Source organism: Arthrobacter oryzae, from assembly GCF_030718995.1.
Taxonomy (GTDB): domain Bacteria; phylum Actinomycetota; class Actinomycetes; order Actinomycetales; family Micrococcaceae; genus Arthrobacter; species Arthrobacter oryzae_C.
The window spans coordinates 3,464,925-3,522,595 of record NZ_CP132204.1; the positions used below are offsets into that span (position 1 = coordinate 3,464,925).

Sequence of the window (57,671 nt, forward strand, 5' to 3'; positions counted from 1 at the left end):
CGAGGCAGCAGGCAGGCAGCGCCGCATTGCCGTGGTGCCGGCCAAGGATGAGGAACGCCTGCGGTACCAGGAGTGGGTTGCCGGTAACCGCAGGACAGTGCGTGAAGCTTCCGGCGGAACGTACGGCTACCTCCACATTCCGGACATGCTGGCCAACGGCTGGGCCCAGTTGCACCGCGACCTGGACACGGAGACCGCCCTGGACGGACTGATCGTGGACGTTCGCCGCAACCGGGGCGGGCACACCTCCCAGCTTGTTGCCGAACTTATCGGCCGCAAGGTGACGGGCTGGAGCATGCCGCGCGGGGAGCGGCCCCGGACCTACCCCCACCACGCGCCTCGCGGCCCGGTGGTCATCCTCACTGACGAATTTGCCGGTTCGGACGGGGACATCATCACGCAGGTGTCCAAGCTGCGCGGTATCGGGCCGGTCATCGGCACCCGGACCTGGGGCGGTGTGGTGGGCATCGACAACCGCTTCTCCCTTGCCGACGGCACCGGAGTGACGCAGCCGCGCTACGCCACCTGGTTCAGCGGCGGCGTGGGCTGGGGCGTCGAAAACTATGGCGTGACGCCGGATATTGAGGTGACGTTCCCGCCGCACGCCTATGCCGCCGGCCGGGACCCCCAGCTCGAGTACGGCATCGGCGCCCTCAAGGAAATGATCCAGGAACTCCCCACGGACCGGCCCCCGCTCCGTGAGGGCTACCGGCGGCTGCGCCCGGCACCGCTGCCGGCCCGCAAGGACTGACCCGCAAGGACTGGCACGCAAGGACTGGCACGCAAGGACTGGCCCGGCCGGTTCCCCGGACAAACGAAGGCCCCGCCCCCGCCCTGGTAACCAGGGCAGGAGCGGGGCCTTTGCTGTCAGGGGAGCGGCGTCGCTCGGAAGCGGCGGCGCTGCGCGTGTCCCCAGGCAGCCCGGACTAGGAAGCCGCGAGCGTGGCGTCCAGGGTGATGTCGATGCTTGCCAGGGCGCCGGAGACAGGGCAGCCGACCTTGGCTTCCGCTGCGATCTTCTGGAATTCCTCTTCCGAGATGCCCGGGATCCGGGCGTTCACCGTGAGGTGGCTGCCCGTGATGCCGGTGCCCGGCTTGAAGGTCACGTCCGCCTTGGTGTGGACCTCTTCCGGAGTGTGGCCGGCCTGCGCCAGCATGTTGCTGAAGGCCATGGAGAAGCAGGCCGAGTGCGCTGCTGCAATCAGTTCCTCGGGGCTGGTCTTGCCTTCGGCCTGCTCGGTGCGGGCCTTCCACGTGACGGCGTAGGTGCCCAGGCCGGAGCTGTCCAGCGTGGTGTTGCCGGACCCCTCGAACAGGTCGCCGTTCCATACGGTGTGCGCGGTGCGTGTTGCTGCCATATCCACTCCTCAGCTTAGATTCGATCCGGTCCAGGCTTCCGCCCGGACCTTCCGCATCAATCCTAGGGATTCATGAGCCGCGGCGCACGGGGTGTCCGCTGTCAGAGGATTATGACCGGCTAACGGGACGGAAATGGGTCTCACCCCTCCGGCCAAATTTGCAGATCCGGAGCGCTAGGATAACTAAATGAGCGCGCCCGAAGGTTCAGGCGAAGCTCTGCGGAAACTGCCAGCGGGAATGCCGGGAAGGTAGGCGGACTCCCGCCAGCTAACGTCGGCGGATATGAGGAACTCCTCAACCATTTCCAAGAGCGAGGTCAAACACTGCTCACGATCCAGCCTTTGAGCAAACGCGATTGCGGGAGCAGGACTCAACGTGAGCGGTAAACAATACCGGCAGCCATTGGCCCGCAAGAAGAAGAACCGTCGTAACGTCTTGCTCTGGTGGGCCGGAATTCTGGTTGGCTTGGCCGCCGCCTCGGAGCTGATCTCTGTTTTCACCATGGGCGTCCACCTCAACGGCAAGGAGGCTCCACCCTACATGAGGGACGTGGCAGAGCAACTCGAGACTGAGCCGGAGTGGAAGCTGGTCAGCGATTCCGAAACGCTGCACACCGGTTCTTACTGCCTCGTACCAGCATGCCCTGAGCTTAACCAGAAGTGGGATCTTGGGGCGGATTCCATAAGCTGCCCGGAGCTGCACCAGCTTCTTACAGATTCCGGATACAACGTCATCACCCGCAGGTCCAGCTTCACTCCGGAAGCAAATGAACAAGCGGAGAACTGCACACAAAAGGCAATGAACGCCGTCTCATCCGATGCTGAAGCAGCGGGAGGGCTGGTACGAATTGAAGTAGTCATCTTCCCTCCCAGCGACCACCCGACATCGAAGCGCGACCACTACGAACTTACGCTACGCGTTATCAAATAGGGCCAGTCATCGAATGGATGCAGCCATTTGCGTGCCAGCGGCAGCTTTCATATCCAAACGAATACTTCCAGCAACTGAAATCCCCCGCACGAAACAACACCACTTTCAGTCGGTGTTGCGACGATCCTTGGAAACCGCCCTGTCTACACTGGCTCAATGGGAACTCAACGCCGCCGGGACCGGTCCGCCAGCACTTCTCCGCAGGCGAGGATCGCCGCCATCATGGTCAATGCCGGGAACGCCGAAGAGCTTGCGGCGTTTTGGGCTTCTTTGCTGGGAACCACCGTTTCCGCGCGCTTCGACCAGTTCGTCTGGCTGAAGCCTGCCTCTGCCGGAGCGCCGCAGCTTGCCTTCCAGGAGGTCGCGGATGCGACTCCGGGACGGCGGCGTCTGCACCTTGATGTGCACGGCCCGGACCCGGTCAGCCTCCGCGCCCATGCTGAAGCGCTGGGCGCCGTGTTCGTGGAGGGGCATGACATCGGTGACTTCCACTGGGACGTGATGCAGGATCCCGAAGGGAACGAGTTCTGCATCGCCCGTGACTAACGTGTGAGTGACGCGTGACTGACAGCGACTGCCCGGCGGACCCGGCGGGGACTGCCCGCGGGAACGACGACGGCGACGCCCCCGCCCCGGGGTGCGTCGCCGTCGTCGTGAGCGTAGTTTGCGTTACTGCCAGAGGGTGGCGATGGCCACGTTCAGCAGCGCCAGGCCGCCAACGCTGTGCGCCAGGCCCTTGCTGATCGGCTCGTCCTTCTTGTATTTCCGGCGACCCATGAAGGCGAGGACGGCCACAGCCAGTGCTATGGCGAACTTGATGCCGAGTTTGAAGTAGTTCGCCTCCATGTCGAGCGCCGGGATGAGCCCCATCATCACGATGCCTGTGATGAGCTGCAGGGCTGCGCCGTCGAACTGCCGCGGATGTACCGTGGGCTTTTTCATATTGCCGATCCAGATGCCGACAATCATGGCGGCGCCGACGATGTGCAGGAAGACCATGATGTTGTAAACGATGTCCATGCGCCCAGTTTAGCCAGAGGGTTCTACGCTTCGTAGTAAGCCCCGCGGGCGGGGAGTGCGACGATTTGGTAACCACAACGGTCTGGTGACCAAACGAGGCAACAACGACGGCGGCGCAGGCCTTCCGGTGATAACCACCGGTGCCTGCGCCGCCGTCGTGTGTGCTGCTGTTTGCCCTGCTGGGGCTTAGATCCCCAGGTCCGCCTCGAAGGCGCCGGCCTCAAGGCGGGCCTTGAGGGTCTGCAGGAAGCGTCCTGCGTCGGCGCCGTCCACCAGTCGGTGGTCGTACGTCAGGGAGAGGTACATCATGGAGCGGATGGCGATCGAGTCGTCGCCGTTTTCGTCAGTGACCACCACAGGGCGCTTGACGATCGCACCGGTGCCCAGGATGCCTACCTGCGGCTGGTTGATGATCGGGGTGTCGAACAGTGCGCCAACAGAACCGATGTTGGTGATGCTGAACGTTCCGCCGGACAGCTCGTCCGGGCCGATCTTGCCGTCGCGGGTGCGGCTTGCGACGTCTGCGATCTTGCCGGCGAGGCCGGCGAGGTTCAGGCTGCCGGCGTCGGAGATGACCGGAACCAGCAGGCCCTTGTCCGTGTCCACGGCGATGGCCAGGTGCTCGGCGTTGTGGTAGGTGATTTCCTGCTTGTCTTCGTCGTAGGCCGCGTTCACCTTCGGGTGCTGCTTCAGCGCTTCGGCGACTGCCTTGGCGATGAACGGCAGGAAGGTCAGCTTCACACCGTTCTGGGCCTGGAACGAGTTCTTGGCCTTGACGCGCAGCTTGGCGATCTTCGTCATGTCCACTTCGTGGACCTGCGTCAGCTGCGTGGAGATGTCCAGGGACTCACGCATGCGGCGGGCGATGACCTGGCGGATGCGCGGTGCCTTCTGTACGGTGCCGCGCAGTGACGAGGCGGCCGCGGAAGGCGCTTCCTGCTTGGATGCAGCCGGAGCCGGTGCCGCAGCCGCGGGAGCGGCCTTGGCTTCAGCGGCGGCCAGCACGTCCTGCTTGCGGATGCGGCCACCCACGCCGGTGCCGGTCAGCGAGGAGATGTCCACGCCCTGCTGGTTGGCGAGCTTGCGCACCAGGGGAGTGACATAGCCTGACTCGGCCGGTGCTGCGGATTCTGCTGCCGGGGCTTCCTGCTTGGGAGCAGCCGGTGCTTCTTCCTTGGCGGGGGCCGCTGCCGGGGCTGCGGGTGCAGCAGCAGGAGCCTCCTGCTTGGGGGCCTCGGCTGCGGGCGCTTCCTGCTTGGGAGCCGGTGCTGCCGGTGCGGCGGCCGGGGCGGCAGCACCGGAACCGATCACGGCAAGGACGGACCCGACTTCGGCAGTCTCGTCTTCGTTGACGCGGATTTCCTGCAGCGTGCCGGCAACCGGCGACGGGATCTCGGTGTCCACCTTGTCGGTGGATACCTCGAGGAGGGGTTCGTCAACTTCGACGGAGTCGCCGACGGCCTTGAGCCAGCGGGTCACGGTGCCTTCGGTGACGGACTCGCCGAGGGCAGGAAGGGTTACTTCGTGGCTTTCGCCGGAAGCGGCGGGGGCTGCCTCGGCAGCCGGGGCTTCAGCCGGTGCGGCAGCCTCGGCGGAGGGGGCTTCCTCGGCGGCGGGTGCTTCTTCAGCGGGTGCTTCTTCTGCGGCGGGCGCAGCCTCGGCGGGAGCAGCTTCTTCGGAAGCGCCGGCGGAACCGGAGCCGTCACCAATGCGGACGAGCGGGGCGCCGACTTCGGCGGTCTCATCTTCGGCGACGAGGATTTCCTCAATCACGCCAGCAATCGGAGAGGGGATTTCGGTGTCTACTTTGTCGGTGGAAACCTCGAGCAGCGGCTCGTCCACCTCTACCCGGTCACCTACCTGCTTGAGCCAGCGGGTGACGGTTCCTTCGGTGACACTCTCACCGAGGGCGGGCAAGTTAACGGATTCAGACATGTCGTCCCCGTTCTCCTTATTGATCTTTAGTGCGGATGATTGCTGCCGTGTTCGAGCTTAGTGCACCCTGCGGATCAGGCCGGGTGCACTAAGCTCAGGGTTCTTGCGGTGGTGCGGGCGGAATTTCTAGCCGTGGAGGGCTTTGCCCGCGAGGGCAAGGTGGGCCTCGCCGAGGGCCTCGTTCTGGGTCGGGTGGGCGTGCAGCAGCTGTGCCACGTCCTCCGGGTAGGCTTCCCAGTTCACGATCAGCTGTGCTTCGCCGATCTGCTCGCCCATGCGGGAACCGATCATGTGGACGCCCACCACGGGACCGTCCTTCTGCCGGACCAGCTTGACGATGCCGCCGGTGCCGAGGATGGAGCTCTTGCCGTTGCCGGCGAGGTTGTACTCCTGGGTTTCCACCTGGTCGTCGCCGAACTTTTCCTTGGCGGCCTTTTCGGTGTAGCCGACAGTGGCGATCTCAGGCTCGGAGTAGGTGACCTTGGGGATGTTGACGTCCTCAACGATGACCGGCTTCAGGCCCGCGATCTCTTCGGCCACGAAAATGCCCTGCTGGTAGCCGCGGTGCGCCAGCTGGACGCCGGGGACGATGTCGCCCACGGCGTAGACATTGCCGACGCCGGTGTGCAGGCGTTCGTTGGTGATGACGAAGCCGCGGTCGATCGTGATGCCGGCTTCTTCGTAGCCGAGGTTGGCGGTGACCGGTCCGCGGCCGACAGCCACGAGCAGCAGGTCGGCTTCGAAGGTCTTGCCGTCGACGAGGGTGACCTTGACGCCGTCGTCGTTCTGTTCAACGCCCTGGAAGAAGACTCCGGTGGAGAACTTGATGCCGCGCTTCTTGAACGCGCGCTCGAAGTTCTTGACGATCGCGGCGTCCTCGTTGGGGACCAGCGACGGCAGGCCTTCCACGATGGTGACGTCCACGCCGAAGGACTTCCAGACTGAAGCGAACTCGACGCCGATCACGCCGCCGCCCAGGATGATGGCGCTCTTGGGGATGGTGTCCATGACGAGGGCTTCGTCGGAGGTGATGACCTTGCCGCCGATGTCCAGGCCCGGCAGGGTGCGGGAGTAGGAACCCGTGGCGAGGACAATGTTCTTGCCCTTGTAGGCAGTGCCGTTCACGACGACGGTGTCGGTGCCCTGCAGCTTGCCCTCACCTTCAATGACGGTGATGCCCTTGGACTTGATCAGGCCCTGGAGGCCCTTGAACTTGCCGGCGATGATGCCGTCTTTGTAAGCATTGACAGCGGACATGTCGATGCTGTCCAGCGTGACGTTGACGCCGTACTTCGCGGAATCGCGGGCGTGGTCGGCGAGCTCCGCGGAGTGCAGGAGCGCCTTGGTGGGGATGCAGCCGTTGTGCAGGCAGGTGCCGCCGAGCTTCCCCTTCTCCACGAGGCCCACAGTGAGCCCAAGCTGAACGGCGCGGAGGGCCGTGGCGTATCCGCCGCTGCCACCGCCGAGTACCAGGATGTCGAATTCTTGCGCAGTTGCCTGATCGGCCACTTAGACGCTCCCTCGCGTGAACGATGACACGAGAGTACGCATCATCTGGTCTTGGAACTTGCTCTGCCGTGATTATGCCAGCAGGCCGGTTCTCTTGCATTTGTGACTACCGCAGTTCACCTTAGCGAACCACTTATCCATGCTCCACCTTGTCACGGTGTTTGTGGAGCGCTTGTGTCCAGTGTCACGCGGCTTTGTGGCGGAGGGATCATGACCCGCCACAAAGCCGCGGACCGCCTCACCGGCCCTGCGGAGGGCCGGTGAGACGGAGCCGGTTAAACGGAGGCCGCCAGGACGTCTTCGACGTAGGCCACCAGGGTGCGGACAGTGCAGCCGGTGCCCTGCTTGGGGGTGTAGCCGTAGGGGCTGCCGTTGTTGAAGGACGGGCCGGCGATGTCGATGTGGGCCCACGGGATCTGCTCGCCGTCCTTGCCCTTGCCGACGAACTCGCGCAGGAACACCGCAGCGGTCATCATGCCGCCGTGGCGTTCGCCGATGTTGGCCAGATCCGCAACCTCGGAATCAATGCTCGCGCGGAGCTCTTCCGGCAGGGGCATCGGCCACACCAGCTCGCCGGCGCGATCCGCCGCGGCCTTGAGCGGTCCGGTCACGCTGTCCGAGCCCATGACGCCGGCCGTGCGGTTGCCGAGCGCGATCAGCTGTGCACCCGTGAGGGTTGCGACGTCGATGATGGCGTCCGGGTACTCCTGGCTGGCGGCCACGATGCCGTCGGCCATGACCAGCCGGCCCTCGGCATCCGTATTAAGTACCTCGACGGTTTTGCCGCCGAACATGGTCAGGACGTCGGCCGGGCGCTGCGCGGCACCGGAAGGCATGTTTTCGGCAATGCACAGCCACGCGGTCGCCTTAACGGGAAGGCCAAGGCCTGCGATCGCCAGCACGGTGTTAAGTACGACGGCGGCGCCCGCCATATCGCTCTTCATGTCACCCATGCCGAGGGCGGGCTTGATCGAGATGCCGCCGGTGTCGAAGGTGATGCCCTTGCCCACAAGCGCGATCTTGGCGGTGGCCTTCGCCGGCGCGTACTCCACCTTGACCAGGCGCGGCTGCCTGGTGGATCCCTTGCCGACACCCATGATTCCGCCGAAGCCCTCCTTCTCGAGGCGCTTCTCGTCCCAGACGGTGACCTTGACCGGCAGGCCCTTGGAGAGTTCCTTGGCGGCATCGGCAAAGGACTCAGGGAACAGGTGGCTCGGCGGCTGGTTGACCAGGGAACGGGTGGCGTTGACGGCCTTGCCGATCAGGGCCGAACGGTTAAGGACCGGCTGCAGGTCCTTGTCAGCGGCGAAATCGGTGAAAATCACCACGTTCTTTACCGGCTCCTTGCGGCCGTTGGCTGCTGACTTGAACTCGCTGAACGAGTACGAGCCCATGGCGGCGCCTTCGGCGATGGCCGCGACGTCGGCGAGGGACGCCGTCGGAAGGGCGAGTGTCACGGTGGTGAGACCGGCCAGTTGGCGGACGGCGGAGCCGGCGGCGCGTCGCAGCGCCTCTTCGGTGAGTTTGCGTCCGGCGCCGGGCTTGCCGACTCCGGCGAGTACCAGGACGGAGGCGCCTGCTTCCGGAAGGCCCGGCAGCCTGTGCACCTGGTCGGCCGCGCCGGTGAGGCCAAGAACCTTCAAGGACTCCGCGACGGCTTCGGCGGACTTGGCCGACAGCGGGTTGTCCAGCAGCACCGGACCGTCCGGACCCTGGGCGACTCCAATCACCAGGGCGTCCGTCGGTGTCTTCTTAACGTCATGCGCAATGACGCTAAGTTTGATTTCAGTATTCTTGACCACGAGGATCAGTCCTCAATTCTCTGTGATTTTCGGCAGGAAGCGCATGTTGGGCGCCCCGCCATGGGAACGGGCCGTCGTCGGCTTGAGACGCAACCCGGTGTCTGCAAGGCCGTCCGCAGGGCCAGTTCCGATCGTAGTCTCTCCGCCCCGGCGGCGCTGAATTTGATGAGACCTGCAGCACATTGCGCTGGTGCGGACCTGTGCCGGAATGCTTCGGAGGGCCGGTGCGTTGTACGACATATCCGGCGGATCTGCCCGGATCACTCCGCCCCGAGCGCTGCCGATCCCGCCTCCGCCGCCACTTCGAAAGGAACATGCCGTGCTTGAACGGATTTCCGGCTCCCTGCTGGACCCCGATGCTCTTTATGTGAGCAACGCCGAGCTGTTCGACGACCCGGCCCTCCGCGGGCTCAATCTCGTGATGGGATTCACGGGCTTCGCGGACGCCGGCCATGTGGTCAAGCAGATTACTGCCGAACTGCTGGACACGCTGGACTCGCAGGTCGTGGCAGTCTTCGACGCCGACCAGCTGATGGACTACCGCTCGCGCCGTCCGCACGTCACGTTTGTGGAGGACCACCTCCAGGACTACCAGGCACCCACCCTTGCCCTCTACCGGTTGGTCGACGGGCTGGGTAAGCCGTTCCTGTTCCTGGCCGGCTTCGAACCCGACCTCCAGTGGGAGCGGTTCGCCCGCGCCGTCGTCCGGATCGTGGAGCACCTCGACGTGAACCTCGTGACATGGATCCACTCGATTCCCATGCCCGTTCCCCACACCCGGCCCGTGGGCGTCACTGTCCACGGCAACCGGCCGGAGCTCATAGAAGGTATTTCAGTCTGGAAGCCAACGGTGGAGGTCCCCGCCGCGGTGGGCCACATCCTTGAACTGCGCCTTACCGAAGCCGGCCGCAACATCGCCGGGTACGTGATCCATGTCCCGCATTACCTCGCCGAAGCCGAATACCCCAACGCGGCCGTGGCCGGGCTTGAGTATCTTGGTGCGGCCGCCTCGCTGATGCTGCCGACTGACCGGCTCCGGGAGTCCGGCCGTGAAGTCGGCCGCCAGATCGCCGAGCAGCTTGAGGCTTCGGAAGAGGTGCAGCAGGTGGTTTCACGCCTCGAGACCCGCTATGACGAGAAGGCAGAGGGTACAGTGCGCCGTTCCCTGCTGGCGGATGAAAACGATGAACTGCCCAACGCTGATGCTCTTGGCGCGGCGGTGGAGGCCTACCTCGCCCGGGAAGAGCCCGGCCAGTAGCGCCGTCAATAAATAGGACTTATCCCGGCAGCGGGCATAATGGAGACGTGACTGCACCGCGCGCCTGGCTCATCTGGACCGTCGGTATATTCGCGTATCTTGTCGCGGTCAGCCAGCGAACGTCCTTTGGCGTCGTGGGCCTTGAAGCGACCGAGCGTTTCCACGCCACGGCAGCGGAGATCTCCTTCTTTACGGTGCTTCAGCTCCTGGTCTATGCGGGACTCCAGATCCCGGTGGGAGTACTCGTTGACCGCCTGGGGTCCCGGACCATGATCGCCGGCGGAGCCGTGCTCATGGGCCTCGGCCAGCTCCAGTTGGCTTTCGCGGACAACATTCCCGGCGGCGTGCTCGGCCGGGTGCTGGTGGGCGCCGGGGACGCGATGACCTTTATTTCCGTGATCCGGCTGATTCCGCTGTGGTTCGCTCCGGCCAGGGTGCCGCTCATCACCCAGCTGACAGGAATGTCCGGGCAGCTCGGGCAGCTCTTCAGCGTGGTCCCGTTTGCACTGATCCTCCATTCGGCCGGCTGGACCCCCGCCTTCCTGACCCTCGCGGCGATGTCCGCGCTCGCCGTTGTCCTGGTGCTGGCCGTGCTGAAGGACCACCCGCCTGGCCACGCCGGCCCCGAACCCGGTCAGGGACTCAGGGCCACCGGCATCTCACTTTCCAGCGCCTGGCGGCAGCCCGGCACAAGGCTGGGACTCTGGAGCCACTTCACCATCCAGTTCAGCGGGACGGTGTTCGCCATGACCTGGGGATATCCGTTCCTGATTTCCGCTCAGGGCCTCGACGCCGCCACGGTCTCCGGCCTGATGGCCGTCTACGTTGCTGCCGCCATCGCTGCCGGTCCGCTGATCGGCAGGTTCGTTTCCCGGCACCCCCTCCGACGCTCCACAATGGTCCTGCTGATTGCAGCCACCACCGCCGCTGCCTGGGCTGCCGTCCTGCTCATGCCCGGCCGCTCGCCGCTGTGGATGCTCGCCGGACTCGTTGTGGTGCTGGCCATCGGTGGGCCGGGATCCATGATCGGCTTCGACTTTGCCCGCACCTTCAACCCGGCCCACCGGATTGGAACCGCCACGGGAATCGTCAACGTGGGCGGATTCATCGCGGCGCTCGTCGCCATCTACCTCGTGGGCGTGGTGCTGGACGTCCTCCACGCCACCGGCTTTTCCCGGGGCGAGCTGTACGGCCTCGACCCGTTCCGGATCGCGCTGAGCGTCCAGTTTGTGCTGATTGGAATCGGCGCCGCCGCGATCATCGCGACCCGCCGGAAGGTGCGGCGCCAGATGGCTGCCCAGGGCGTCGTGGTGCCACCACTGCTCACGGCCCTCGCGCAGCAGCGCCGCCGCAACCTGGAGCGCCGCCGCGGGGAGTAGCGGCCCGGCTATCCACATAGCAAAGGTGGGTTCTTAACGCCGGGCGCCGGCCGCTCCAGTCTGGATGCATGACATCTCCAGAACGAGCGACCCCTGAACGACCGACTCCGGAACGACTGACCATCACCGGCCCGGAGGACATCCTGGGCTTCATTCCCCACTCGCTTGGCTACTGGCCCGCCGACAGCCTGGTGGCCATGACCATGCAGGGCAAGCGGCTGGGTGCCACTCTCCGCGTTGACCTGCCTGAAGTGGATTCCGGTCCCGGGCTGCAGCGGTTTTCGCGTAGCGTCAGGGAGTACCTCGAGGCGGACCATGACGCTGACGGCATCCTCCTGGTGCTCTTCAGCAACGACGGATGGCCTGGCGGCTCAGATCCTGCTCCCTCCGGGGTTCCTGCCGGGCCGTCCGCGGAGGGGGCCCTGCCACGGCTGCTTGCAGCCTTGGAGGTCGAGCTCGAATTATCCGGGCTCCCGGTCCGCGATGCCTGGTACGTCGGCGATGACTACTGGCGGAACGCCTACTGCCTGGACCGGTCCTGCTGCCCGTTTCCCGGCCGTTCCGTGGACGAGATCCGGGACAGCAAGCTGAATGCGGAGATGGTGTTCCGCGGGAGCAGTGTGGGAGAGGACCCGTTCTCCACCGGCAGTACGGAGGCCGCGGCGTTGCAGGCCGATCCATCAGTGATGGAATCGGAGCAGCAGTGGGCCGCGCAATTTGCCGTGCTTCGGGGGAACCGCTCCCAGTTTTCAACGGTGCTGGACGTCTGGTGCCGTGTACTGGCGGCAGAGCCGGACGGGACCCTGCCGGCCGGGCTGGCCGGGTACCTCCGAGCCTCCCTGCGCATACCCCACTGGCGTGACGCCGTGCTGGTGATGAGTGCGGCGGGCAGGCAAGCTGCGGAGCTGGGAGCCGATGACTTCGGGATCTTTGCGCCGGAGTCCGGCCTGCCTGCCGTGACGCCGCCCCTGGACGGGCTGCCGGCGGCCGGCCCGCGAGACGAAGCCGCCTACCCCGTACCCGGGTACGGCGAAGTGCTGCTAGGGCTGGCACCGCCGGCTCCCCGCTGGGAGCGGATGAGGGCGCTCGAGCGGACGCTGCAGGGGATCGGGGCGGCGGGCGGGGGAGAAGGCGGAGCGGCAGCACTGACGGGACGGGGCTGGATCGAGTGGTGCCGCGGACGGGGTTCGTTTGCGCACGCCCTGCTGGAACGGGCCGCCGCCGAGCACCCCGGATACCGGCTCGGTGAACTCCTGTCGGAACTGGTCAGCCGGGGGACGCTGTGCGGGTGGGCCGGGCGCCGTGAGGCGGCGTGGCAGAAGTTCGAAACGGACGCGGCCTAGCGGCGGGCCCCGGGGGGAGCGTGTGGAACGGGGCCACGCCGGCAGGCAGTTGCGTGGCCGAAACATTCGGGTCCGCGGACCGCACTGAGGCGCCGATTGGGAAAATCGTGAGACAATGGATGCCGAGACCCGGTTGGGTCCGTGAATCAAGTGCGTGTAGTGGTGCCCGGAAACGGGAACATTACGGCAGCTCCGGCAGTTCTACTTAGTGACTCTGCCGGCCGCGATCGCACCTGATGTGAATCACGGACTTGACAGGGTCATAGTGGTGTTGCCCGCATGGTGATTCCACAGACCGCCGCTAGAAAGGTTTTCTGTGACCCCGTCTTCCGCGAAGAAGGAACCCGCCGACCAGGCCGAATTGTCCCCTGAGGAGAAGAAGGCGGCGACGAGCGCCAAGCGTGCCGCCACGCGTGCAGCCAATAAGGCTGCTGCAGCCGAGGGCGGCGCCCCGGCAAAACCCGAGCCCAAGAAGCGCGGACCCAAGCCCGGTGCCAAGGCCGCCGCTGAGGCTGCCGGCAAGTCCGACGACGATGCAGAGGACGTTGAGCTGGATGAAGATCTGGACGACGTCGCTCCGGATCCGTCGGAGCTGAGCGAGGAGGAAGCCGCCAGCAAGACAGGCGCCGCAGCCACCGGCTCAGGCTTTGTTTACTCCGACGCGGACGATGACGACGCCCCGGTCCAGCAGGTCATGTCGGCCGGTGCCACGGCCGACCCCGTCAAGGACTACCTCAAGCAGATCGGCAAGGTTGCGCTGCTGAATGCAGAGCAGGAAGTTGACCTTGCCCTGCGCATTGAGGCCGGCCTGTTTGCCGAGGAGAAGATCGCGGCGGACGACGGCTCCATGGATCCGAAGCTGAAGCGCGAGCTCGAATTCGTCATCCACGACGGCAAGCGCGCCAAGAACCACCTGCTGGAGGCCAACCTCCGCCTCGTTGTGTCGCTCGCCAAGCGCTACACCGGCCGCGGCATGCTGTTCCTTGACCTGATCCAGGAAGGCAACCTGGGCCTGATCCGTGCGGTCGAGAAGTTCGATTACACCAAGGGCTTCAAGTTCTCCACGTATGCCACCTGGTGGATCCGCCAGGCCATCACCCGTGCCATGGCTGACCAGGCCCGCACCATCCGCATCCCCGTGCACATGGTGGAAGTCATCAACAAGCTGGCCCGCGTGCAGCGCCAGATGCTGCAGGACCTCGGGCGCGAACCCACTCCGGAGGAGCTGGCCCTCGAACTGGACATGACACCCGAAAAGGTTGTTGAAGTCCAGAAGTACGGCCGCGAGCCCATTTCGCTGCACACCCCCCTCGGTGAGGACGGCGATTCCGAGTTCGGTGACCTCATCGAGGACTCCGAGGCAGTTGTCCCCGCCGACGCGGTCAGCTTCACCTTGCTTCAGGAGCAGCTGCACTCGGTGCTGGACACCCTGTCCGAGCGCGAAGCCGGAGTGGTGGCCATGCGCTTCGGCCTCACCGATGGACAGCCGAAGACTTTAGACGAAATCGGAAAGGTCTACGGTGTGACGCGCGAGCGTATCCGCCAGATCGAATCGAAGACGATGTCCAAGCTCCGGCACCCGTCACGTTCACAGGTCCTGCGCGACTACCTGGACTAGGCGCCGCATGAGAAGGGCCCCGCCGACTGACCATGTCAGTCGGCGGGGCCCTTCTCATGCGTGGAAACGGACAAACAAACAGGGCCCCTCCATAACGGAGGGGCCCTGTGTCAATCAGAGAGTTGCCTAGTCCACCGATACCGGCGGCTTCTCGTGAAGCCGGCCCGTCTCGTCGTGCCAGTCGGAGCTCAGCGGCTTGAGCGTCGCTTCGACTGCCCGCGCGTGGTGGCCGCAGAAGAGCAGCTCCCCGCCGGAGGTCTCAAGAACAACCCGGACGTACGCCTGTGCTCCGCAACGATCGCACCGGTCCAGTGCGTTGAGCGTGCGGTCCGCAACTGCTGTTGTCATTTTCGGCCTCCTTAGTAGATCTGTATATCTATATAACCAGCATTCGTAGCAAAACCATGACAAGGATGGATCACTTTCGCTGTGCGCGTATCACCGTTCCGTAACGGCTGCCGCCGGACAGCGCCGATGATGGAGTGGCTGGCGGGCGTGCCTGCGCGGGCCGACTAACCTAGGAAGAGCGTCAAAAGCCTTAGCTGTCCCGTCACTGAAGGAGTTCACAACCCGTGGCACCAAGTTCTGATTACACTGCCCGGCACCTGTCTGTACTGGAAGGCCTCGAGGCCGTCCGCAAGCGCCCGGGCATGTACATCGGTTCCACCGACTCCCGCGGCCTGATGCACTGCCTCTGGGAGATCATCGACAACTCAGTCGACGAGGCCCTGGCGGGCTTTGGCCACGATATCCAGATCATCCTGCATGCGGACAACTCTGTGGAGATCCACGACGACGGACGCGGCATCCCCATCGATGTTGAACCCAAGACCGGACTGACCGGCGTCGAGGTCGTCTTCACCAAACTGCACGCGGGCGGAAAGTTCGGCGGCGGCTCCTATACAGCGTCCGGCGGCCTGCACGGCGTGGGTGCGTCCGTGGTCAACGCGTTGTCCTCCCGGCTGGACGTGGAAGTGGACCGCGGCGGCAAGACCTACAGGATGTCCTTCCGGCGGGGCGAACCAGGACGGTTCAAGGATCCGGGGACCAAGCCTGATCCGGCGGCGCCATTCGAACCGTTCGTCAATGACTCGGTCCTGGACGTTGTGGGCAAGGCCAAGCGCGGCGTGACCGGCACCCGGATCCGGTACTGGGCTGACCGCCAGATCTTCACTCCGGACGCCAAGTTCTCCTACGAGGAACTGGCCGCCCGTGCCCGGCAGACGTCCTTCCTGATTCCGGGCCTCAAGCTGACCGTCCGCGACCAGCGCCGGCTCCCCGGCACTCCCGGCGAATTGGCGGGCCACGAGGAAGTTTTCCACCACGACGGCGGCATCTCCGAGTTTGTGGACTTCCTCGCCGCAGATCCTGCTGTCACGGACACCTGGCGGCTGCACGGCTCGGGCAAATTCAAGGAAACCGTACCGGTCCTGGACGAGCGCGGCCACAGCCAGCTGGCCGAGGTGGAACGCGACTGTGAAGTGGACGTGGCCCTCCGCTGGGGAATCGGCTACGACAGCACAGTGCGCAGCTTCGTCAACATCATCTCCACCCCCAAGGGCGGGACCCACCAGTCCGGGTTCGAGCAGGCACTGGTCAAAACCTTCCGCAAAGCCGTGGAAACGAATGCCCGCAAGCTCAAGGCCGGCAACGACAAGATCGAAAAGGACGACATCTTCGCGGGGCTGACCGCGGTGCTGACCGTGCGGCTGGCGGAGCCGCAGTTCGAGGGCCAGACCAAGGAGATCCTGGGCACGTCCGCCGTCCGGGCCATTGTGGCCCGCGTGGTGGAAAAGGAAATCAACGCGAAGCTGACCTCTGCGAACCGCAATGACAAAGCGCAGTCCGCGCTGCTCCTTGAAAAAATCGTCAGCGAGATGAAGTCCCGCATTTCGGCGCGGGTCCACAAGGAGACGCAGCGCCGGAAGAACGCGCTGGAAACATCGTCGATGCCCACCAAACTTGCGGATTGCCGCACCGACGACGTGGGCCGCTCGGAACTGTTCATCGTGGAGGGCGACTCCGCGCTGGGTACTGCGAAGCTGGCACGCTCCTCGGACTTCCAGGCGCTGCTGCCGATCCGTGGCAAGATCCTGAACGTCCAGAAAGCCTCGGTGGGTGACATGCTCTCCAACGCCGAGTGCGCAGCACTCATCCAGGTGGTGGGCGCAGGGTCCGGGCGGAGCTTCGATATCGCCGCCGCCCGCTACGGAAAAGTGATCCTCATGACCGACGCCGACGTGGACGGCGCCCACATCCGCACCCTGCTGCTCACGCTCTTCTTCCGCTACATGCGGCCAATGATCGATGAGGGCCGGGTGTTCGCCGCGGTGCCCCCGCTGCACCGCGTGGAGGTGATCAACGCCGGGCAGAAGGCCAACGAGATGATCTACACCTACTCCGAGGCTGAACTCCATGTCCTGCTGGCCCGGCTGGCCAAGGAAGGCAAGCGCTACAAAGAGCCCATCCAGCGCTACAAGGGGCTCGGGGAGATGGACGCCGAACAGCTGGCGGAGACCACGATGGACCCCCGCCACCGGACGCTGCGGAAGGTGGGGATCGAAAACGCCAAGCAGGCCGAGGAAACGTTTGACCTGCTGATGGGCTCCGACGTCGCGCCGCGCAAGGACTTCATCATTGCCGGAGCTGCGAGCCTGGACAGGGAACGGATCGACGCCTGATCCCTCGTGTCGCCGGATACTGACGGGCCGGGCTCAGCTACCCGAGCAGTCCGGGGACAATCAGCAGGGCTGTGGGAACCGCCAGCAGCAGCAGGCAGGCCGCCAGGACCAGCGCCCTCAGCGGTGCCGGCAGCGGCTCCTTGGGGGACAACAGCCGGCTGACCCGGGACGCCGTGGTCCGGGCCGAACCGGCGCCGCCGGACGCGCCCTGGAGGCCGCCGTCGACAATTCCGTCCGCTGCTGACGGCATTCCGGCGTCGTTGAAGTCCAAGCGGCTGCCGGGGGCGCCGGCCGGCCCGCTGGCAACGATGGCGATGGCTTTGATCAGCGTGGCTTTGCTTTCCGTCTTCAAAGCGACGTCGTCTGCAAGCATTTCGATCAGGGAGCTCACGGCTTCCTGCGCGAGGCGGGTGGTGGGAAGCCATGGGAGGGCCTGGCGCCAGGCCGCGAAAGCCCACAGGAGGAGGTGGTGGCGCTGGCTCAGGTGGGCGTTTTCGTGAATGAGGACCGCCCGCAGTTCCGCAGGCTCCAAGGCGGCCATCAGGCCGTCGCTCAGGACCGTGACCGACCGGGCGCCGCCGGGAAGGCAGTAGGCCACGGGGGAATCGTGGCTGATGACCACGGTTCCCGGGCCGTCGGTGGAGGGGGACGCCAGGAGGGCCAGGAGTTCGCGGTGGCGCCGGCGCTGCCGTTCGATCCGGTAGTAGGTCAGCAGCAGCGTAAAGACGAGGTGGGCCGTCAGCAGGGCTGCCGCCGACAGGGCGAACAGATGCCAGAAGCCCAGCGCAGTAGTGGGTGCGTTGAAGAGGACCATGCCGGCCAGTCCCCGCAGGCCGGCCAGGAGGTTGTCACCGATCGGCTCGAGGCCGTAGACCAGCATGGCGCCAATCATGGACAGGCCGCCGGCGAGGGCGATTGCCTGCCAGAGCAGCATGGCGGTGAATGGTGACCGGGCCGGCCATTGCGCGCGCGAGAGAAGGATAGGCACCGGCCACGCCAGGACTATCGCCAGGACCGCCAGCAAATATGAGGTCCAGAACATGCGCTGCTAGATGTGGCCAAGCAGTTTGCGCAGTGTTTCGGCTTCACTTTCGGTGACGGAACCAATGAACCGGGCGAGCACGGCTTCACGGTCCGGCGCCGAGCCCAGAACCTCGTGCATGAGTTCCGCGGTGTGGTCCGCCCGGCTGGACACGGCCTGGTATCGGTGGGGGCGGGTGCCGCGTTCGCGTTCCACAAGCCCCTTCTTCTCCAGACGGGAGAGCACGGTCAGGACGGTGGTCACGGCGAGATCCTTGCCCTCATGGCCGGCGGTGCCGCCCTGGGCCTGGGTGCTCTGCGCCAGCAGGTCCCTCAGGGTGTTGGCGGTGGCCGCTTCCTGGCCTGCCCAGAGCAGATCCATCACTGCCCGTTCCAGTTCACCAAGACTTGCCATTCCGTACATCCTTCTTAAAGGTCCGATCCGCGGGGCCGGAGCGGCCGACGCGGAACGTGGTTGCGAATACTTAGGTTCTAAATTTACCTCTTTTTGGATTTTCTTTCTACATGAGGTAGAACAATCGGCGCGTCGCGCCCTTGCCACCGGCTCAGGCCGGTGGAACTGTTGGTTACACTGCATGCCGAAAGTGTTCTACACTCTGTAGAAGTTAGTTTTCTACGAAGCGTAGAAGACTTGGACTGATGAAAGCCTAGCCAAAAGTAGGGACTGCCTTGGACGCTTTGGAAATCGCACGCTGGCAATTCGGAATCACCACCGTGTACCACTTCATGATGGTCCCGCTGACCATCGGTCTGGGCCTCGTCGTGGCAGTCATCCAGACGGTCTGGTACCGCACCGGCAAGCCGGAATACCTGCGCATGACCAAGTTCTGGGGGAAGCTGTTCCTCATCAACTTCATCATGGGCGTGGCCACGGGCATCGTGCAGGAGTTCCAGTTCGGGATGGCGTGGAGCGAATACAGCCGTTTTGTCGGCGATGTGTTCGGGGCGCCGCTGGCACTGGAGGCGCTCCTGGCCTTCTTCGTCGAGTCAACCTTCCTGGGCTTGTGGATCTTCGGCTGGAAGCAGCTCAAGCGCGGCGTCCACCTGGCCTGCCTCTGGATCGCCGTCATCGGGTCCGTCTTCTCCGCCTACTTCATCATCGTGGCCAACAGCTGGATGCAGCATCCGGTGGGCGTGGAGATGATCGACGGCCGCCCGGTGATGACCGATGCATGGGCCGTCTTCACGAACAACACCGCCCTGGTCGCGGTTCCCCACACCCTCTTCGGCGCGCTGGCCGTGGCAGGCGGCTTCCTGCTAGGCATCGCCTGGTACCACCTGTGGCGCCGACGCCATGACGGCATCGACACCGTGGGCCCCGACGGCAAGGTCATCCCGGGCGAAGCGGACATCCCCGGCCGGGACAAGGCCGACTACAAGGTCTGGATCCGCTCGCTGCGGATCGGCGCCGTCGTCGCCATGATTTCCTTCGCCGGAACCGCGCTCACCGGCGACCTCCAGGGCAAGCTCATGTTCGAACAGCAGCCCATGAAGATGGCCGCCGCCGAGGCCGCCTGCCACGACGGCACCGGCTTCTCCATCCTCAGCGTCGGCAACCTCGGTTCCAAGAACTGCGACGAAATCGTGGCGCTCATCGAAGTGCCCGGGATCCTGTCCTTCCTCGCCAAGGGTGACTTCACCACGGAAGTGCGGGGTGTCAACAGCCTGCTGGACCAGTACAAGGCCGACTACGGAACCAACCTCCCGGACAACCCCATCTACGGAGACCGCGCCGGGCAGGAAATAGAGTATGTCCCGGTCATGGAAGTGACCTACTGGGGCTTCCGGATGATGATCGGCTTCGGCGGCCTGGCAGCCCTCGCAGCACTCGTGGCCCTCTGGCTGACCCGCAAGGGCACCGTTCCGGCGTCCCGCGGCCTGATGCAGCTCGCCGTCGTCGGCATCATGGCCCCGTTCGGCGCAAACGCCGCCGGCTGGATCTTCACCGAGATGGGCCGCCAGCCGTTCGTTGTGGCTCCCAACCCGGATCCCAGCGGCATCGACCAGGTCTTCATGTTCACCGCGGCCGCGGTGTCACCCGGTGTTTCCGCCGGAGAACTGCTGACCTCCCTCGTGGTCCTGACGGCCGTGTACGCCGTGCTGCTGGTGGTGGAGGTGAAGCTGCTGGTGAAGTACATCCGCGGCGGTGTGGTGTCCGCCATGCCCGAGCTCGCCCATGCCCCGGTCGATGAGAACGAGGATGCCACGCCTGGTCCCGGCACCGGCAAGCCCGGCGGCTCCGACGACGTCCTGGCATTCGCCTACTAAGCGCAGAGGAAATTCGACAATGGAACTGCTGCCCACCATCTGGTTCATCGCCATCGCGGTGCTGTGGACGGGATACCTCTTTCTCGAAGGATTCGACCTTGGCGTCGGCATGCTGATGAAACTCTTCGCCCGCAACAACACCGAACGCCGGGTCCTGCTCAACACGATCGGGCCTGTCTGGGACGGCAATGAGGTCTGGCTGCTGACCGCCGGCGGCGCCACGTTTGCAGCCTTCCCGCTCTGGTACGCCTCGCTGTTCTCCGCCCTGTACCTTCCCTTGCTGCTGGTCCTCGTGGCGCTGATCTTCCGTGCCGTGGCCTTCGAATACCGCGGAAAGGTGGACACTGACCGCTGGCGCGCGCTGTGGGACTGGGCCATTGCGGCAGGATCCCTCGTGGCCGCCTTCGGCGTCGGCGCGGCGCTGGCCCTGACCACCACCGGGCTTCCGCTCAACGCCAACGGTGACCGCGAGGGCGGACCCTTCGCCTGGTTCAGCGGCTACGCCGTCCTGGGCGGCCTCGCCGTCGTATGCTTCTCGCTGCTGCACGCGCTGGCGTTCCTGGCACTGAAGACCGACGGCGACGTCCGGCACCGGGCCCGTAACTGGTTTGTCCGGCTCCTTCCGGTGCTGCTGCTCCCCATCGCCGGCTGGGCCATCAGCGTCCAGCTCCTCAGCGGTGAGGCCTGGACGGTCGCCGCGGTTGCCGCGGCCGTCGTGGCAGCGGTGTTCGCCTGGCAGTTCGGCCGGAACGGCCTGGAAGGAAAGGCGTTCCTGTCGCTCGGTGTGTTCCTGCTCCTCGGAAGTGCCTCGATCTTCGGTGCGGCCTTCCCGGTGGTGCTCCCTTCCACCCTCAACGCGGACTTCAACCTAACCATCTCCAACGCCTCATCCTCGGATTACACGCTGGGCCTCATGACCATCGTCGCCTGCGTGGGGCTGCCGCTGGTGCTGGCTTACCAGGCGTGGACGTACTGGGTGTTCCGTCGGCGGGTCAGCGCCGCGCACATCCCCGAAGCCCATAGTTTCCTGCCCGCCATCGCCGCCAGGGCGCTGGCGCCCAAAGACTAGGACCACATGCGACCGCAGTTCCCGGCCGGCCCCGCAAACCGGCTAGCACTCTATTGGCTCGGCCTCCTCGCCTCCCTGAAGGCATTGTCCCTGGTGCTGATGGCACAGGCGGTGGCATCCATGCTGGCCGGGCTGGTCTCGCACAGTCCGGCCTGGGCCGACCAGCTGGGCTGGGGGCTGGCCGGTGTTGCGCTCCGGTCCCTCACTGTGTGGGCCCAGGGCGTGGCCTCCCGCCGGGCCGCACTCGGCGTCAAAGAGGAACTGCGCGCGGCGCTGCTGGCCCGCGCCCTGCGGAACGGTACGCGGGCGGCCGGTCCGTCCGACGGCGGCCTGGCCATTTTGGCCACCCGCGGCCTGGACGCCCTGGACAGCTACTACACCCAGTTCCTGCCTGCCCTGGTCAACTGCGCCGCCATCCCGCTCCTGCTGGGCGCCCGGATCCTGCTCGCCGACTGGGTCAGCGCGGTAGTCGTCGTGCTGACCGTGCCGCTGGTGCCGCTGTTCATGGTGCTGATCGGCCGCTACACCGAAGACCGCGTCCGGGCTGCCCAATCAGCGCTCGCACGGTTGTCGGGACACATGCTGGAACTGGCCAAAGGGCTGCCTGTGCTGGTGGGACTGGGCCGCGCCACCGCCCAGCGGAAGGCGCTGGAGGACATTTCGGAGCAGTACCGGTCCAAGACCATGGACACCCTCCGGACGGCCTTCCTCTCCGCCCTCGCCCTGGAACTCATTGCCACGATCTCTGTGGCCGTGGTGGCCGTGTTCATCGGCGTGCGCCTGGTGCACGGGGACATGGCACTCGAGGCCGGCCTGCTTGCCCTCATCCTGGCGCCTGACTGCTACCTGCCGCTGCGCGAGCTGGGCACCGCCCACCACGCCAGCGACGACGGCCGTGCCGCGCTGGCCGAGGTCACCGCGGTCATGGACGCCCCCGAAGTCCAGCGGTTGCGGCCGCAGGACGGCAGCCTGCCGGGCGGGGAAGCGTCCGACGACGGCGCGGACCTTCCGGCGGTGACGGCCAGGAACCTGATGGTGGCGTACGGCGGACGGCTGGCACCCGCCGTCGGACCGCTCAGCTTCGACGCGCCCGCCGGGCTAATCACCGCCCTCGACGGCGCCAGCGGTGCCGGCAAGAGCACCATCCTTGGTGTCCTGGCGGGGATTGTCGGAACGGGCGGCGGAACAACCGTGAGCGGAACCATTGCCGGGTTTTCGCCGTCGGATGTCGCGTGGGTGCCGCAGCATCCGGTCATGCTGGCGAAGAGCGTGCTGGCCGAGGTGCAGCTCTATCTGGCGGACGGCGCTGCCAACGGCGCAGCGGCCACAGCCACCGCCACTGCTCCAGCTGCCACAGCCACTGCTGCAGCCGCCGCACAGCGCTGCCTGGAGGCGGCCGGAGCCGGACACCTGGCCGGGAAGCATCCTGCCGAGCTCAGTCCGGGGGAGCTGCGCAGGGTTGCCCTGGCGCGCGGGCTGGCCCGGATTGAGGCCGGCGCCACGCTGCTGCTGCTGGACGAACCCACCGCCCATCTGGACCGTGAGTCCGCCAACGTGGTCAACGAATCCATCCTGAAGCTCCGCGGCCGGGCCACCGTCCTGCTGGTGGCCCACGACCGGCTGACCCGGGAACTCGCGGACCATGTGGTTGCCGTGGCGGCCGGCACCCAGGCGGGGCCGGCGGCGGAACTAGCCGCCGCCCCCACAGCGGCCCGGGCAGCTGCGGCCCTGGCCGCCCCCGCGAAAGCCAGTGCAGACGCAACCGAAGAAGCCACCGCAGCCGGCACTGCCGCACGCGCGGCGGCCGGCACGCTCGCCGGGGACGCCGCCCGGGACGGCGCAGGGGACGGCGGCCTGGTTCCGGCTCAAACGGGCGTCAACACGCCCGCCCGGATTTTCAGGCTCCTGCGGCCGGAGCTCGTCAAATTCGGCTCAGCAGGCGTGGTGGGCGTCCTTGCGGCGCTGTTCGCCGTGGCCCTGGCGGGGCTCTCCGGCTGGCTGATCATCCGGGCCAGCGAGCAGCCGCCCATTCTCTACCTGCTTACCGCCATTGTGGGAGTCCGGTTCTTCGGCATCGGCCGGGCAGTGCTGCGCTACACCGAGCGGCTCCTGCTGCACGACGCCGTTTTCTCCTCGCTCACCAGGCTGCGCGGCCGGCTGTGGGATTCCCTGAGCCGCGGGGCCCTGTCGCTGCGCCGGCTCCTGCAGGGAGGCAATGTCCTGGGAACGGTGATTGACGACGTCGACACGGTCCGTGACCTGCTGCCCCGGGTGGTCCTCCCGCCCGTCACCGCGGTGGCGGTGGGAACCTGCGCTGTGGCGGCCACTGCGCTTCTGCTGCCCGTGGCACTGCCCGCAGTGATCGCCGCGGCGGTCGTGTCCCTGGCAGCCGCACCGGCGGCAGCCCTGCTGGCGGACAGGATGTCCGCGCAGGCCGAGCAGCGGCTCCGTTCCGGCGTGCTGCGTGACGTCGCCGCAGCGCTGGATGCCAGGGCTGAACTGCATGCCAACGGTGTTGCGGGGCCGGTCTTGTCCGCGATCGGTGAGTCCGACAAGGAGGCGACAGTTGCCTCGCAGCGGTCCGCGTGGGCGGAAGGCCTGGGCCAGGCGCTGACCGTCCTGGCCTGCGGCGCCGCCGCGCTGGCCACTGCGGTGCTGGCCGGGCCGCAGGTGATGGACGGATCCGTGGCACCGGCCACGGCCGCCGTCGTGGTGCTGATGCAGCTTGCGCTGGTGGACCCGTACGCCGCCATGACGACGGCGGTGCGCCAGTACCCGGCGCTCCGACTGGTCCTTGACCGGATCAGCGAGGCCGGTGTGCTGGACGCCTCCGACGCGCAGGATGACGGCATTGCGGGCCCCCGCGCCGGAGACACTCGCGGACGGCAGGGCGGCGGGCTGGAGCCCGTCGCACCCCGCGCCGGCGCGCTCGCCGGCCTGGAGCTTGACGCGCTGTCCGCAGCCTGGCCGTCCGGACCGGATGTCTTCACCGGTGTCTCCGCGACGGCGGTGCCCGGCCGGTGGCTGGCCGTGACGGGAGCGTCCGGATCCGGCAAATCCACCCTGCTGGCCGTGATGCTGGGGTTCCTGCCGCCGCATGCGGGCCGGATCGCCGTCAGCGGGCGCGCCGCGTGGTGCCCGCAGGAAGCACATCTCTTCGATTCGACCATCCGCGGCAACCTCCTGCTCGGCCGCCCCGAGGGCAAAGCCGGCGACGCCGAACAGGAAATGGCTGACGCCCTGGCCGCCGTGGGGCTGGAGCCGCTGCTGCGCCGGCTGGAGCACGGCTCCGAGACGCGGATCGGGCCCGGCGGTGCGTTCCTGAGCGGCGGGGAGCGCCAGCGGCTGGCGGTGGCCCGGACGCTCATGACCGGGGCGGACGTGATCCTGCTGGATGAGCCCACGGCGCACCTCGACGCCGAGGCGGGCCGGGAGATGCTGGCCGACCTTCGCCAGGGGCTGGCCGGGCGGACCGTGGTCCTGGTGACCCACAACCCCGACGACATCGACCCGGCCGACGAACGCCTGGACCTCGATGCGGCGGCGGGCACCGCGGCGGGTGCCGGCAACGGTGCCGGTTTCGCGGCCCCGTCTCCCGGTGCCACCGGAGCCGGAGCGGTTCTGGCGCGGGGCGTGGCCGGCAGCTAGCCTGTTGCCATGCTGAACCACGACGCTCCGGCGCCCGGATCCTGGCGGACATCCCTCACGGACGCGGGCCTGGCCTGGCGCCCTGCCGCTGAGCCGGACACTGAAGCGTGGGCGGCACTGATCGCCCGGACGGCTGAGACGGAAAAGCCTGTGTGGTTCGAGCGTGCCGCCGACCTCGAACAGATCCTGCAGTCGAAAAAGAACCATCCTGCAGACAACACCCTCCTGGTGCTGGACGGCGGCGAGGTTCCCCGCGCCTACGCCCGCATCACGAAGAACAAGGACGGCGACAAAGCCTACGGCTTCGGCTGCGTCGACCCCGCCTGGCAGCGCCGGGGGATCGGCACGGCCCTTCTGGGATGGCTCAGCGAGCGGACGGTCCAGCGCTTCGCCGAGGACAGCGGGCCCGAAAACAGCCTTCCCGCACACCAGCGCGCTGTGCCTCGGCTGCGGATCCACATGGAGCAGCAGCACGAGCACCAGCAACGGCTGCTCCGCACGTCCGGATTCCACGTGGTGCGGTACTTCAACGAGATGCACCGGCGCCTGGACGGCGTTCAGCTTCCCGCCGTGCGGCTCGACGACGGGCTGGACCTGGTGACCATGCGCCCGGAGCTCAGCGAGGACGTCCGGCTGGCCCACAATGCCGCCTTCCGCGACCACTGGGGGAGCGAACCGCGGGATGAGGAGTCCTGGGGATTTACCGTCAATGATCCGCAGGCCAGGCCGGACCTGAGCGCCGTGGTCCTGGACCGCAGCTCCGGAATAGTGGCGGGCTACCAGCTGGCCAGCCACGACCCCGACAGTGCGGTGTCCCGGGGCTACAGCGAGGGATACACGGACCTGCTGGGCGTGCGCCGGGAGTACCGTGGCCGGGGCATCGCCCAGGCGCTGCTCGCCGATGCGATGCGCCGCTTCGCAGCAGCCGGAATGGACCGCGCATCGCTTGATGTTGATTCGGAGAACCCCACCGGCGCCCTCGCCCTCTACGAGAAGATGGGCTACGCCGCCGTCAACAGGAGCCTGGCCTGGGACAAGGAGCTAACGGGGCGCAACTGACCCGGCAGCCAACGGTCGCTAGCCGCGCCGGTCAGGCGTCGACGTCGTGCAGGTGATGGACGACGTCGTGCAGGAAGTACTGCGCAAGGGTCATCACCGTGAATTCCGAACCGTTGCTCCGCAAACCCTTCCGGCCCCATTCGTCCTCGTGCACGCCGGCAAACGACTCAGCCACCTGCTCACCCTCGGCCGTCAGTTCGGCACTCACCACGGCGGGATCCGCGTTGGCATAGTCCTGCTCCACCGCGGTCTTGTCCTGGTCCCAGTTCTCGAACCGGGCGTTGTCCTGGCTCAGCATCAGGTTCAGGCGGTGGTCGAAAAGGCTGAAGACGTCCCGGACGTGCGATGCGTACTCCAGCACGGACCACGTGGCGTCGTCCGGGCGTTCCGCAACGTCCGGCCGCCGCAGCGCCGCCCGCCAGCGCGGAAGCATGTTGGCCACGGTCCCGGGAACCGTGGCCGGGGTGACCGTTGAGGCGTCGAAACCGCATTCAGGGCAGGCCCGGGTCAGCACCCAGGTCCAGTCCTTTTCGTCGGGGATGATAGGCATGCCAGTAGTCTAGGCCCAGGTCATGCTGGGCCCAATGGCTTCCACCGCCTGCGACAGCGGGATGCCCGAACCGTCCCGGCGGCCGTGCTCCTGCGGCAGCGAACGCGCCACCCCTGCCAGTGAGGACGCCTTGGCCGGCCCGTGGCCCGCCCAGGCGATGAGCAGCGTGTCTTCGCCCTTCAGGAACCGGTGGGCCCGCACTCCGGCAGTGGCCCGGCCCTTGGCCGGATACTCCTCGAACGCCGTCACCTTCCCGGCCCCCGGAGCGGTACCCGGCAGGGCGCCGTCGGTCCCGGAAACGGTCACCACGACGGCGGCGCCGTCGCCGGGGGCTACGGTTCCGAAGAACAGCACCTGGTCCCCGGCGCCCAGCTTGATGCCGGCCATGCCTCCCGCGGTGCGTCCCTGCGGCCGGACATTAGCCGCGCTGAAGCGCAGCAGCTGTGCCTGCCGGGTGAGGAACACGAGGTCGACGTCGTCCGCGCCGGCAGGTTCAACGCCCACCACGGTGTCCTTGTCCTTGAGGGTGATGATCTCCCAGTCCTCGCGGTTGAGTGGGTAGTCGGGCTGCACGCGCTTCACGATGCCCTGCGCCGTGCCGATCGCCAGCACCGTGTCCAGCGGCACGAAAGCAACGAGCGCTTCGCCCTTCAGCAGCGTGATGAAGTCCTTGGCCGGCACTCCGCCGGTCAGGTTGGGGAGCCCGGACATCGGCGGCAGGACGGGCATGTCCATGACCTGGAGGCGCAGCATCCGGCCCAGCGAGGTGACGGCGGCGATCTCGCCGCGCGCGGAGGTTTTCACCACGGACCGGAAGACATCGTGCTTAGACCGCGGCCCGGACTCGGCCAGCGGCTCCTGGTTGGAGGTCCGGGCGATCTGCCCGCTGGCGGTGAGGATGGCCCAGCAGGGGTCGTCGGCGATCTCCAGTGCGAGGGGTGCAGCCTTTCCCTTGCCTCCCGGTGCAGCGGCCAGCGCGGCGACGGTGGGGGAGACCGCTTCGGATTCGAGCAGGACAGTGCGGCGCGGTGTGCCGTATTTTTCGGCGATATCAGCGAGTTCGTCGGACACCAGTTCGCGCAGCAGCTGGTCCGAGCCGAGGATGGCTTCCAGTTCTGCGATCTCACGCTTGAGCTGTTCCTGCTCCTTTTCGAGCTCGATCCGGGAGTACTTGGTCAGCTGCCGGAGCCGGAGTTCCAGGATGTAGTTCGCCTGGATTTCGGTGAGGTCGTAGATGGACATGAGCCGTTCGCGGGCAGCGGCCACCTCGTCGGAGGAACGGATGATCTGGATGACCTCATCGATGTCCACGATGGCGATCAGCAGGCCCTCCACCAGGTGGAGGCGGTCCTTCTTCTTCGCCAGCCGGAAGGCCGTGCGCCGCCGCACCACGGTGATGCGGTGGTCGACGTAGACAGAGAGGAGCTGCACCAGCCCCAGCGTCTGCGGCTGGCCGTCCACCAGCGTCACGTTGTTGATGCCGAACGAATCCTCCATCGGCGAGTAGCGGTAGAGCTGCTGGAGCACAGCGTTCGGGTTGAAGCCGTTCTTCAGTTCGATGACCAGGCGCAGACCGTGCTTGCGGTCGGTCAGGTCCACGATGTCGCTGATGCCGGTCAGCTTCTTGCCGTTGACGGCGTCCTTGATCTTTTCGATCACCTTCTCCGGGCCCACCATGTACGGGAGTTCGGTGACCACCAGGCCGGTGCGGCGGGCGGAGAGCTGCTCCACTTCGACCTTGGCGCGGGTCTTGAACGAGCCGCGGCCGGTGGCGTAGGCATCGCGGATGCCGTCCAGGCCCACGATCCGCCCGCCCGTGGGCAGGTCCGGGCCGGGAACGAACCGCATGAGGTCCTCGAGCGTGGCCTCCGGGTTCGCGATCAGGTGCCGGGCGGCGGAGATGACTTCCACCAGGTTGTGCGGGGCCATGTTCGTGGCCATGCCGACGGCGATGCCGGTGGCGCCGTTGACCAGCAGGTTGGGGAACGCCGCCGGGAGGACGTCCGGCTGCGTGAGCTGGTTGTCGTAGTTGGGGACGAAATCCACCACGTCTTCGTCGAGGTGGTCGGTGAGGGTGAGCGCCGCCGCCGCGAGGCGGGCCTCGGTGTACCGCGGGGCCGCCGGTCCGTCGTCGAGCGAGCCGAAGTTGCCGTGCCCGTCGATCAGCGGCAGCCGCAGCGAGAAGTCCTGCGCCATGCGGACCATGGCGTCGTAGATCGCGGTATCGCCGTGCGGGTGCAGCTTGCCCATGACCTCGCCCACCACGCGGGCGCTCTTCACGTGGCCGCGGTCCGGGCGCAGGCCCATCTCGCTCATCATGTACAGGATGCGCCGCTGTACCGGTTTCAGGCCGTCGCGGGCGTCCGGAAGGGCCCGGGAATAGATGACCGAATAGGCGTATTCGAGGAACGAGCCTTCCATTTCCGACGTGACGTCGATGTCAACAATGTTCTCGGTGTAGTCCTGGACGGCGTCCCCTGCCGGGGCGGAACTTTGGCGGCGGGCCATGGGGCTGGTGGATCCTTAACGGTTTACTGGCGAGTTTTAGCTAGGCTAACCCTATGGTGGATCAGCCCGGGGACGGCGTATATCCGGAATATTGGGAAGCCGATGTCGTTCTAAGGGACGGCGGGACGGCTCATGTGCGCCCCATCCACCCCTCAGATTCCGACGCCGTGCAGGCTTTCCACACCGGCCAGTCGCAGAAGTCCATTTACATGCGGTTCTTCGCCTTCAAGGCGCGGCTCTCCAGCAAGGAGCTGAAGCGCTTCACGGAAGTGGACTACAAGGACCGGGTGGCGCTGGTGATCACCATCGGCGGCGAAATCCTGGGCATCGGCCGCTACGACCGGCTGGCCGATCCCGAAGAAGCCGAGGTTGCCTTCAATATAGCCGACGCCCACCAGGGGCGCGGCATCGGGTCGATCCTGCTGGAACACCTGGCGGCCGCCGCCCGCGAGAACGGGATCCGTAAATTCAGCGCCGAAGTGCTGCCGGAAAACCGCAAGATGCTGATGGTCTTCTCCGACGCCGGCTACGACGTCAAAAGGCATTTCGACGACGGCGTGGTGAGCCTGGAATTCAACATCGACCCCACGGAAAAGTCGCGCGCCGTGATGGAATCCCGCGAGCACCGCGCGGAGGCGCGCAGCATCCAGGAACTGCTGGCGCCGTCGTCGGTGGCGGTGATCGGTGCCAGCCGCAAATGGGGCACCGTCGGTTACCAGCTGCTGGAGCACATCATTGAGGGCGGCTTCACCGGGCCGGTCTACGCCATCAACCCCGAGGCGCTCGAACTCGCGGGCATGCTGTCGTTCGGGAAGCTCTCCGACGTGCCGGACCCCGTCAGGCTGGCCATCATCGCCGTCCCCTATGAGGAAGTCCCCAAAGTCGTGGCGGATTGCGCGGCCGCAGGAGTGAAGGGCGTCGTGGTGGCGACAGCCGGGTACGCCGACGACGGCGATCGCGGACTGGCACGGCAGCGCGAACTGGTCCGCCAGGCACGGTCCAACGGCATGCGCGTGATCGGGCCGGCATCCCTGGGCATCGTCAACACCAACCCGGCCGTGTCCCTGAACGCGTCCATGGCGCCGAGCCTGCCGCGCCGGGGCGGCCTGGGCCTGTTCAGCCAGTCGGCCGCCATCGGAGTGGCGCTGTACGCGGCGTCCAGCCGGCGCCGCCTGGGCATCTCCACCTTCCTTTCCGCCGGCAACCGGGCAGACGTCTCCGGCAACGACATGATGCAGTTCTGGGAAGACGACGCCGACACCGCCGCCGTGGGGCTCTACCTCGAATCCATCGGCAATCCGCGCAAGTTTTCCCGGCTGGCGCGGCGGCTTGCCCGCACCAAACCCGTCATTGTGGCGAAGTCGGACTCCATGGGCCTGCAGTTGCCCCCGGGGCATGCCGTGCGGACCACGCAGGCGCCCCCGGGAGCCCTGGACGCGATGATGCGCCAGTCAGGTGTGATCCGGGTGGAAACCATCGAGCAGCTGATGGACGTGGCACAGATCGTCGCCGGCCAGCCGCTCCCGGCCGGGGCGGACATCGCGGTTTTCAGCAACTCCGGGGCGCTCGGCAAAGTGGTGGCGGACAGCGCCGCCGCCAACGGGCTCGGCGTTGAACGGATCGTCACCGACGTGGATCTCGACGCCGGGATGTCACTGGCGCTGCCCGCCCTCCGCCAGAGCCTGGCCGGAATACTCGCCGCTGACACCATCCACGCCGTGGTGGTGGCGCTGCTGCCGGCACGCGGCCTCACCGTGGAAAAAATTGCAGGCGTCCTGGCGGAATGCTCGGCAGCGGCCGGAAAGCCGGTGGTCGCCGCCTTCACCGGGATCCTGGACCCGTCCGTCTATGTCGAGGGCATGGTGGGCGCCGAAGCTACGGTCCACTCCGTGGAGGATGAGTCCGCAGGCGGATCAGTGCCGTGCTACTCCAACCCGGGCGCCGCCGTCGCTGCGCTCGCCGCCGTGGTCAAGTACGCCCAATGGGTGGAACGCGACAAGGGCCTGTTCGTGGAGCCTGCCGGCTGCGACGCGGAAAGTGTCAGGACCGAGCTGGAGGAACTGCTCCATGACGTCCCCGGTGAGCAGCTGCTGCAGCTCGACCCGGTCAAGGCCGCCACGCTGCTCTCCCACTACGGCATCCATGTGGTGCCGTCCGCCGGCTTCGAAACGCCGGACGAGGCCGTCGCGGCAGCGGAACGGCTGGGCTGGCCGGTGGTGCTCAAGACCACCGACCCCGCGCTGCGCCACCGGCTGGACCTTGGCGGCGTGCGGCTGGACATCCAGGACGCGGATTCCCTGCGGCGCAACATCATCCAGATGCACCGCGCCCTGGCACCCTACGGCTCGCCGTCCATGGAGGTCCAGACCATGGCGCCGGTGGGGCAGGCCTGCACCTTCAGGGCCATTGAGGACCCCCTGCTGGGTCCGGTGATTTCCTTCGGCCTTGCCGGCGACGCGGTGAACCTGCTGGAGGACTGGGCCCACCGGGTTCCGCCACTGTCCGGAGCCGATGTCCACGACTTCATCCGCGCCCCCAGGGCGGCCCGGAAACTGTTCGGCTACCAGGGATTGCCGGCGGTGGACGTTGCTGCGCTGGAGGACCTGGCCGCGCGGCTGACCCGGTTGAAGGACAACCACCCCGAGATCGCGCTGGTCGAGTTCAACCCCGTGCTGGCCGGGCCCCGCGGGGTGTCAATCCTGGCCGCCGATGTCCGGATAGCGAACGCCGCCCAGCGGACCGACAGTGCGCGCCGGGCGATGCGGAGCTAGCGGACCGGGCTCACAGTTAGCAAGTGTTCAGTCGATCTGTGAAAATGGGGGAATGAGCCCCCAGCCTCCCACGTCGAAGCCACAAGCACCCCGATCCGGTCACCAGGCCTCACACAGCCACGGCGCGCACGACCACGGTGCCCAGGGCCAAAGCCTGGAAGGCGCCCTCCAGCAGGCAGGTTTCTATCCACGGCTGGTAGCTGACGTTGTTGACGACGCGCTGGACGGCCGCGACTGCATGGCGCACCTGGTGCACCTTGAGACCCACTTCGACCGCGCCGAGGTGCGCCGGCACATCACCGTGCTGGTGCTGACGGACGACATGCTGGTGATCGCCCACGTGGACGACCAGCAGCTGGACGAGGCCGGAGAACAGATCGTCGCCCAGATTTCCACGGAGTCCGTGCCCGTAGCGCAAATCCGTTCCGTGGTGCTGAGCTACATGTACGCCCAGCCGCAGAACTACAAGCCCTCCGACCCCGTCCGGGAACTCACCCTCTCCATCGCCTGGTCCGGCGGCCAGCGGCTGGACATGGGCCCGGCCAGCTGCGGGGATCCGCAGTGCGAAGCCGACCACGGCTACAGCGGCACCATCGCCCAGGAGGACATCGTGCTCCGCATCAGTGCGGAAGCTGACGGCCTGCAGGCCGTCCAGGATGCCAAGCTGTTCGCCCGGGCGCTGCGCGCCGTGAACACCGGTTCGCCCGCGCCCGTGCCGCACAGCGGCCCGGTTGCCCCGCCGCGTCCCCGCACCGGTGTTTTCGGAAACCGGCTCAGCCGCGGGCACCAGCGCTGAGATGACGCCAGGGAACAAATCTGAACCGTCCGCCGTCGCCGTCGCCGAGGGTGCCCCGGCTCCATCGCTTGTGCCCCCGGCCCCGGCCTACGGGCAACGTTCCATCGCCGAAGTGCTCACCAGCGCCGCAGCAAGCCTCGGGATTGAGGGCTTTGAGAACCGGTTGAACCTGCCGGCAGCACGGCGGGTGTGCGTTGTCCTAGCCGATGGCCTGGGCCGTAGCCTGCTGAAGCAAAAGGCGGCACATACCCCGTTCCTGCGGTCCGTGATGCAGCAGGGCCAGGGAGCGGTGCCGGTATCCCTCGACTCGGCTTTTCCTTCCACTACCGCGTCCTCCCTCGCCAGCTTCGGCACGGGGCTCCCGGCCGGCCAGCACGGAATGGTGGGCTACGACGTCCTCGATCCGCGGCAGGACAAGGTGGTCAACTTGCTGGGCAACTGGGACGCCGGTGTGGACCCCCGTGAATGGCAGCCGTTTCCCACCGTGTTCGAGCGCGCAGCTGCCCACACTGACGTCACCACCATCAGCCTGCCGCAGTTCGGCGGCTCGCCCATGACGCAGGCCGCGTTGCGGGGCGGACGATTCATCGCCGCGGGCACCCCGCACGCCAGGACGGCCGCTGCGGCGGACGCCATGCTTGCCGCTGAAAGCTCGCTGATGTACTTCTACGTGAACGACCTGGACAAGGCCGGCCACCGTTACGGCTGCCAGTCGGCCCATTGGGAGCACCAGCTCGAAGAGCTCGACGCCACGGTACGGCGGCTCAACGCAACCCTTCCGCCGGGGACCACCGTCCTGCTGACGGCGGACCACGGCATGCTCGACGTCCCCGAGTCGCAGCGGATCGACTTCTCGGCGGAACCTGCCCTGATCGCCGGTGTTCGTCACACGGCGGGGGAGCCCCGCATGGTCCACCTGTACCTTGAGCCCGACGCCGGGGAAGAGGACCGCACCCGGCTGATTGGATCGTGGCGGGAACGGTTCGGCGACAGGATCTGGGCATTCAGCCGCGGCGAGGCCGTGGCGGCCGGACTGTTCGGTGACGTCAGGCCGGAGGTCAGCCCGCGCATCGGGGACGTCCTGGTGGCCGCCAGGGACGCCCTGGCGTTCTATGACACACGGCGTGTCCGTCCCGCGGCGCTGGAGGTGGTCGGGCAGCACGGGTCCCTGACCAAGGCGGAGCGCGAAGTCCCGCTGCTATGTTTCCAGGCTCAAGGCAGAAAGGGAGCGCGTGGCTGAACTCGTGTTCTTCTCCGGGACCATGGACTGCGGAAAATCCACGCTTGCCCTGCAGATGGACCATAACCACCGGGCCCGGGGACGCGGCGGTGTCCGTTTCAGCCGCAACGACCGGGCCGGCGGTGCACGGATTTCCAGCCGGCTCGGACTGGAGACCGACTGCGTGGAGGTCCTGGACGGCACGGATTTCTGGGATGAGGTCATTGAACGCCGCACGCGCGGCCTGCGGGTTGACTACCTCATCTGTGATGAAGCGCAGTTCTACTCGCCATTGCAGGTGGAACAGCTGGCCCGGATTGTTGACGAGATCGACGTGGACGTGTTTGCTTTCGGCATTACCGCGGACTTCCGCACCCGGCTCTTCCCGGGATCGCAGCGGCTCATCGAACTCGCGGACCGCGTCCAGGTCCTGCAGGTGGAGGCGCTGTGCTGGTGCGGCCGCCGGGCCACCCATAATGCACGCACGATTGACGGCGTGATGGTGACCGAAGGTGCGCAGGTGGTGGTGGGCGACGTCGACATGGCCGGGGACGCGTCGTCCGCCGGCGCTGCGGAGCACGAACCCGTGGTGGGCTACGAGACGTTGTGCCGGCGGCACTTCATGCGGCGGGTCACGGCCCACGGCGCCAACGTGATGGCCCAGCAGGACCAGTTGCTGCCGTTCGAGGTGGACGCCTGCCTGTGGCATGGCTCCGGGGAAACCCGGCGCGGTTAGGCCGCTGACTCAGGCTGCTGCCGACTCGGGCTTTGGACCGCGCCTTCAGTCGCCGCGGGGGCCGAAGACTATTTCATCCCAACTGGGGACGCTGGAGCGCTTGGGTTTGGACGGCTGCCGTTCGGGCTGCTCGGTTTCCCGTTCGCTCCTTGACGCCGCCGGAGCATCGTCACGCTTCCGGCGCGGACTCCCTCCGCCCAGCAGTTCATCCAGGCCGACGTTCGGAGCAGACTCGCGGTTCCAGCCGGACTGCCGGACGGGGGCCGTGTCCTTGGCGGAAGCCGGTTCGGTGCCGGCAGGGGCATCGCTGTGCGGGCCGGCGTCGAGTGCCGCCGTCGTACTGCCGGACTCTTCCGGCGGTGCGTCATCCGGCCCGGTTACCGGGCGCAGCGGGGACGCCACAATGGTGATCTCCCGGGTCTCGGTGCTGACGCCGTCGTGAAGTTTCAGTCGCTGGTCTTCATCACCGGCGGGCCGGGGAGCGAGGCTCAGGCGCGAGAGCATGGATGCCCGGCCGTCGCGCTTGCGGGTGAACGAGTCCCCCTTGGCGGCCGGTGCGGCGTCTTCTTCGCCGTTCCCGGCCCCCGTTGCGCCGTCATCGGGTTCAGGTTCGGCCACCACCTCGGAGGGGCGGGGGTGGGCCGCCGGAACTCCGTTGGTGAGCAGCAGTGCCAGGGCGTCATCGGCGTCCTCGTCGACTCCCAGCCGCTGGCCGCGGCGTGACCGCAGCATGTCCAGCAGCCCGTCTGAATCCTTGCCGGGCTGGCCGGATGCGGTCCGGGCGGCGGCTGCGTCGGCGTCTGTCTCGAAGTCAAACGGGCGGTCGGAAACGGCCGAAAGGCGCCGAGCCGGTATGGGACCGTCGAGCGGTTCCAGTTCGCTGAGCTGCTGAGCCCAGCGGTTGGCGTTCTGCAGAGACTTCCGGGCCGGGCTGAAGGTCCACATGGCAGGCGGCTCCTCGCCGATGCTGGCATGGCCGCCGGGATTGGTCTCAAAGCGGGCAACGACGGTCCAGGTGCCGTCCGGGCGCCGCCAGGAGTCCCATTCCACCGATGAGGACTCGATGCCGTGGGCGTTGAGCCGGTGGGCCACCATTTCACCCAGGGTGGCCGGGTTGTCCCCGAAAGCGGAGCGGTAGACATCATGGCCCGGTGCAGGGGATGCCACCTCGATTTTGCGGGCCTGCTGTGCCACGTATTCGCGTTCCGCGAGTACGGGTCCCTCATAGCGCTGGACCTTGGCGAGGGGAATACCGGACAGTTCGGAGACTTCGGCGGCCGTGGCCCCGCTTCTGATCCGCGCCTGGATGTCCCGCGGGGACATGGCGACGGGCGTGATTTTAGCGGCAACTTTCGCCGGAGAGCGGCTGGCCGCGAGCCGGAGAGCTTCGTCGATCGGCAGCTGGAACATCTCGCCGCCGGTGCCGCTCAACAGGAGATGCTCCCCGTCGTCGTGGACGCCTACAAGCCGTAGATCCTGCATACAAATCCTCCACCCTGGCATTACTGACATTCGAAACTCTGCCACCCGGCAGTCACAATTCCGGGGAAGGCAGAGGGCGCGCCGCGATATTCCGGGACTTTCAGGCCGTCGCTGCCGCCGCAAGCCAAAAACGGGCACGTGCCGGGCACAAAACCAGGCGGATCTGCGTTGACATCGGTGAACCGGGGATCCGGTGACTCAACCGAAGATAGCGGAGTGTGACCAGCACATAATGGCGACAGACTACGATGCGCCGCGGAAATCTGCAGAAGACTTAAACGAAGATTCCATCGAGGAACTGAAGACCCGGCGCGCGGACAAGCCCACGGCAGTGGTGGATGAAGACGAGTCCGACCTTGCCGAAGGCTATGAACTCCCGGGTGCCGACCTGTCCGGCGAGGAACTCATGGTCCGCGTCCTGCCGGCCCAGGCTGACGAATTCACCTGCTCGTCCTGCTTCCTCGTCCGTCACCGCTCGCAGATCGCCCGTGAAAAGAACGGATTGCTTTTCTGCAAGGACTGCGAAGGCTGACCGGCGCTACGGGAGCCGGTGCTTCTACGAGCCGGTGAGGGCCGCGGTCAGGCGTGCCGGGTGCCGCGTGGACGTGAGCCAGTACGGCGTGGGATCGGACGGATCCGTGATCTCGATCCTGACCACCGGGTCCACCCAGCCGCGGATGCACAGGTAGGCCAGGCCGTTCAGGCGCGGGCCGCGTTCCGCCGTCGCCTCCTTGCCGCTGAACTGTGCCACGGTGCCGATGTAGCGTCGCTCGATGGTGGCCCGCCCCACCTGTAGGGTGTCCGTGGTCACCGTGATGGAGGGTGTGGACAGGACCAGCAGCACCGCAATGATGGTGAAAAGCACCAGTGCCGCCGTGATGCCGGCCGCCAGGCTGATCGGGGCGAAAACGAGGATGCCGGCGCCGGAGAGCCCTGCTGCCACCAGCCAGATCCACAGGTTCGGGTGGAGCTTCTCACGGTAAAGAACGGTGGTTCCGCGGGGTGTGCTGTTGGGGGCAGGCACAGCTGCACTAGATTCCGGCATAGCCCCAGCTTTCCACTTTTCCCGGGGTATTTCACCTTGGCCCGGCACCGCCTGGTTCCCCCGGCGGCTAGGCCCGGATGCGCCGCTGGCGTTAGAGTGAATGACTGTGACTGAAGAAACTGCAGCCGTGAGTACTTTGCCGCCGAACTCCCCGGAAGGCAGCGCCGCGGCCTACGGATCGCCCACCCTGTCCGTCCAGCTGAAAATGCTCGACGCCGGCCTCGAGGCCCCGTCCTACGCCCACCCCGGCGACGCCGGAGCGGACCTCCGTGCGCGCGAGGACGTCGTTCTCGAGCCGGGTGAACGCCGCCTGGTTCCCACCGGAGTCTCGATCGCCCTGCCGAACGGCTATGTCGCCCTTATCCACCCGCGTTCCGGGCTGGCCACCAAGCACGGGCTGACCGTCGTCAACGCCCCGGGAACGGTCGACGCCGGGTACCGCGGCGAGATCTCCGTGACCCTGCTGAACACGGACCGGGAGAAAGCCATTGAACTGCGGCGCGGCGATAGAATTGCACAGATGGTCATTCAGCGCGTGGAGTACGCGCAGTTCGTGGCCGTTGCGGAATTGAGCGACTCGGTCCGCGGTGACGGCGGATTCGGTTCCACGGGTGGCTTTGGTTCCACCGGTGGTTTCGCGACACCGCAGGCCTAGCCCTCGGGCGCTGCCCGGCTCTGCGGGCGCTGCAGGATTCCCCGCGGCCCAGGCGGCACGGCGGACAAGATCACAACTAAGGAGACAACCCGATGGTTTTTGGGCGTGGCAAGAAGGCCAAGAAGGACCAGGCAGTAGAGCCCGGGGAAACCCTGGAGACTGCGGACTCCGCTGCCGGGGAAAAAACCGGCAGGGCAGCCACCGGACCGTTTGACGTCTCGGAAATCGACAGCACCGACGGTTACGTGGACCTCGGCGCGCTCCTGATTGCACCCCGTGAAGGTCTCCAGCTGAGGCTCGAGATTGAGGAAGCCACGCAGCGGGTTGTGGCCGTCACCATGGACCTCGAGGGTTCAAGCCTCCAGCTCCAGGCCTTCGCAGCGCCGCGCACCGAAGGACTCTGGGATGAGATCCGGGAACAGATCGGGCAGTCCGTGGGAAGCCAGGGCGGCCAGGTCGAAGAGATCCCCGGCGTCTTCGGCACCGAACTGGTGGCTAAACTTCCGGCCGGAACGGCCGACGGCTCAGGCGGCTACCGCGTGGCCCGCTTCATCGGGGTCGACGGTCCGCGCTGGTTCCTCCGCGGAGTCCTGGGCGGGGAAGCTGCCCTGGACCGCGACGCCGCCGCAAACCTTGAATCCCTGTTCCGCCAGATCGTGGTGGTCCGGGGCGAAAGCCCCATGCCGCCGCGTGACCTGCTGCAGCTTCGCCTGCCGAAGGATTCCGCGCCGGCGCCGCAGCAGGGCGCACCCGAATTCCAGCAGCCGGAGCGCGGACCGGAGATCACCCAGATTGGCTGATCCGGCCGCCGACTTTCCGCAGCCCGAACTTTCCATCAGTGGATTGCCGGACCGTGGGCGTGTGCTGTGCCGTGGCTATATTGAGTCTGTGACCTACGTGCCGGCCACCCAGGTTGCCACCTTCACCGCCATCGTCACCGACCACGACCTCCCGCGCAAAAAGGCCGGCCCCGCCCCGGCCGCCGCGGAACCGGCGTCGGCCCGGCGGCCCGGGGGACCGGGCCGGCGCGACCGGCTGCGTGTCGTGTGGCTCGGCCGGCGACGGGTTCCCGGCGTGGAACCGGGCTGTGAGCTCAGGCTCCAGGGCATGCTGACCCTGCGCGACGGCCTTCCCACCATGTTCAATCCCCGCTACGAAATACTGTCCCGCCAGGAGAACGAATGACGCCGTCCGAGAACCCGGATCCCGCTGCCGGTCCGGCCGCGTCCGAACCGCGCAAAGCACAGCCCGCGCCGGAAACGCCGTCAGTGGCCAACCTCGCGGAAGGCTACGCAGCGAAGGCCGGCCTGCACCGGTCGAAGAACGGCAACATCGACGTGCTGAAGAGTGCCGGCGGCGTGCAGGGCATCGCGGAGACCATCGTCCCCGGACTCGTGTTCCTCGTGACCTTCACCATCACCCGCGACCTCACCCTGTCCCTGGTGGGCGCCCTGGCCGCGGCTGCCGCCTTCACCGTGGCGCGGCTGGTCCAGCGGCGGCCCCTGACCCAGGCGCTGGCCGGGGTCGTCGGCGTCGGAATTTCGGCGTGGCTGGCGAATACCACCGGCAAGGCGGAGGACTTCTACGTCCCGGGGTTCTTCACCAATGCGGCCTACATTGCCGGGATGGTGCTGTCCATAGCGCTCCGCTGGCCCATCGCCGGCCTGCTGTTCGGCTTCATCAGGAACGAGGGGCTGGACTGGCGGAAGGACCCGGCCCGCGTCAGGGCCTACCGACTGGGGACGTGGGTGATCGTGGGCGTCCTGGCGCTGCGGCTGCTGGTCCAGGTGCCGCTGTACTTCATGGGTGAACAAGGCCTGGCCGCCCTCGCCACCACACGGCTCCTCATGGGTACTCCGCTGTACATCCTGGGTGTGTGGGTTGCCTGGCTGATCACCCGTCCTGCCGTGCCCGCGGTTGACCGTCCGGCTGCGTCGCGTCCCGGTGGTCCGCCGCAGCCGTAGGCACAGCCCTAGGCACCGTACCGGTGGCTTCGGCATCAGCCGTCGAAGCCGTCGTCCTCGGGAGCCTGCTGCTCCGGCTGCCGGCCCTCATGCTCGTCGTCCTGCAGCTCGCCGTTATGCGGCGGGTGCGACTCTGTGTCCCGGTCCACCTGCTGCTCGGGGGAGAGCAGCGCCCTGAGCTCGTCTTCGGCAGCAATCGTCGTGACGAAAAACAGTTCGTCACCGCCGTCGAGCACGTCGTCCCGGCTGGGGGTGATGGGGGCCTGGTCCCGGAGGATCGCCACCAGTGTGGAGTCCTCAGGCCAGTCAATGCCGCCCACGGTGAGCCCGATGACGTGCGAGTCGTGGGGCACGGTGAACTCGACCAGGGACGAGACGCCGGTCTGCAGGGTGAGCAGCCGGACAAGGTCGCCGATTTCCACCGCTTCCTCGACGAGGGCGGTCATGAGCTGCGGGGTGTTGACTGCGACGTCGACCCCCCAGGAATCGTTGAACATCCAGTCATTCTTGGGGTTGTTTACCCGGCCCACGGTGCGGCCGACGCCGAACTCCGTCTTCGCGAGCAGCGAGACCACGAGGTTGACCTTGTCGTCTCCCGTGGCTGAAACCACCACCTCCGCGTCTTCGAGCTTGGCGTCCTGAAGGGTACTCAGCTCGCACGCGTCGCCGACCAGCCAGTGCGCGCCCCGGAGCCCGCTGCGGCCAATCACTTCCGGCTTCAGGTCGATCAGCAGGATCTCGTGTTTGTGGGCAAGGAGCTCACGGGCAATCGAGGAACCGACGCTGCCTGCCCCGACGATAACGACTTTCACTTACTGCTCCTTGGGGGGTTCTTTGGCAAGAATGTGGCCTACCTCGGCGCTGCGGTCCACGCGCAGCATGGCATGGACGGTGTCGCCCTCCTGGTAGGACGTGGTGGCGGCGGGCAGCATCCCTTCTCCGAACCTGGTCAGGTAGGCGATCCGGATTCCGGCCGCCTTTTCGATGGCAGCCACGGAGTGGCCGATCCAGGCAGGGTCGAGGTCGATTTCGGCCAGGACCAGCCGGCCGGACGGCTCACGGAAGTCACCTGCGAGGTGCTGTTCGGGCAGGATCCTGCGGAGCACCTGATCCGCGCTCCAGCGCACCGCGGCAACCGTGGGAATGCCCAGTCGCTGGTAGATCTCGGCGCGGCCGGGGTCATAGATCCTTGCCACCACGTGGGGGACGTGGAAGGTTTCGCGGGCAACCCGGGTGGCCAGGATGTTGGAGTTGTCGCCGCTGGACACGGCGGCGAAGGCGTACGCCTCACTGACGCCGGCCTGTTTCAAGGTTTCCCGGTCGAACCCGACTCCCGTGACCTTACGGCCTGAAAAACCGGTGCGGAGCCTGCGGAAGGCACGGTCGTCCTGGTCGATGATGGCCACCGAATGGCCGGCATCCTCGAGGGTGTGTGCGAGCGTTGCTCCCACGCGTCCACAACCCATGATCACGAAGTGCGCCACCCGTGCCTCCTCAGTCTTTTCCCCGTTGCTGCGTACGACTCTACCGTCATGACATCGCGTCCGAATCAGACTAGCTTTGTGGAGTGCTGACTATATTGAATGCCGCGAAGCGGGTGCTCGTGGGGAGGCCCTTCCGGAACGACCGGCTGGCCCACACCCTGTTGCCTAAGCGGATCGCGCTTCCGGTCTTCGCCTCAGACGCCCTGTCCTCCGTGGCCTATGCACCCGATGAAATCCTCCTGACCCTGGCACTGGCGGGTGTGAGTGCGGTGGCGTTTTCCCCCTGGGTGGGCCTCGCCGTCATGGTGGTCTTGCTCACAGTGGTGGCCTCCTACCGCCAGAACGTGCACGCCTACCCGTCCGGCGGCGGCGACTATGAAATAGCCAACGTCAACCTCGGCAAGCATGCGGGGCTGACGGTCGCATCGGCGCTGCTGGTGGACTACGTGCTCACCGTGGCCGTCTCCATGTCCTCGGCGGCAACGTACCTCACCGCCGCCGTGCCCGCGCTCCACGGCCAGCAGGCCCTGATAGCCACCGTGGGAGTGGTCATCCTGGCGCTGGTGAACCTTCGCGGCATCAAGGAGGCCGGAAGCCTTTTCGCCGTCCCGACCTACATCTTCATGGCGTCCATCCTCGGCATGACCGCCGTTGGCATCTTCCAGGCAGCCACCGGGCAGTTGGGCGAGGCCCCTTCCGCGAATTTCACGATTGTTCCCGCACCCGGTTTCGACGAGGGGCTTGTCGGGCTCGCCGGCGCCTTCCTGCTGCTCCGTGCGTTCTCCTCCGGTGCCGCCGCCCTGACCGGCGTGGAAGCGATCAGCAACGGCGTCCCCAACTTCCAGAAACCCAAGAGCAAGAACGCGGCCACCACCCTGCTCCTGCTGGGCGTCATCGCCTCGGCCATGCTCGCCGGCATCATCTACCTGGCCAACGCCACCAAAGTGCACATCGTGCTGGATCCGGCCACGGAATTCCTGGTCAACGGCCAGCCCCCGCCGGAGAACTACATCCAGAGCCCCGCCATCAGCCAGATCGCGCAAACCATCTTCGGGCCCGGCTCCCTGCTGTTCTACATCGTGGTGGCAGCCACCGGCGTCATCCTGGTTTTTGCCTCCAACACCGCGTTCAACGGCTTCCCGGTCCTCGGGTCCATCCTGGCCCAGGACGGCTACCTTCCGCGCCAGCTGCGCACGCGCGGAGACCGCCTGGCCTTCAGCAACGGAGTACTGGCCCTCGCGGCCGGCGCCCTGGTGCTCATCCTGTCGTTCAACGCCGACGTCACCAAGCTCATCCAGCTGTACATCGTCGGCGTCTTCATTTCCTTCACCGCCAGCCAACTGGGAATGGTGCGGCACTGGGGCCGTGAACTGAAGCTTGCCCGGGACAAGGCCGTGCGCCTCCGGATGCTCAAGTCACGCACCATCAACATGATCGGCTTCGGCATGACCGCGCTGGTCCTGACGATCGTGCTGATCACCAAGTTCGAGCAGGGTGCCTGGATCGCGCTGCTGGCGATGTTCGTGCTCTACCTGATCATGTGGAGCATCCACGCGCACTACGACAACGTGGCCAAGGAGCTGGCCGTGGACGAGGACTCCTCGCCCCGCGCCCTTCCGTCCCGGGTTCACGCCGTGCTGCTGGTATCCCATGTCCGCAAGCCCGTACTGCGGGCACTCGCCTACGCCCGTGCGTCGAGGCCCTCGCGGCTCGATGCCATCACCGTGGACATCAACTCCGAGGAAACCGCGCACACACTGGCTGACTGGGAGAAACTGGAAATTCCGGTACCGCTGACCGTCCTCGCCAGCCCCTACCGGGAAACCGTGACTCCCATCATGGAATACGTGAAGAACATGCGGCGGGACTCGCCCCGCGACCTCATCGTGGTGTACATCCCCGAGTACGTGGTGGGCAAATGGTGGGAACAACTGGTCCACAACCAGACCGCACTGCGTATTAAAACCCGCCTCCATTTCGAGCCGGGAGTCATGGTGGCCAGTGTGCCATGGCAGCTCAAATCGTCCGAAGAAGCCAAGAAAATGCAGGATATCCAATGAACCCCGAGACCCAGACCCGCACGGACGCCGAGCTCGTGGTGGATGTCGGGCCCATCGCCCACGGCGGGCACTGTGTAGCCCGCCACGAAGGCCGCGTGGTGTTTGTCCGCCACGCCATTCCCGGCGAGAAGGTCCGGATCCGCCTGACCGACGCCGGCGACGGATCGAAGTTCTGGCGTGCCGACGTGGTGGAAGTGCTCGAAGCGTCGCCGGACCGCGTGCCCCACTTCTGGCACCTGGCGGATTCCCGGCGGGCGTGGTCCCACGGCCACCCCCCGGTGGGCGGCGCAGAACTGGGCCACATATCGCTGGAACGCCAGCGAAGCCTCAAGGCTGACGTCCTGGCGGAACAGCTGAAGCGGCTCGCCGGCGTCGAACGCGTCACCGGGGTGGAAGCCGTCGGGGGAGGCAGCGCCACAGGCAGGGACTCAGGCGGCGAAGCCGGCAGCGACGCCGGGCTGGGCTGGCGGACGCGGGCCAGCTTCGCCGTGACGCCCGCCGGCAGGCTGGGCATGCACGCGCATCGCTCCGATCACGTCATTGCCATCCGCGAAATGCCGCTGGCTGTTCCCGGCATCAACGGGCTCAGGCTGTGGGACATCGATCTTCAGGGCATTGACCGCGTGGAGGTGGCGGCCCCCGCCAACGGATCGCGCCCGCTGGTGCTGCTGGCCCCGGCCGCCGGCACCCGGGCCAAGCGACTCGGCACGATCCTCGCGCAGCTGCCCGAAGAGGTCTCGGTGGCCAGCTTCGACCCCGCCAAGGGCGAGGTCCTGCAGCTGCGCGGCCGCACGTGGGTCCAGGAGTCGGCCGCCGGGCACGAATACCGGGTCACGGGGGATGGCTTCTGGCAGATCCACCGGGACGCACCGGACACCCTCGTCGGGGCGGTCAAGGATTTCCTGCACGACGGCGGCTACCTGGAGCCGGGCGCCGTGGTGGCCGACTTGTACGCCGGGGCGGGCCTGTTCACAGCCGCACTCGCGGACGCCGTCGGTGTGACCGGCTCCGTACTGTCCGTTGAGGGTGCTCCGGGCACCAGCCGCGATGCGCGGAAGAACCTGCACGGGGCGCCGCAGGTGGAGATCGTGCAGGGGCGGGTGGAACGCGTCCTGCGCCAGAAACCCCGCAACTTCGATGCAGTGGTGCTTGATCCGCCACGCGCAGGGGCGGGCAAGGCGGTGGTCAGCCAACTGATCGCCGCAGGTCCCCGGGCCATCGCCTACGTGTCCTGCGATCCGGCGTCGTTCGCCCGGGACCTGGGGTACTTCCGGGAGGGCGGCTGGCAGCTTGCAGGGCTCCGCGCGTTTGATCTGTACCCGCACACCCACCACATGGAGACAGTGGCGTTGCTGACGCCCCCGGCCTGATGTGACTAGGATGGGCGTAGTAGTCCCACGTCGCGCGCCGAATTCCCGGCTGACCCCATGCTCTTTTGTAAGGCCTTGTACTAATTAGGATGACCTAACTAGCAAGCGGTCTACCGCGCGACAAAGATGAAACTGTTGCGAGAGGAGTCCTGCGATGAGCATTGTGGACAGCTTCGGTTCAAAAGGCAAACTTAATGTAGCCGGTACCGAATACGAAATTTTCCGGTTGAACTCCGTTGAAGGTGCAGAAAACCTTCCGTTCAGCCTCAAGGTATTGCTTGAAAACCTGTTGAGGACCGAGGACGGCGCGAACATCACGGCCGATCACGTCCGAGCACTGGCCGGCTGGGACCCCAGCGCCGAGCCCGACACTGAAATCCAGTTCACGCCGGCGCGCGTGATCATGCAGGACTTCACTGGCGTGCCCTGCGTTGTGGACCTTGCCACCATGCGTGAAGCAGTCAAGGAACTTGGCGGCGACCCCAAGCGGGTCAACCCGCTGGCACCTGCCGAAATGGTGATTGACCACTCCGTGCAGATCGACGCCTTCGGCAACTCCGGCGCACTGGAGCGCAACATGGAGATCGAGTACCAGCGCAACGGCGAGCGGTACCAGTTCCTGCGGTGGGGCCAGACCGCGTTCGACGACTTCAAGGTCGTCCCGCCGGGAACCGGCATCGTGCACCAGGTCAACATCGAGTACCTGGCCCGCACTGTGATGACCCGCGAAGTTGACGGTGCGCTTCGTGCGTACCCGGATACCTGCGTCGGCACCGACTCGCACACCACCATGGTCAACGGCCTGGGCGTGCTGGGCTGGGGCGTGGGCGGCATCGAAGCCGAAGCCGCCATGCTGGGCCAGCCCGTGTCAATGCTGATCCCGCGCGTTGTGGGCTTCAAGCTGACGGGTTCCATCCCGGCCGGCGCCACCGCCACCGACGTCGTCCTCACCATCACCGAGCAGCTGCGCAAGCACGGCGTCGTGGGCAAGTTCGTGGAATTCTACGGCGAAGGTGTGGCGGCAGTGCCGCTGGCCAACCGCGCCACCATCGGCAACATGAGCCCGGAGTTCGGCTCCACTGCCGCCATGTTCCCGATCGACGACGTCACGCTCGACTACCTGCGCCTCACCGGCCGCTCCGAGGGGAACGTCGCCCTCGTGGAGTCCTACGCGAAGGAACAGGGCCTCTGGCACGATCCTTCCAAGGAGATCAAGTTCTCCGAGTACCTCGAGCTGGACCTGTCAACGGTTGTTCCCTCCATCTCCGGCCCGAAGCGTCCCCAGGACCGCATCGAGCTCACGGATGCCAAGGAGCAGTTCCGCAAGGACATCCACAACTACGTGACCATTGAAGACGGCAGCGTGGACGAGTCGCTGGAAGAGTCCTTCCCGGCTTCCGACCCGCCCTCCTTCACGCACGCTGACTCCCACACCACGGAAACGGCCCGCGTTGAGTCTGCCGCCAACGGTGCCGAGGGACGTCCGTCCGTTCCGGTGCATGTTGTCACTGCGGATGGCCGCGAGTTTGAGCTGGACCACGGCGCGGTGTCCATCGCCTCGATCACGTCCTGCACCAACACGTCCAACCCGTCCGTGATGCTCGCCGCCGCACTGCTGGCCCGCAACGCCGTGGACAAGGGCCTTGCCGCGAAGCCGTGGGTCAAGACCTCCGTGGCCCCCGGCTCCAAGGTGGTCACCGACTACTACGAGAAGTCCGGCCTCACCCCGTACCTGGAGAAGCTCGGCTTCTACATCGTGGGCTACGGCTGCGCCACCTGCATCGGCAACTCCGGCCCGCTGGACGCCGAAATCTCCGAGGCCATCCAGGCCAACGACCTTTCCGTCACCGCCGTGCTGTCCGGCAACCGGAACTTCGAAGGCCGCATCAACCCGGACGTCAAGATGAACTACCTGGCCTCGCCGCCGCTGGTCATCGCCTACGCCCTGGCCGGAACCATGGACTTCGACTTCGACACCGACGCCCTGGGCCAGGACGAAGCCGGAAACGACGTCTTCCTGAAGGACATCTGGCCGAACCCGGTCGAGGTCCAGCAGGTCATCGATTCCTCGATCGACAAGGAAATGTTCGCCCGCGGCTACGAGGGCGTCTTCGACGGCGACGACCGCTGGAAGGCCCTCGACACCCCCGCCGGCGACACCTTCGCCTGGGACGAGAAGTCCACGTATGTCCGGAAGCCCCCGTACTTCGAAGGCATGAAGGCCACGCCGGAGCCCGTCACGGACATCACCGGTGCCCGCGTGCTGCTCAAGCTCGGCGATTCCGTCACCACCGACCACATCTCCCCGGCCGGTTCCTTCAAGTCGGACACGCCTGCCGGCCAGTACCTGCTGGCCAACGGAGTGGAGCGCAAGGACTTCAACTCCTACGGTTCGCGCCGTGGCAACCACGAAGTGATGATCCGCGGCACGTTCGCGAACATCCGCATCAAGAACCAGCTGCTCGACGGCGTCGAGGGCGGCTTCACCCGCGACTTCAGCCAGGCGGACGGACCCCAGGCGTATGTTTACGACGCCGCCCAGAACTACCAGGCAGCCGGCACCCCGCTGGTGGTCCTGGCAGGCAAGGAATACGGCTCCGGCTCGTCCCGTGACTGGGCAGCCAAGGGCACCGCGCTCCTGGGCGTCAAGGCAGTCGTGGCCGAAAGCTACGAGCGCATCCACCGCTCCAACCTGATCGGCATGGGCGTCCTGCCCCTGCAGTACCCGGCCGGCGAATCAGCCGCAACCCTGGGCCTCACCGGCACGGAAACCTTCGCGGTTGAGGGCGTGACCGCCCTCAACGAAGGCACCACCCCGAAGACCCTCAAGGTCACCGCTACGGCTGAAGACGGCTCCGCCAAGTCCTTCGATGCGGTCCTCCGCATCGATACCCCGGGCGAAGCGGACTACTACCGCAACGGCGGCATCCTGCAGTACGTGCTGCGCCAGATCTCCGCCAACTAACGGCAGGGTTCCATACCGGCATCAGCGAAAGCCCCGGCCCGTCATTGACGGGCCGGGGCTTTGCGTTGCGGGAGGTCGGTCCCTGCGTCCGCACCGCCTGTGAGGCGTTAGAGTTAAAAGGCATGTCTACCACCCGAAGGAGGCCCCGTTGGGAATCTTGGACACCATCCGGAATCCGCAGGACCTGAGCAAGTTGACCGAAGAACAGCTGTCCCAGCTGGCTGCGGAGGTCAGGAGTTTCCTGATCGGCAACGTGTCGCAGACGGGTGGCCACCTCGGACCGAACCTCGGCGTGGTGGAACTGACCATGGCCGTACACCGCATTTTCGATTCTCCCCGGGACAGCATTGTCTTTGACACCGGGCACCAGTCCTACGTCCACAAACTCCTCACCGGACGCCATGACTTCAGCACGCTCCGCCAGGAAGGCGGCATGTCCGGCTACCCGGACCGGGCCGAATCCGAGCACGACATCGTGGAAAGCTCCCACGCCTCCTCGTCACTGTCCTGGGCCGACGGCATCTCCCGCGCCCGGCAGCTGACCGGCGACGGCGACCGCTACGTGATCGCGGTTGTGGGCGACGGCGCCCTGACCGGCGGCATGGCCTGGGAAGCGATCAACAACATCGCCGCGGACAAAAAGCGCCGCGTGGTCATCGTCGTCAACGACAACGGCCGTTCCTATGCGGCCACGGTGGGCGGCTTCGCCGACTACCTCGCTTCCTTGCGTCCCACCATCGATTCCTTCCGGGCCGCCCCGGCCTACGAGGGCACCCTCGACTGGTGGAAGCGGAAGCTGCAAAACGGCGGACCCGTGGGCCAGTTCACCTACCGTAGCCTGCACGCCATGAAGAAGGGCATCAAGGACTGGTGGGCGCCGCAGGGCATGTTCGAGGACCTTGGCATGAAGTACATCGGCCCCGTGGACGGCCACAACCTCCAAGCCATGGAGCACGCCCTCTCCACCGCCAAGAACTACGCCGGCCCGGTGATTGTGCATGCGATGACCGAGAAAGGCCACGGCTATGCGCCGGCCCGCGCCCACGAGGCTGACCAGTTCCACGCCGTAGGCATCATCGATCCCGAAACCGGGGAGCCCACCGAGGCGGGCGGCGCCCAGTCCTGGACGTCGGTCTTCGCCGATGAAATCGCAGCCATTGCCGATGAGCGCAAGGACATCGTGGGGATTACCGGTGCCATGCTCATTCCTGTTGGCCTGCACAAGTTCGCCGCGCGGCACCCGGACCGCGTCTTCGACGTCGGGATTGCCGAGCAGCACGCCCTGACCTCGGCGGCCGGCATGGCCTTCGGCGGGCTCCACCCCGTGGTGGCCGTCTACGCAACCTTCCTGAACCGTGCCTTCGACCAGCTGCTGATGGATGTTGCCCTGCACAGGGCAGGAGTCACCATTGTGCTGGACCGCGCCGGTGTCACCGGCCCCGACGGCGCCAGCCACCACGGCATGTGGGACATGGCCATGGTGCAGATCGTTCCGGGCCTCCACCTCGCAGCGCCCCGCGACGCCACCAGGCTTCGGGAGGAACTCCGCGAAGCCGTGGCCATCAAGGACGCCCCCAGTGTGGTCAGGTATTCCAAGGGGAACGTGGGCGCCGAAGTGGAAGCCCTCGAACGGCTCAGCGACGGCGTGGATGTCCTGGCCCGCCGCCCGTCGGGCTCCAGTGAAAACGACGTGCTGATCGTGAGTGTGGGGGCCATGTCCGAGCTCGCCCTGGACGTATCCAACCGGCTTGGCGCGCAAGGCATCAGTTCCACTGTGGTGGACCCCCGCTGGCTGTTGCCGGTCCGGAAGTCGATCATTGCGCTGGCTGCCCGCCACCGGCTGGTCATCTGCATCGAAGACGGCGTCCGCGCCGGGGGTGTGGGCTCCCGCATCCGGCAGGAAATGCGCGCCGCAGGGGTGGACACCGCCCTCAACGAAGTGGGGCTTCCGGTAGAGTTCCTGGACCACGGAACGCGCGCGCAGGTGCTGGAACGCGTCGGATTGACGGCCCGCCAGATCACGCACGACGTCGTTGCGCAGGTTTTGGGGACCAAGGTGCCTTTCGCGCGTCCCCTGCCCGGCCAGGAGCACCCGACTACGGGCAGCCTGCCGAAACTGTGATTCCGCACGAGGCCACACCTCCCGAGAGCCTCAAACCGGGAGACCTGGTGGTGGCGCGGAACCGGAAATGGGACGGCGGCGCCCACTGGGTGGTGCCGGGCAGCTACCTCGGCGAGGACCGCCACGGCTGGTGGATCTTCCAGCCGGAGGGATCATTCATCTCACGGCCCGGAGCGGCTTTTCATGCCAGGTCCGACGCCGTCCTGCTCGTGCCGCGGAACGGCGACTACGTCGCCACCTTCTACGACGACACCTATCCCGGAGACTTCCGGGTGTACGTGGACCTCGCCGTGGGCCACGGCTGGAACGGCATCCGGCCCGGCACCTTTGAGTTCCACGTCATCGACATGGACCTCGACGTGATCCGGTCCGTGGCCCGGGGAGTCTACATCGACGACGAGGACGAATTCGCCGAACACCAAGCGAGCATGGAGTACCCGCGGGACCTTGTGGACCGCATGCTCGAGGAAACAGAACAGCTTTACCAGGCCGTCAAGGCACAACACGCACCGTTCGACGGCACAGACGCCGAGTGGTTCAGGAGAGGACGGGCATGAGCGGAATTATCAGGGTCTACAAACGCGACGACGAAGGGGTCCTGCTGTTCCGGGAAGCCTGGTTTGATGAGGACTATAGCCAGTTCGTGATGAATCACGGCGTAGTGGGCCACCAGAGCAAGACGGACGAAACCGACGTCGCCGACGCCGCGGCGGCCGAAGGCCTGATGGACGCCTTCGCGGTGCAGTGTGCGGAGGACGGCTATGCCGAGATTCCCGACGAGGAACAGTTTTGGGTGGTGGCCCAGTACGCCCTGAAAACCAAGGACGGCACCGACCGCGACCGCTACCTGGAGGAAAAAGCCAAGGACGCCCTCATCAGCCATCTTGCCTGGCGCGGGCTGGGCACCGTGGAACGGTCGGAATTTGGCAACGCCAAGCTCAACATCTTCTGCCTGTGCCCGGACGTCAACAAGGCCGTCAACGCCATCAAGGTCTGCATCCGCGGCGAGGACCTGGACTTCACCAAACTCAGCATCGCTGCGGCGCCGTTCGGGGACCCGGAGGCGTTTAAGCTCAAGCACTCGCCGAAACCTGCTTCGGGCTTTACCCTCTAAGAGGGGGCAACCGACTTTCTGGGAGGCATCCGCTATGACGCGTAAATCCGTTCAACCAGGCCACACCCCGATTCCCCACGGAATCGGCGCGCCTGCCCGCCGGGCCATGGCCCACGCAGGACTGGAAACCTTGGAACAGGTTGTCCAGTTCGGCAGGCGGGAACTCTCGAAGTTGCACGGAATGGGCGTCAAAACCATGGCCCAGCTTGAGGATGCCATGGACGAGCACGGACTCGAGTTCCCCGCCACCTGACAGGCGCTCCGGATGCCGCCGTCCGGACCGTCGGCGCGGCCGTTATAGGCTGAATTCATGACTGAATACCGCCGTGTGGGAAATTCCGGATTGACCGTCTCCGTCGTGGGACTCGGCTGCAACAACCTCGGCCGGGCCAACACGGTGACGGAGTCGCAGGAGGGGACCGACGCCGTCGTGCATGCCGCCCTGGACGCGGGCATTACGCTTTTTGACGTCGCGGACACCTACGGCCGGGAGCCCGGGCTCAGCGAAACCATGCTGGGCAGGGCCCTTGGCGGCCGGCGCGGGGACGCGATCGTTGCCACGAAGTTCGGCATGGACATGCGCGGAGCCAACGGCAACGACTTCGGCGCCCGCGGATCACGCCGCTACATTGTCCAGGCCGCCGAGGCCTCCCTGCGGCGGCTCGGGACCGACTGGATCGACCTCTACCAGTTCCACACTCCGGACCCGTCGACCCCCATCGACGAAACACTTGCCGCCCTGGATGATCTCGTGACCAGCGGTAAGGTCCGCTACCTCGGCCACTCCAACCGGGCCGGCTGGCAGATCGCCGAGGCCGAATTCGTAGCCCGTGCCCGCGGAGGGGCGCGCTTCATCTCCACCCAGAACCACTACAACCTGCTGGACCGGCGCGCCGAGCTCGAAGTCACGCCCGCCGCCGAAGCCTACGGCCTGGGCGTGCTGCCGTACTTCCCGCTGGCCAACGGCCTGCTGACCGGCAAGTACGCGCCGGGCAAGGCGCCGGAGGGCTCGCGCCTCAGCCACACCCGGACCAATTTGGTGAACGACGCCGACTGGGACCAGCTGGACAAGTTCAGCGCCTTCGCCGCGGAGCGCGGCCTCAGCGAAATCCAGGTGGCATTCTCCTGGCTGGCGGCCCAGCCGTCCGTCAGCAGTGTGATTGCGGGCGCCACCAGGCCCGAACAGGTCCGCGAAAACGCCGCCGCTGCAGCATGGGTGCCCAGTGCTGACGAACGTGCCGAGCTGGACGCGATCTTCCCCCGCACGCCCAAGGTGGCACTCTTCTGATGCATTCGGTCCTGATGGACGTTGACACCGGGATCGACGACGCGCTGGCCCTGGTGTACCTCCTGTCCCGCCCCGATGTGCGGGTGCAGGCCATCACCTGCACGGCCGGAAATGTGGGGGCGCGGCAGGTTGCGCTGAACAACCTGGCCCTCCTGGAGCTGTGCGGTAACCCGGGAATCGAGGTGGCCGTCGGAGCAGAGGTGCCGCTGGAGATCCCCCTGGTCACCACGGAGGAAACCCACGGGCCGCAGGGGATCGGCTACGCCGAGCTGCCGCTGCCCGCGCAACAGATCTCCGCGCGGCATGCCGTGGATGTGTGGGTGGACGAGGTGCGAAAGCACCCCGGCGAAATCACCGGCCTCATCACCGGCCCGCTGACCAACTTCGCCCTCGCCCTTCGCCGGGAACCGGAGCTGCCCCGCCTGCTCAAGGGGCTGGTGATCATGGGCGGCTGTTTCTACTACCAGGGCAATACCACCCCGACGGCGGAATGGAACGTCTCGGTTGACCCGCATGCAGCGAAGGAAGTGTTTGCCGCCTACCGGGGCCTCCCGGAGGACAAGCTGCCGGTGGTGTGTGCGCTGGAGACCACCGAGCTGATTGAGATGCGGCCCGAACACCTGCAGCGGCTGGCCGAAGCGGCGGGCACCGGGCCGGAACGTGTGCTGCCGGAGCAGCCTGAGGGCCTCCGGAGCCAGTCCGGCAACAAGCTGGTGGCGTGCCTGTCCGATGCCATCCGCTTCTACATGGAATTCCACCGGCTCCACGACCAGGGCTTCGTGGCCCACGTGCACGACGCCTTCGCTGCCTGCGTGGCCGTGGGGCGCACCGACGTGGCCACGGCACTGGCAACGGTGGATGTCGAAACCCGGTCCCCGCTGCTGGTGGGCACCACGGTGGCTGATTACCGCGGGCTGTGGGGCCTGCCGCCAAACGCCCGGATCGTCACGTCAAACAACCCGGAACAGTGCTTCGATGAGCTGATCGGTTCGGTGGGGGCGCTGGCCGGCCGGCTGGCCTAAGATGGTAGCTGCGCCGAGGTGACATAGGCGCGTGTTTGCCGATCCGGATACCCGCGTCCCGCTGAGCACAGCCCGCGGGACACAGCCGGCAGAACGCAGCCCGCAGCCACAGCCAAAAGGAACAGCCATGTCACAGCAATCCCGGACCCTTGCCGCCCCTGGACAGGCGGCGGTCCGCAACCGTCGCCTGCTCGAAGTCCTCGGTGCTGTGTCCATTGCAGCCACTTTCGTTTTCCTCGTCCTCACGCAGCCGGCCGACATCACGAACGGGCTGGCGAGCGGTTCCACCCTGGTGGCGCTGGGCGGGTTCCTGCTGGGAGCCATCCTCCTGATCGTCGGCGTGCTGCCGACCCTTCCCACGTCCACGCTGGTGCTGATTCCGGTGGCCCTCGTCCTGAATATTGCGCTCGGGCAGATCATGGGTTCCACCGGCCTGCCGTTCTATTTTGACGCGATCGGCACCGTCCTCATCGCCGTTCTTGCGGGTCCTGCGGCCGGGGCGGCAACGGGCGCCCTCAGCAGCGTCGTCTGGTCCTTCATCAACCCCACGGTGCTGCCCTTCGCAGCCGGGGCGGCTCTCATCGGTTTCCTCGCGGGACTGGCTGCGCGCTCCGGACTGTTCCGCCGCTTCTACCTGGCCCCGGTGGCGGGTTTCGTCACGGGCATCCTGGCCGGCGTCGTCTCCGCTCCCATCGCGGCCTTCGTTTTCGGCGGCACGTCCGGCGTCGGTACCGGCGCAATCGTCGGGGCCTTCCGGGCCATGGGCGATACCCTCCTGGCCGCCATCACCAAGCAGGCACTCATTTCGGACCCCATGGACAAGGCCATCGTCTTCGCCGTTGTCGCCATGCTGGCCTACGCCCTGCCGCGCCGGACCACGCTGCAGTTCGCGTTCGTGCGGCGCTACAACGTGCTCGCCGGCAAGAAGCAGGAAACGCCGGACGCCTGATTCCGTGCCTGCCCGCCTGAACATGCCGTCCGCCCTGAACCCCCTGACCGCGCTGGCTGCGGCTGTAGCCACAGCGGCGATGACGACGGCGGTGTCCAGCTGGGCTGTGTCCGTTGCCGTTGCGCTCGGCTGCGCGGTGCTGGCGGTGCGGGCGGGGTTGGCCGGCCGGATGGTGCCGGCCGCCGCCGTGATCCTGGCGCCCTTCTGGTTGTCGCTGCTGATCATGCACGGGCTGTTCTTTCCCGAGGGCCGGATGGTCCTGGCGCAGTGGGGTGCGGTCCGGGTCACGGCGGAGGGTCTTGGTTTCGCATTGGACATGGGTGCCCGGACTGCGGCCTACGTCCTGGTTTTCCTGCTCTTTTCGTTCACGGTCCGCGTGCCGGACCTGGTGGCGGCCATGTCAGCGCGGCGGGTGCCTCCGCAGTTCGGCTATGTCCTGGCATCCACCCTGACCCTGGCCCCGGCCATTACCCGTCGGCTGGCGCGGATCCGGCATGCCCAGGAATCCCGGGGCCTGGTGTTCGGCGGCGGGCCGCTGGCACGGCTGGCGGCGGCACGGCTGCAGATGCTTCCGCTGGTGCTCTCGCTCATCCAGGATGCCGGTGAGCGGGCCCAGGCCCTTGACTCCCGCGGCTTTAGCGGCGCCAGGACCCGCACCAGCTACCGGGAAGTGACGGACAGTGCGGCCCAGCGCGTATTCCGGGCCGTTGCCCTGCTGCTTGCAGCAGCCGCCGTGGCGCTGCGGATCTCCGGGCAGTGGCCCGAAGGGTTGTCCGCATGAGGATTGCGACTGTTCTGGAGGCCAGGATTGCGGCCTTCACTTACCACGGCGAGGACACCGCTGCCCTCCACGACGTCGACGTGGCCGCGGCGCCAGGCACGCTGACCGCCGTGCTCGGTGGTTCCGGCAGTGGGAAGTCCACCCTCGGCAGGCTGCTGGCCGGCTGGTCGTTCGGCGGGCACACCGGCAGGTTCACGGGCAGCCTGCACCTGCCCGCTGCATCCGACGGGGCGCCGCCGGAGAACAGCGCACCCCTTGTGTTCCGCGGCGCTCCGGATGACCCCCGGATCAATCCCGCCCTCTGGTCGGAGCACGTGGGCTTCGTTCCGCAGGATGCGGCGTCGCTCCTGTCCACTGTGGCGTCCACGGTGGCCGAGGAACTGGCGTTCGGCCTGGAGAACCGGGGCATGGAACGGCACCTGATGCGGACGGAGGTGGCGCATGCGGCCGGGGCGGCGGGCCTGACGGCCCTGCTGGAACGCGACCCCGCCACGCTCTCCGGCGGTGAACTGCGGCGCCTGGCCGTGGCCTGTTCCGCCATAACGCGCCCCGGCGTGCTGGTGCTCGATGAACCGCTTGGCTCGCTGGATGACGCCGGCGCCGCGTCGGTCCGGGCGCTCGTCGACCGTCTCTTGGACTCCGGCACCGCGGTCATTGTCCTGAGCCAGGCTGCCGATGACCTGGCCTTCTCGGCTACCCGCTGGCTGGTGCTCGACGGCGGAACGGTCACCGCACGGGGCACCCCCGCCGAACTGGCGGGCAGCCCCGTGCTGCTGCGCACCGGCGTCGTGCTTCCCGCCCGGACGGGCGGTGGTCCCGGCCTTCAGCGCCGGGCGGGAGTTGCCGCTGCGGAAACAGTCCTGGAGCTGGAGCGGATCAGCTTCGGGTATCCGGCCGGACGCCGCAGGACGGGGCCGGCGGTGTTTGGCGACCTCAGCCTCACGGTGCGGGCGGGAGAGGTCGTGGCCGTGACCGGCCCGAACGGGGCAGGCAAGTCCACCCTGCTCCGGCATTTCAACGGCCTGCTCCGCCCGGATCGCGGGTCCGTCCGGATTCACGGCGCGGACATCGCCGGCGTTCCTACCGGACGCATTGCTGAGAGGGTGGGCCTGCTCTTCCAGCACCCCCGGGACCAGCTTTTCGAGCGGACCGTCCTGCGCGAGGTGCTGTTCGGCCTGGACCGGAGGTTCGTGACCGACCCGGCCGTCAGGGCGAGGGCGGCCCTGGACGCGGTCGGTCTCGGAGACCGGTTGGACACCCATCCGCAGGAGCTTCCGGCGTCGCTGCAGCGGCTCCTGGCCCTCGCCACGGTCCTGGCACGCGAACCACGGCTCATCGCGCTGGACGAACCCACCGTGGGGCTGGACCGCCACGGCCTGGAACTCCTCGACGACGCCATGGGTGCCGCAGCGGAGCGGGGCGCCGCCGTCGTCATGGTCACCCACGATCTGACCTACGCCCGGGCCAGGGCCCACCGCGTCCTGGAACTGAGGGACGGCACGCTCCGGGAAGGCTGACCGCTACCTGGGCCCGGACACGGGAGCGCCGCCGCCCGCACCGGTTGACGGTGCAGGCGGCGGCGCCGGATTCCGGCCGGGCAGTGTGGGCCCGGACAGGGTGTGGCCGATTGGCGCTAAGAAGGAACCGCCGCGGAGGCTACTCCCGGTGCCAGGAACTTCTTGCCGTTGACCCGTTCGGAGGCCCCCACGCGGTCCAGGTACGGCGTGATGCCGCCCAGGAACATCGGCCAGCCGGCGCCGAGGATCATGCACAGGTCGATGTCCTCCGGTCCGGCCACCACGCCCTCGTCCAGCATGAGCCCGATCTCCTCGGCCAGCGCGTCCTGCGTGCGGCGCAGCACCTCCTCGGCCGTGGACGGTGATGTGCCAAAGGAGAGCAGCGCCAGGGTGTCGGCCGGAATGAACGGCTTGCCGTCGGGGCCCTTCTCCGGCGTCCCGTTCTGCACAGCCCAGAGGGACTTGATGCCGTTATCGATCAGCTTCTGCAGGTTTTGCGAAACGGTGAACCGGTCCCCGAACGCGGCGTGCAGGGATTCCTGGACATGCTGCGCCACGGGCAGCCCCACCATCGCGCCGAGAGTGAACGGCGTCATGGGCAGTCCCATGGGCCGCAGCGCGTTGTCCGCCACTTCGGCCGGAGTTCCCTCATCGAACGCGGCGGTCACTTCGCCCATTAGGCGCAGCAGGATGCGGTTGACCACGAATGCGGCCGCATCCTTGACCAGGACCGCAGTCTTCTTCAAACCCCTGGCGAGCTCGAACGCGGTGGCCAGCACGGCGTCGTCGGTCCTCGGTGCGCGGACAATTTCCAGCAGCGGCATCACGGCCACCGGGTTGAAGAAGTGGAAGCCCACCAGGCGTTCGGGGTGTTCCAGGTCCTCAGCCATGGCAGTCACGGACAGCGAGGACGTGTTCGTGGCCAGGATGCATTCGGGGGAGACGATCGCCTCCACCTCGGCGAACACCTGCTTTTTGACGTTCAGCTCCTCGAACACGGCTTCGATGACGAAGTCCGCGTCAGCAAACACGTCCTTGGAAACCGAGCCGGTCACCAGCGCCTTGGTCCGGTTGGCGGCGTCGGCGCTGATCCGTTTCTTCGCCAGCATCTTGTCCACTTCGGCGTGGACGTAGGCCACGCCCTTGTCCACGCGGGCCTGGTCGATGTCTGTCATCACAACCGGCACCTTGAGCTGCCGGGCGAACAGCAGGGCCAGCTGGCTGGCCATCAGTCCGGCGCCGACCACGCCCACCTTGGTGACCGGCCGGGCCAGCTTGCGGTCCGGTGCGCCTGCTGGACGCTTGGAGCGCTTCTGCACGAGGTCCAGGAACGCGTACACCGTGGAGCGGAACT

At 66.8% G+C, this 57,671-nt stretch carries 48 protein-coding genes (2 of these 48 cut by a window edge); 33 read left to right on the forward strand and 15 right to left on the reverse strand.

Annotated elements, in window-relative coordinates; all coding sequences use genetic code 11:
- Nucleotides 1-751, forward strand: the final stretch of a protein-coding gene (locus Q8Z05_RS15810; protein WP_305940539.1) for a S41 family peptidase. 2,738 nt of this gene lie to the left of the window's left edge; the window shows 751 of its 3,489 coding nt (coding positions 2,739-3,489); the start codon falls outside the window, past its left edge; its stop codon occupies nt 749-751.
- A 175-nt stretch (nt 752-926) separates the two neighbouring features.
- Here Q8Z05_RS15810 and Q8Z05_RS15815 read toward each other — a convergent pair whose 3' ends face one another.
- Nucleotides 927-1,358 carry an OsmC family protein gene (locus Q8Z05_RS15815; protein ID WP_305940540.1) on the reverse strand — a complete coding sequence of 144 codons (432 nt, stop codon included), beginning with the start codon at nt 1,356-1,358 and terminating at the stop codon, nt 927-929.
- A 376-nt stretch (nt 1,359-1,734) separates the two neighbouring features.
- Here Q8Z05_RS15815 and Q8Z05_RS15820 point away from each other — a divergent pair, with 376 nt between their 5' ends.
- Together Q8Z05_RS15820 and Q8Z05_RS15825 are read left to right on the forward strand one after the other, a co-directional pair.
- Nucleotides 1,735-2,289 (forward strand): hypothetical protein, encoded by a 555-nt coding sequence (locus tag Q8Z05_RS15820; RefSeq protein WP_305940541.1) that lies wholly within the window; start codon nt 1,735-1,737, stop codon nt 2,287-2,289.
- Nucleotides 2,290-2,445: 156 nt separating this feature from the next.
- Nucleotides 2,446-2,835, forward strand: a complete 390-nt coding sequence (locus tag Q8Z05_RS15825) for a VOC family protein (protein WP_305940542.1) — start codon at nt 2,446-2,448, stop codon at nt 2,833-2,835.
- Between the two features lie 123 nt (nt 2,836-2,958).
- Here the strand turns inward: Q8Z05_RS15825 and Q8Z05_RS15830 are convergent, their stop codons facing one another.
- From Q8Z05_RS15830 to Q8Z05_RS15845, 4 genes are all read right to left on the reverse strand, one after another.
- Nucleotides 2,959-3,309: a hypothetical protein gene (locus Q8Z05_RS15830; protein ID WP_305940543.1), complete on the reverse strand. Its 351-nt coding sequence runs from the start codon at nt 3,307-3,309 to the stop codon at nt 2,959-2,961.
- A gap of 186 nt (nt 3,310-3,495) precedes the next feature.
- Entirely contained in the window at nt 3,496-5,244 is a 1,749-nt protein-coding gene (sucB, locus tag Q8Z05_RS15835; RefSeq protein ID WP_305940544.1) for a 2-oxoglutarate dehydrogenase, E2 component, dihydrolipoamide succinyltransferase, read from the reverse strand.
- 126 nt (nt 5,245-5,370) lie between these two features.
- Complete coding sequence (gene lpdA, locus Q8Z05_RS15840; protein ID WP_305940545.1) at nt 5,371-6,753, reverse strand: dihydrolipoyl dehydrogenase; 1,383 nt, start codon at nt 6,751-6,753, stop codon at nt 5,371-5,373.
- A 275-nt stretch (nt 6,754-7,028) separates the two neighbouring features.
- Nucleotides 7,029-8,555 carry a leucyl aminopeptidase gene (locus tag Q8Z05_RS15845; RefSeq protein ID WP_305940546.1) on the reverse strand — a complete coding sequence of 509 codons (1,527 nt, stop codon included), beginning with the start codon at nt 8,553-8,555 and terminating at the stop codon, nt 7,029-7,031.
- A gap of 319 nt (nt 8,556-8,874) precedes the next feature.
- Here Q8Z05_RS15845 and Q8Z05_RS15850 point away from each other — a divergent pair, with 319 nt between their 5' ends.
- The 4 genes from Q8Z05_RS15850 to Q8Z05_RS15865 all read left to right on the forward strand — a co-directional run bounded on the left by Q8Z05_RS15850 (nt 8,875) and on the right by Q8Z05_RS15865 (nt 14,153).
- Nucleotides 8,875-9,813 carry a proteasome assembly chaperone family protein gene (locus Q8Z05_RS15850; protein WP_305940547.1) on the forward strand — a complete coding sequence of 313 codons (939 nt, stop codon included), beginning with the start codon at nt 8,875-8,877 and terminating at the stop codon, nt 9,811-9,813.
- A 47-nt stretch (nt 9,814-9,860) separates the two neighbouring features.
- Nucleotides 9,861-11,192 carry an MFS transporter gene (locus tag Q8Z05_RS15855; RefSeq protein WP_305940548.1) on the forward strand — a complete coding sequence of 444 codons (1,332 nt, stop codon included), beginning with the start codon at nt 9,861-9,863 and terminating at the stop codon, nt 11,190-11,192.
- A gap of 68 nt (nt 11,193-11,260) precedes the next feature.
- The gene (locus Q8Z05_RS15860) at nt 11,261-12,535 is read left to right on the forward strand and encodes a DUF4192 family protein (RefSeq protein ID WP_305940549.1); all 1,275 of its coding nucleotides are present in this window, start codon (nt 11,261-11,263) and stop codon (nt 12,533-12,535) included.
- A gap of 316 nt (nt 12,536-12,851) precedes the next feature.
- Entirely contained in the window at nt 12,852-14,153 is a 1,302-nt protein-coding gene (locus Q8Z05_RS15865) for an RNA polymerase sigma factor (RefSeq protein ID WP_305940550.1), read from the forward strand.
- Between the two features lie 126 nt (nt 14,154-14,279).
- Here the strand turns inward: Q8Z05_RS15865 and Q8Z05_RS15870 are convergent, their stop codons facing one another.
- A complete protein-coding gene (locus Q8Z05_RS15870; protein WP_305940551.1) occupies nt 14,280-14,501 on the reverse strand; it encodes a DUF7455 domain-containing protein in 222 nt (73 codons plus the stop codon).
- 224 nt (nt 14,502-14,725) lie between these two features.
- On the opposite strand from Q8Z05_RS15870, the gene Q8Z05_RS15875 reads away from it, so the two are divergent.
- A complete protein-coding gene (locus Q8Z05_RS15875; RefSeq protein WP_305940552.1) occupies nt 14,726-16,834 on the forward strand; it encodes a DNA gyrase/topoisomerase IV subunit B in 2,109 nt (702 codons plus the stop codon).
- Between the two features lie 37 nt (nt 16,835-16,871).
- Here Q8Z05_RS15875 and Q8Z05_RS15880 read toward each other — a convergent pair whose 3' ends face one another.
- On the reverse strand, nt 16,872-17,876 hold the full coding sequence (locus Q8Z05_RS15880) for a M56 family metallopeptidase (protein WP_305940553.1): 1,005 nt from the start codon (nt 17,874-17,876) through the stop codon (nt 16,872-16,874).
- Between the two features lie 6 nt (nt 17,877-17,882).
- A complete protein-coding gene (locus Q8Z05_RS15885; RefSeq protein WP_011691481.1) occupies nt 17,883-18,269 on the reverse strand; it encodes a BlaI/MecI/CopY family transcriptional regulator in 387 nt (128 codons plus the stop codon).
- A gap of 275 nt (nt 18,270-18,544) precedes the next feature.
- Between Q8Z05_RS15885 and Q8Z05_RS15890 the strand changes: the two genes are divergently transcribed.
- Genes Q8Z05_RS15890 through Q8Z05_RS15905 form a run of 4 tightly spaced genes read left to right on the forward strand, consistent with a single transcriptional unit; the run spans nt 18,545 to nt 25,919 of the window.
- The gene (locus tag Q8Z05_RS15890; protein ID WP_305940554.1) at nt 18,545-20,143 is read left to right on the forward strand and encodes a cytochrome ubiquinol oxidase subunit I; all 1,599 of its coding nucleotides are present in this window, start codon (nt 18,545-18,547) and stop codon (nt 20,141-20,143) included.
- A 19-nt stretch (nt 20,144-20,162) separates the two neighbouring features.
- Entirely contained in the window at nt 20,163-21,212 is a 1,050-nt protein-coding gene (gene cydB, locus Q8Z05_RS15895; protein ID WP_305940555.1) for a cytochrome d ubiquinol oxidase subunit II, read from the forward strand.
- A gap of 6 nt (nt 21,213-21,218) precedes the next feature.
- Nucleotides 21,219-24,860: a thiol reductant ABC exporter subunit CydD gene (gene cydD, locus Q8Z05_RS15900; protein ID WP_305940556.1), complete on the forward strand. Its 3,642-nt coding sequence runs from the start codon at nt 21,219-21,221 to the stop codon at nt 24,858-24,860.
- A gap of 9 nt (nt 24,861-24,869) precedes the next feature.
- Nucleotides 24,870-25,919 carry a GNAT family N-acetyltransferase gene (locus Q8Z05_RS15905; protein WP_305940557.1) on the forward strand — a complete coding sequence of 350 codons (1,050 nt, stop codon included), beginning with the start codon at nt 24,870-24,872 and terminating at the stop codon, nt 25,917-25,919.
- Between the two features lie 31 nt (nt 25,920-25,950).
- On the opposite strand, the gene Q8Z05_RS15910 is transcribed toward Q8Z05_RS15905, so the two are convergent.
- Nucleotides 25,951-26,469, reverse strand: a complete 519-nt coding sequence (locus Q8Z05_RS15910) for a DinB family protein (protein WP_305940558.1) — start codon at nt 26,467-26,469, stop codon at nt 25,951-25,953.
- Between the two features lie 9 nt (nt 26,470-26,478).
- Nucleotides 26,479-28,977, reverse strand: a complete 2,499-nt coding sequence (locus Q8Z05_RS15915) for a DNA gyrase/topoisomerase IV subunit A (RefSeq protein ID WP_305940559.1) — start codon at nt 28,975-28,977, stop codon at nt 26,479-26,481.
- Nucleotides 28,978-29,030: 53 nt separating this feature from the next.
- Between Q8Z05_RS15915 and Q8Z05_RS15920 the strand changes: the two genes are divergently transcribed.
- The 4 genes from Q8Z05_RS15920 to Q8Z05_RS15935 are packed head-to-tail and all read left to right on the forward strand — an operon-like array spanning nt 29,031 to nt 34,499.
- Complete coding sequence (locus Q8Z05_RS15920; protein WP_305940560.1) at nt 29,031-31,748, forward strand: bifunctional acetate--CoA ligase family protein/GNAT family N-acetyltransferase; 2,718 nt, start codon at nt 29,031-29,033, stop codon at nt 31,746-31,748.
- A gap of 52 nt (nt 31,749-31,800) precedes the next feature.
- Nucleotides 31,801-32,544, forward strand: coding sequence for a DUF5998 family protein (locus tag Q8Z05_RS15925; protein ID WP_305940561.1), 744 nt, complete (start codon nt 31,801-31,803; stop codon nt 32,542-32,544).
- 1 nt (nt 32,545) lies between these two features.
- On the forward strand, nt 32,546-33,784 hold the full coding sequence (locus Q8Z05_RS15930; protein WP_305940562.1) for an alkaline phosphatase family protein: 1,239 nt from the start codon (nt 32,546-32,548) through the stop codon (nt 33,782-33,784).
- Complete coding sequence (locus tag Q8Z05_RS15935) at nt 33,777-34,499, forward strand: thymidine kinase (protein WP_305940563.1); 723 nt, start codon at nt 33,777-33,779, stop codon at nt 34,497-34,499. The genes Q8Z05_RS15930 and Q8Z05_RS15935 overlap by 8 nt, the downstream gene beginning before the upstream one ends.
- 45 nt (nt 34,500-34,544) lie before the next feature.
- On the opposite strand, the gene sepH is transcribed toward Q8Z05_RS15935, so the two are convergent.
- Nucleotides 34,545-35,981 (reverse strand): septation protein SepH, encoded by a 1,437-nt coding sequence (gene sepH, locus Q8Z05_RS15940; protein ID WP_305940564.1) that lies wholly within the window; start codon nt 35,979-35,981, stop codon nt 34,545-34,547.
- A gap of 232 nt (nt 35,982-36,213) precedes the next feature.
- On the opposite strand from sepH, the gene Q8Z05_RS15945 reads away from it, so the two are divergent.
- Nucleotides 36,214-36,513 carry a DUF4193 domain-containing protein gene (locus Q8Z05_RS15945; RefSeq protein ID WP_305940565.1) on the forward strand — a complete coding sequence of 100 codons (300 nt, stop codon included), beginning with the start codon at nt 36,214-36,216 and terminating at the stop codon, nt 36,511-36,513.
- A gap of 24 nt (nt 36,514-36,537) precedes the next feature.
- Here Q8Z05_RS15945 and Q8Z05_RS15950 read toward each other — a convergent pair whose 3' ends face one another.
- Nucleotides 36,538-37,026, reverse strand: coding sequence for a DUF3093 domain-containing protein (locus tag Q8Z05_RS15950; protein WP_305940566.1), 489 nt, complete (start codon nt 37,024-37,026; stop codon nt 36,538-36,540).
- Between the two features lie 106 nt (nt 37,027-37,132).
- On the opposite strand from Q8Z05_RS15950, the gene dut reads away from it, so the two are divergent.
- The 4 genes from dut to Q8Z05_RS15970 all read left to right on the forward strand — a co-directional run bounded on the left by dut (nt 37,133) and on the right by Q8Z05_RS15970 (nt 39,645).
- A complete protein-coding gene (gene dut, locus Q8Z05_RS15955; RefSeq protein WP_305940567.1) occupies nt 37,133-37,681 on the forward strand; it encodes a dUTP diphosphatase in 549 nt (182 codons plus the stop codon).
- 92 nt (nt 37,682-37,773) lie between these two features.
- Nucleotides 37,774-38,481, forward strand: a complete 708-nt coding sequence (locus Q8Z05_RS15960) for a DUF3710 domain-containing protein (RefSeq protein WP_305940568.1) — start codon at nt 37,774-37,776, stop codon at nt 38,479-38,481.
- A gap of 88 nt (nt 38,482-38,569) precedes the next feature.
- Nucleotides 38,570-38,866, forward strand: a complete 297-nt coding sequence (locus tag Q8Z05_RS15965) for a hypothetical protein (protein WP_371745868.1) — start codon at nt 38,570-38,572, stop codon at nt 38,864-38,866.
- Nucleotides 38,863-39,645, forward strand: coding sequence for a DUF3159 domain-containing protein (locus Q8Z05_RS15970; protein WP_305940570.1), 783 nt, complete (start codon nt 38,863-38,865; stop codon nt 39,643-39,645). Before Q8Z05_RS15965 ends, Q8Z05_RS15970 begins: the two co-directional genes overlap by 4 nt.
- 35 nt (nt 39,646-39,680) lie before the next feature.
- Here Q8Z05_RS15970 and Q8Z05_RS15975 read toward each other — a convergent pair whose 3' ends face one another.
- Together Q8Z05_RS15975 and Q8Z05_RS15980 are read right to left on the reverse strand one after the other, a co-directional pair.
- A complete protein-coding gene (locus tag Q8Z05_RS15975) occupies nt 39,681-40,457 on the reverse strand; it encodes a potassium channel family protein (RefSeq protein ID WP_305940571.1) in 777 nt (258 codons plus the stop codon).
- Nucleotides 40,458-41,129: a potassium channel family protein gene (locus Q8Z05_RS15980; RefSeq protein ID WP_305940572.1), complete on the reverse strand. Its 672-nt coding sequence runs from the start codon at nt 41,127-41,129 to the stop codon at nt 40,458-40,460.
- Between the two features lie 83 nt (nt 41,130-41,212).
- Between Q8Z05_RS15980 and Q8Z05_RS15985 the strand changes: the two genes are divergently transcribed.
- The 12 genes from Q8Z05_RS15985 (at nt 41,213) to Q8Z05_RS16040 (ending at nt 56,317) form a co-directional block, all read left to right on the forward strand.
- Entirely contained in the window at nt 41,213-43,189 is a 1,977-nt protein-coding gene (locus tag Q8Z05_RS15985; RefSeq protein ID WP_305940573.1) for an APC family permease, read from the forward strand.
- Nucleotides 43,186-44,559: a class I SAM-dependent RNA methyltransferase gene (locus Q8Z05_RS15990; RefSeq protein ID WP_305940574.1), complete on the forward strand. Its 1,374-nt coding sequence runs from the start codon at nt 43,186-43,188 to the stop codon at nt 44,557-44,559. The genes Q8Z05_RS15985 and Q8Z05_RS15990 overlap by 4 nt, the downstream gene beginning before the upstream one ends.
- Before the next feature lie 154 nt (nt 44,560-44,713).
- The gene (gene acnA, locus Q8Z05_RS15995) at nt 44,714-47,524 is read left to right on the forward strand and encodes an aconitate hydratase AcnA (RefSeq protein WP_305940575.1); all 2,811 of its coding nucleotides are present in this window, start codon (nt 44,714-44,716) and stop codon (nt 47,522-47,524) included.
- A 148-nt stretch (nt 47,525-47,672) separates the two neighbouring features.
- Complete coding sequence (gene dxs, locus Q8Z05_RS16000; RefSeq protein ID WP_305940576.1) at nt 47,673-49,646, forward strand: 1-deoxy-D-xylulose-5-phosphate synthase; 1,974 nt, start codon at nt 47,673-47,675, stop codon at nt 49,644-49,646.
- Nucleotides 49,643-50,203, forward strand: coding sequence for a DUF402 domain-containing protein (locus tag Q8Z05_RS16005; protein ID WP_305940577.1), 561 nt, complete (start codon nt 49,643-49,645; stop codon nt 50,201-50,203). The genes dxs and Q8Z05_RS16005 overlap by 4 nt, the downstream gene beginning before the upstream one ends.
- Nucleotides 50,200-50,760 (forward strand): hypothetical protein, encoded by a 561-nt coding sequence (locus Q8Z05_RS16010; RefSeq protein ID WP_305940578.1) that lies wholly within the window; start codon nt 50,200-50,202, stop codon nt 50,758-50,760. Before Q8Z05_RS16005 ends, Q8Z05_RS16010 begins: the two co-directional genes overlap by 4 nt.
- Before the next feature lie 34 nt (nt 50,761-50,794).
- Nucleotides 50,795-51,013: a hypothetical protein gene (locus tag Q8Z05_RS16015; RefSeq protein ID WP_305940579.1), complete on the forward strand. Its 219-nt coding sequence runs from the start codon at nt 50,795-50,797 to the stop codon at nt 51,011-51,013.
- 57 nt (nt 51,014-51,070) lie between these two features.
- The gene (locus Q8Z05_RS16020) at nt 51,071-52,048 is read left to right on the forward strand and encodes an aldo/keto reductase (RefSeq protein ID WP_305940580.1); all 978 of its coding nucleotides are present in this window, start codon (nt 51,071-51,073) and stop codon (nt 52,046-52,048) included.
- Nucleotides 52,048-53,070 carry a nucleoside hydrolase gene (locus Q8Z05_RS16025; protein WP_305940581.1) on the forward strand — a complete coding sequence of 341 codons (1,023 nt, stop codon included), beginning with the start codon at nt 52,048-52,050 and terminating at the stop codon, nt 53,068-53,070. Before Q8Z05_RS16020 ends, Q8Z05_RS16025 begins: the two co-directional genes overlap by 1 nt.
- A gap of 127 nt (nt 53,071-53,197) precedes the next feature.
- Nucleotides 53,198-54,019, forward strand: coding sequence for an ECF transporter S component (locus Q8Z05_RS16030; protein WP_305940582.1), 822 nt, complete (start codon nt 53,198-53,200; stop codon nt 54,017-54,019).
- A gap of 22 nt (nt 54,020-54,041) precedes the next feature.
- Nucleotides 54,042-54,800, forward strand: coding sequence for an energy-coupling factor transporter transmembrane component T (locus Q8Z05_RS16035; RefSeq protein ID WP_305943594.1), 759 nt, complete (start codon nt 54,042-54,044; stop codon nt 54,798-54,800).
- Complete coding sequence (locus Q8Z05_RS16040) at nt 54,797-56,317, forward strand: ABC transporter ATP-binding protein (protein ID WP_305940583.1); 1,521 nt, start codon at nt 54,797-54,799, stop codon at nt 56,315-56,317. Before Q8Z05_RS16035 ends, Q8Z05_RS16040 begins: the two co-directional genes overlap by 4 nt.
- A 116-nt stretch (nt 56,318-56,433) precedes the next feature.
- On the opposite strand, the gene Q8Z05_RS16045 is transcribed toward Q8Z05_RS16040, so the two are convergent.
- Nucleotides 56,434-57,671, reverse strand: partial view of a 3-hydroxyacyl-CoA dehydrogenase NAD-binding domain-containing protein gene (locus Q8Z05_RS16045; protein ID WP_305940584.1) — the 3' portion only. It continues 949 nt past the right edge of the window; 1,238 of the gene's 2,187 nt are visible here — the last part of the coding sequence; its start codon lies off the right edge, out of view; it ends in the stop codon at nt 56,434-56,436.

Coding starts and splice junctions, on each gene's coding strand:
- Q8Z05_RS15910 (WP_305940558.1), bottom strand. CDS start 26,469: ATGCCTATCATCCCCGACGAAAAGGACTGGACCTGGGTGCTGACCCGG.
- Q8Z05_RS15945 (WP_305940565.1), top strand. CDS start 36,214: ATGGCGACAGACTACGATGCGCCGCGGAAATCTGCAGAAGACTTAAAC.
- Q8Z05_RS16040 (WP_305940583.1), top strand. CDS start 54,797: ATGAGGATTGCGACTGTTCTGGAGGCCAGGATTGCGGCCTTCACTTAC.
- Q8Z05_RS15905 (WP_305940557.1), top strand. CDS start 24,870: ATGCTGAACCACGACGCTCCGGCGCCCGGATCCTGGCGGACATCCCTC.
- Q8Z05_RS15990 (WP_305940574.1), top strand. CDS start 43,186: ATGAACCCCGAGACCCAGACCCGCACGGACGCCGAGCTCGTGGTGGAT.
- sepH (WP_305940564.1), bottom strand. CDS start 35,981: ATGCAGGATCTACGGCTTGTAGGCGTCCACGACGACGGGGAGCATCTC.
- Q8Z05_RS15880 (WP_305940553.1), bottom strand. CDS start 17,876: ATGTTCTGGACCTCATATTTGCTGGCGGTCCTGGCGATAGTCCTGGCG.
- Q8Z05_RS16025 (WP_305940581.1), top strand. CDS start 52,048: ATGCATTCGGTCCTGATGGACGTTGACACCGGGATCGACGACGCGCTG.
- cydD (WP_305940556.1), top strand. CDS start 21,219: ATGCGACCGCAGTTCCCGGCCGGCCCCGCAAACCGGCTAGCACTCTAT.
- Q8Z05_RS16030 (WP_305940582.1), top strand. CDS start 53,198: ATGTCACAGCAATCCCGGACCCTTGCCGCCCCTGGACAGGCGGCGGTC.
- Q8Z05_RS15920 (WP_305940560.1), top strand. CDS start 29,031: ATGGTGGATCAGCCCGGGGACGGCGTATATCCGGAATATTGGGAAGCC.
- Q8Z05_RS15885 (WP_011691481.1), bottom strand. CDS start 18,269: ATGGCAAGTCTTGGTGAACTGGAACGGGCAGTGATGGATCTGCTCTGG.
- Q8Z05_RS16035 (WP_305943594.1), top strand. CDS start 54,042: ATGCCGTCCGCCCTGAACCCCCTGACCGCGCTGGCTGCGGCTGTAGCC.
- cydB (WP_305940555.1), top strand. CDS start 20,163: ATGGAACTGCTGCCCACCATCTGGTTCATCGCCATCGCGGTGCTGTGG.
- Q8Z05_RS15930 (WP_305940562.1), top strand. CDS start 32,546: ATGACGCCAGGGAACAAATCTGAACCGTCCGCCGTCGCCGTCGCCGAG.
- Q8Z05_RS16010 (WP_305940578.1), top strand. CDS start 50,200: ATGAGCGGAATTATCAGGGTCTACAAACGCGACGACGAAGGGGTCCTG.
- Q8Z05_RS15925 (WP_305940561.1), top strand. CDS start 31,801: ATGAGCCCCCAGCCTCCCACGTCGAAGCCACAAGCACCCCGATCCGGT.
- Q8Z05_RS15970 (WP_305940570.1), top strand. CDS start 38,863: ATGACGCCGTCCGAGAACCCGGATCCCGCTGCCGGTCCGGCCGCGTCC.
- Q8Z05_RS15950 (WP_305940566.1), bottom strand. CDS start 37,026: ATGCCGGAATCTAGTGCAGCTGTGCCTGCCCCCAACAGCACACCCCGC.
- Q8Z05_RS15815 (WP_305940540.1), bottom strand. CDS start 1,358: ATGGCAGCAACACGCACCGCGCACACCGTATGGAACGGCGACCTGTTC.
- Q8Z05_RS16015 (WP_305940579.1), top strand. CDS start 50,795: ATGACGCGTAAATCCGTTCAACCAGGCCACACCCCGATTCCCCACGGA.
- Q8Z05_RS15830 (WP_305940543.1), bottom strand. CDS start 3,309: ATGGACATCGTTTACAACATCATGGTCTTCCTGCACATCGTCGGCGCC.
- Q8Z05_RS15860 (WP_305940549.1), top strand. CDS start 11,261: ATGACATCTCCAGAACGAGCGACCCCTGAACGACCGACTCCGGAACGA.
- Q8Z05_RS15915 (WP_305940559.1), bottom strand. CDS start 28,977: ATGGCCCGCCGCCAAAGTTCCGCCCCGGCAGGGGACGCCGTCCAGGAC.
- Q8Z05_RS15960 (WP_305940568.1), top strand. CDS start 37,774: ATGGTTTTTGGGCGTGGCAAGAAGGCCAAGAAGGACCAGGCAGTAGAG.
- sucB (WP_305940544.1), bottom strand. CDS start 5,244: ATGTCTGAATCCGTTAACTTGCCCGCCCTCGGTGAGAGTGTCACCGAA.
- Q8Z05_RS16020 (WP_305940580.1), top strand. CDS start 51,071: ATGACTGAATACCGCCGTGTGGGAAATTCCGGATTGACCGTCTCCGTC.
- Q8Z05_RS15870 (WP_305940551.1), bottom strand. CDS start 14,501: ATGACAACAGCAGTTGCGGACCGCACGCTCAACGCACTGGACCGGTGC.
- acnA (WP_305940575.1), top strand. CDS start 44,714: ATGAGCATTGTGGACAGCTTCGGTTCAAAAGGCAAACTTAATGTAGCC.
- Q8Z05_RS15825 (WP_305940542.1), top strand. CDS start 2,446: ATGGGAACTCAACGCCGCCGGGACCGGTCCGCCAGCACTTCTCCGCAG.